62 protein-coding genes and 3 pseudogenes are annotated in these 57671 nt (G+C 50.0%); 43 read left to right on the top strand and 22 right to left on the bottom strand.

All coding sequences use genetic code 11. The features are described from left to right. Positions 1-54: 54 nt before the first annotated feature. Genes arsR through arsC form a run of 5 tightly spaced genes read left to right on the top strand, consistent with a single transcriptional unit; the run spans position 55 to position 4361 of the window. The gene (gene arsR / locus OGX66_RS07500) at positions 55-408 is read left to right on the top strand and encodes a transcriptional regulator (protein WP_204525212.1); all 354 of its coding nucleotides are present in this window, start codon (positions 55-57) and stop codon (positions 406-408) included. Positions 409-455: 47 nt separating this feature from the next. After that, a complete protein-coding gene (gene arsD, locus OGX66_RS07495; protein ID WP_038641374.1) occupies positions 456-818 on the top strand; it encodes an arsenite efflux transporter metallochaperone ArsD in 363 nt (120 codons plus the stop codon). A 17-nt stretch (positions 819-835) separates the two neighbouring features. Further along, positions 836-2587, top strand: a complete 1752-nt coding sequence (gene arsA / locus OGX66_RS07490; RefSeq protein ID WP_286511266.1) for an arsenite efflux transporter ATPase subunit ArsA — start codon at positions 836-838, stop codon at positions 2585-2587. A 46-nt stretch (positions 2588-2633) separates the two neighbouring features. Next, a complete protein-coding gene (gene arsB, locus OGX66_RS07485; RefSeq protein WP_038641369.1) occupies positions 2634-3923 on the top strand; it encodes an arsenite efflux transporter membrane subunit ArsB in 1290 nt (429 codons plus the stop codon). Between the two features lie 12 nt (positions 3924-3935). Further along, on the top strand, positions 3936-4361 hold the full coding sequence (gene arsC / locus OGX66_RS07480; RefSeq protein WP_038641366.1) for a glutaredoxin-dependent arsenate reductase: 426 nt from the start codon (positions 3936-3938) through the stop codon (positions 4359-4361). A 67-nt stretch (positions 4362-4428) separates the two neighbouring features. Here the strand turns inward: arsC and OGX66_RS07475 are convergent, their stop codons facing one another. Then, positions 4429-4725: an ArsR/SmtB family transcription factor gene (locus OGX66_RS07475; RefSeq protein WP_038641364.1), complete on the bottom strand. Its 297-nt coding sequence runs from the start codon at positions 4723-4725 to the stop codon at positions 4429-4431. A 98-nt stretch (positions 4726-4823) separates the two neighbouring features. Here OGX66_RS07475 and OGX66_RS07470 point away from each other — a divergent pair, with 98 nt between their 5' ends. The 7 genes from OGX66_RS07470 (at position 4824) to OGX66_RS07440 (ending at position 9074) form a co-directional block, all read left to right on the top strand. Further along, a complete protein-coding gene (locus OGX66_RS07470; RefSeq protein ID WP_044700597.1) occupies positions 4824-5915 on the top strand; it encodes a permease in 1092 nt (363 codons plus the stop codon). Between the two features lie 286 nt (positions 5916-6201). Continuing rightward, entirely contained in the window at positions 6202-6435 is a 234-nt protein-coding gene (locus OGX66_RS07465) for a DinI family protein (RefSeq protein ID WP_038641360.1), read from the top strand. A gap of 45 nt (positions 6436-6480) precedes the next feature. Beyond that, positions 6481-6726, top strand: coding sequence for a hypothetical protein (locus OGX66_RS07460; protein ID WP_071681812.1), 246 nt, complete (start codon positions 6481-6483; stop codon positions 6724-6726). 129 nt (positions 6727-6855) lie between these two features. Beyond that, on the top strand, positions 6856-7056 hold the full coding sequence (locus OGX66_RS07455) for a hypothetical protein (RefSeq protein ID WP_047357957.1): 201 nt from the start codon (positions 6856-6858) through the stop codon (positions 7054-7056). 2 nt (positions 7057-7058) lie between these two features. Further along, on the top strand, positions 7059-7418 hold the full coding sequence (locus OGX66_RS07450; protein WP_275388320.1) for a RusA family crossover junction endodeoxyribonuclease: 360 nt from the start codon (positions 7059-7061) through the stop codon (positions 7416-7418). Then, positions 7415-8455: a DUF968 domain-containing protein gene (locus OGX66_RS07445; RefSeq protein ID WP_275388319.1), complete on the top strand. Its 1041-nt coding sequence runs from the start codon at positions 7415-7417 to the stop codon at positions 8453-8455. Before OGX66_RS07450 ends, OGX66_RS07445 begins: the two co-directional genes overlap by 4 nt. 13 nt (positions 8456-8468) lie before the next feature. After that, complete coding sequence (locus OGX66_RS07440) at positions 8469-9074, top strand: hypothetical protein (RefSeq protein ID WP_275388318.1); 606 nt, start codon at positions 8469-8471, stop codon at positions 9072-9074. Positions 9075-9385: 311 nt separating this feature from the next. Here OGX66_RS07440 and OGX66_RS07435 read toward each other — a convergent pair whose 3' ends face one another. Next, positions 9386-9760 (bottom strand): FlxA-like family protein, encoded by a 375-nt coding sequence (locus tag OGX66_RS07435; RefSeq protein WP_275388317.1) that lies wholly within the window; start codon positions 9758-9760, stop codon positions 9386-9388. 144 nt (positions 9761-9904) lie between these two features. Between OGX66_RS07435 and OGX66_RS07430 the strand changes: the two genes are divergently transcribed. The 26 genes from OGX66_RS07430 to OGX66_RS07305 all read left to right on the top strand — a co-directional run bounded on the left by OGX66_RS07430 (position 9905) and on the right by OGX66_RS07305 (position 33204). Further along, positions 9905-10093, top strand: a complete 189-nt coding sequence (locus OGX66_RS07430; protein ID WP_275388316.1) for a hypothetical protein — start codon at positions 9905-9907, stop codon at positions 10091-10093. A gap of 153 nt (positions 10094-10246) precedes the next feature. Next, positions 10247-10525 (top strand): phage holin, encoded by a 279-nt coding sequence (locus OGX66_RS07425; RefSeq protein ID WP_016150433.1) that lies wholly within the window; start codon positions 10247-10249, stop codon positions 10523-10525. Then, positions 10497-11045, top strand: a complete 549-nt coding sequence (locus OGX66_RS07420; RefSeq protein ID WP_275388315.1) for a lysozyme — start codon at positions 10497-10499, stop codon at positions 11043-11045. The genes OGX66_RS07425 and OGX66_RS07420 overlap by 29 nt, the downstream gene beginning before the upstream one ends. Continuing rightward, positions 11042-11557, top strand: coding sequence for a hypothetical protein (locus tag OGX66_RS07415; protein WP_181221440.1), 516 nt, complete (start codon positions 11042-11044; stop codon positions 11555-11557). Before OGX66_RS07420 ends, OGX66_RS07415 begins: the two co-directional genes overlap by 4 nt. 85 nt (positions 11558-11642) lie before the next feature. Beyond that, the gene (locus OGX66_RS07410) at positions 11643-12512 is read left to right on the top strand and encodes a DUF6236 family protein (protein ID WP_199951789.1); all 870 of its coding nucleotides are present in this window, start codon (positions 11643-11645) and stop codon (positions 12510-12512) included. Positions 12513-12800: 288 nt separating this feature from the next. Continuing rightward, on the top strand, positions 12801-13292 hold the full coding sequence (locus tag OGX66_RS07405; protein WP_275388314.1) for a DUF1441 family protein: 492 nt from the start codon (positions 12801-12803) through the stop codon (positions 13290-13292). Further along, entirely contained in the window at positions 13292-15394 is a 2103-nt protein-coding gene (locus tag OGX66_RS07400) for a phage terminase large subunit family protein (RefSeq protein WP_286511253.1), read from the top strand. Before OGX66_RS07405 ends, OGX66_RS07400 begins: the two co-directional genes overlap by 1 nt. Then, on the top strand, positions 15391-15606 hold the full coding sequence (locus tag OGX66_RS07395; protein WP_286511250.1) for a DUF6148 family protein: 216 nt from the start codon (positions 15391-15393) through the stop codon (positions 15604-15606). The genes OGX66_RS07400 and OGX66_RS07395 overlap by 4 nt, the downstream gene beginning before the upstream one ends. After that, positions 15603-17111, top strand: coding sequence for a phage portal protein (locus tag OGX66_RS07390; RefSeq protein ID WP_286511248.1), 1509 nt, complete (start codon positions 15603-15605; stop codon positions 17109-17111). Before OGX66_RS07395 ends, OGX66_RS07390 begins: the two co-directional genes overlap by 4 nt. After that, on the top strand, positions 17056-19068 hold the full coding sequence (locus OGX66_RS07385; RefSeq protein WP_353655292.1) for a ClpP-like prohead protease/major capsid protein fusion protein: 2013 nt from the start codon (positions 17056-17058) through the stop codon (positions 19066-19068). The genes OGX66_RS07390 and OGX66_RS07385 overlap by 56 nt, the downstream gene beginning before the upstream one ends. 91 nt (positions 19069-19159) lie before the next feature. After that, entirely contained in the window at positions 19160-19486 is a 327-nt protein-coding gene (locus OGX66_RS07380; RefSeq protein ID WP_286511245.1) for a DUF2190 family protein, read from the top strand. Then, entirely contained in the window at positions 19479-19754 is a 276-nt protein-coding gene (locus tag OGX66_RS07375; RefSeq protein ID WP_008784476.1) for a DNA breaking-rejoining protein, read from the top strand. Before OGX66_RS07380 ends, OGX66_RS07375 begins: the two co-directional genes overlap by 8 nt. A gap of 12 nt (positions 19755-19766) precedes the next feature. Further along, a complete protein-coding gene (locus OGX66_RS07370; RefSeq protein WP_008784477.1) occupies positions 19767-20321 on the top strand; it encodes a phage tail protein in 555 nt (184 codons plus the stop codon). Then, the gene (gpU, locus tag OGX66_RS07365; protein ID WP_008784478.1) at positions 20318-20716 is read left to right on the top strand and encodes a phage tail terminator protein; all 399 of its coding nucleotides are present in this window, start codon (positions 20318-20320) and stop codon (positions 20714-20716) included. The genes OGX66_RS07370 and gpU overlap by 4 nt, the downstream gene beginning before the upstream one ends. Before the next feature lie 7 nt (positions 20717-20723). Beyond that, positions 20724-21461, top strand: coding sequence for a phage tail tube protein (locus OGX66_RS07360; RefSeq protein WP_286511242.1), 738 nt, complete (start codon positions 20724-20726; stop codon positions 21459-21461). A 36-nt stretch (positions 21462-21497) separates the two neighbouring features. Continuing rightward, positions 21498-21905 (top strand): phage tail assembly chaperone G, encoded by a 408-nt coding sequence (gene gpG, locus OGX66_RS07355; RefSeq protein ID WP_008784480.1) that lies wholly within the window; start codon positions 21498-21500, stop codon positions 21903-21905. Positions 21906-21955: 50 nt separating this feature from the next. After that, the gene (locus tag OGX66_RS07350; RefSeq protein ID WP_003034817.1) at positions 21956-22234 is read left to right on the top strand and encodes a phage tail assembly protein T; all 279 of its coding nucleotides are present in this window, start codon (positions 21956-21958) and stop codon (positions 22232-22234) included. Continuing rightward, entirely contained in the window at positions 22212-24728 is a 2517-nt protein-coding gene (locus OGX66_RS07345) for a phage tail tape measure protein (RefSeq protein WP_286511237.1), read from the top strand. The genes OGX66_RS07350 and OGX66_RS07345 overlap by 23 nt, the downstream gene beginning before the upstream one ends. Before the next feature lie 3 nt (positions 24729-24731). Further along, complete coding sequence (locus OGX66_RS07340) at positions 24732-25079, top strand: phage tail protein (RefSeq protein WP_286511234.1); 348 nt, start codon at positions 24732-24734, stop codon at positions 25077-25079. After that, positions 25076-25831 (top strand): phage minor tail protein L, encoded by a 756-nt coding sequence (locus OGX66_RS07335; RefSeq protein ID WP_286511229.1) that lies wholly within the window; start codon positions 25076-25078, stop codon positions 25829-25831. Before OGX66_RS07340 ends, OGX66_RS07335 begins: the two co-directional genes overlap by 4 nt. Position 25832: 1 nt before the next feature. Then, complete coding sequence (locus tag OGX66_RS07330) at positions 25833-26543, top strand: C40 family peptidase (RefSeq protein WP_275388313.1); 711 nt, start codon at positions 25833-25835, stop codon at positions 26541-26543. A gap of 29 nt (positions 26544-26572) precedes the next feature. Further along, entirely contained in the window at positions 26573-26914 is a 342-nt protein-coding gene (locus OGX66_RS07325) for a hypothetical protein (protein WP_275388312.1), read from the top strand. 43 nt (positions 26915-26957) lie between these two features. Then, complete coding sequence (locus OGX66_RS07320; RefSeq protein ID WP_275388311.1) at positions 26958-27563, top strand: tail assembly protein; 606 nt, start codon at positions 26958-26960, stop codon at positions 27561-27563. Positions 27564-27616: 53 nt separating this feature from the next. After that, complete coding sequence (locus OGX66_RS07315; protein ID WP_275388310.1) at positions 27617-30826, top strand: TipJ family phage tail tip protein; 3210 nt, start codon at positions 27617-27619, stop codon at positions 30824-30826. A gap of 2 nt (positions 30827-30828) precedes the next feature. Then, the gene (locus OGX66_RS07310) at positions 30829-31773 is read left to right on the top strand and encodes a DUF6453 family protein (protein ID WP_167736277.1); all 945 of its coding nucleotides are present in this window, start codon (positions 30829-30831) and stop codon (positions 31771-31773) included. 9 nt (positions 31774-31782) lie between these two features. Next, positions 31783-33204, top strand: coding sequence for a phage tail fiber protein (locus OGX66_RS07305; RefSeq protein WP_275388309.1), 1422 nt, complete (start codon positions 31783-31785; stop codon positions 33202-33204). 138 nt (positions 33205-33342) lie between these two features. On the opposite strand, the pseudogene OGX66_RS07300 reads toward OGX66_RS07305, so the two are convergent. Then, positions 33343-33486 (bottom strand): annotated as a pseudogene (locus OGX66_RS07300) (DinI-like family protein); the annotation flags it as partial. Between the two features lie 269 nt (positions 33487-33755). On the opposite strand from OGX66_RS07300, the gene OGX66_RS07295 reads away from it, so the two are divergent. Next, positions 33756-35315: an EAL domain-containing protein gene (locus OGX66_RS07295; RefSeq protein WP_275388308.1), complete on the top strand. Its 1560-nt coding sequence runs from the start codon at positions 33756-33758 to the stop codon at positions 35313-35315. 12 nt (positions 35316-35327) lie between these two features. Then, positions 35328-35532 (top strand): annotated as a pseudogene (locus OGX66_RS07290) (S24/S26 family peptidase); the annotation flags it as partial. Between the two features lie 171 nt (positions 35533-35703). Here OGX66_RS07290 and potB read toward each other — a convergent pair. Beyond that, positions 35704-36567 (bottom strand): spermidine/putrescine ABC transporter permease PotB, encoded by an 864-nt coding sequence (gene potB, locus OGX66_RS07285; protein WP_016150058.1) that lies wholly within the window; start codon positions 36565-36567, stop codon positions 35704-35706. Continuing rightward, positions 36551-37687 carry a spermidine/putrescine ABC transporter ATP-binding protein PotA gene (gene potA / locus OGX66_RS07280; protein ID WP_003030791.1) on the bottom strand — a complete coding sequence of 379 codons (1137 nt, stop codon included), beginning with the start codon at positions 37685-37687 and terminating at the stop codon, positions 36551-36553. Before potA ends, potB begins: the two co-directional genes overlap by 17 nt. 250 nt (positions 37688-37937) lie before the next feature. On the opposite strand from potA, the gene pepT reads away from it, so the two are divergent. Continuing rightward, the gene (pepT, locus tag OGX66_RS07275; protein ID WP_016150059.1) at positions 37938-39164 is read left to right on the top strand and encodes a peptidase T; all 1227 of its coding nucleotides are present in this window, start codon (positions 37938-37940) and stop codon (positions 39162-39164) included. Positions 39165-39266: 102 nt separating this feature from the next. Here the strand turns inward: pepT and roxA are convergent, their stop codons facing one another. The 17 genes and pseudogenes from roxA to rluE form a co-directional block, all read right to left on the bottom strand. Then, positions 39267-40388 carry a [50S ribosomal protein L16]-arginine 3-hydroxylase gene (roxA, locus tag OGX66_RS07270; protein WP_088902430.1) on the bottom strand — a complete coding sequence of 374 codons (1122 nt, stop codon included), beginning with the start codon at positions 40386-40388 and terminating at the stop codon, positions 39267-39269. 92 nt (positions 40389-40480) lie between these two features. Next, positions 40481-41944 (bottom strand): two-component system sensor histidine kinase PhoQ, encoded by a 1464-nt coding sequence (gene phoQ, locus OGX66_RS07265; RefSeq protein ID WP_016150060.1) that lies wholly within the window; start codon positions 41942-41944, stop codon positions 40481-40483. After that, positions 41944-42615 (bottom strand): two-component system response regulator PhoP, encoded by a 672-nt coding sequence (gene phoP, locus OGX66_RS07260; RefSeq protein WP_003030783.1) that lies wholly within the window; start codon positions 42613-42615, stop codon positions 41944-41946. The genes phoQ and phoP overlap by 1 nt, the downstream gene beginning before the upstream one ends. 73 nt (positions 42616-42688) lie before the next feature. Further along, positions 42689-43858: a tyrosine-type recombinase/integrase gene (locus tag OGX66_RS07255; RefSeq protein ID WP_003841871.1), complete on the bottom strand. Its 1170-nt coding sequence runs from the start codon at positions 43856-43858 to the stop codon at positions 42689-42691. A gap of 153 nt (positions 43859-44011) precedes the next feature. Continuing rightward, positions 44012-44632: a hypothetical protein gene (locus OGX66_RS07250; protein ID WP_270939458.1), complete on the bottom strand. Its 621-nt coding sequence runs from the start codon at positions 44630-44632 to the stop codon at positions 44012-44014. Further along, entirely contained in the window at positions 44629-45435 is an 807-nt protein-coding gene (locus tag OGX66_RS07245) for an SDR family oxidoreductase (protein ID WP_003841874.1), read from the bottom strand. The genes OGX66_RS07250 and OGX66_RS07245 overlap by 4 nt, the downstream gene beginning before the upstream one ends. Beyond that, on the bottom strand, positions 45422-46087 hold the full coding sequence (locus OGX66_RS07240; protein ID WP_286511222.1) for an iron-containing redox enzyme family protein: 666 nt from the start codon (positions 46085-46087) through the stop codon (positions 45422-45424). Before OGX66_RS07240 ends, OGX66_RS07245 begins: the two co-directional genes overlap by 14 nt. Then, positions 46084-47526, bottom strand: a complete 1443-nt coding sequence (locus OGX66_RS07235; RefSeq protein WP_016150064.1) for an AMP-dependent synthetase/ligase — start codon at positions 47524-47526, stop codon at positions 46084-46086. The genes OGX66_RS07240 and OGX66_RS07235 overlap by 4 nt, the downstream gene beginning before the upstream one ends. Further along, positions 47507-48163, bottom strand: a complete 657-nt coding sequence (locus OGX66_RS07230; RefSeq protein WP_003841881.1) for a thermostable hemolysin — start codon at positions 48161-48163, stop codon at positions 47507-47509. The genes OGX66_RS07235 and OGX66_RS07230 overlap by 20 nt, the downstream gene beginning before the upstream one ends. Positions 48164-48529: 366 nt before the next feature. Further along, positions 48530-49069 carry a cytochrome b gene (locus tag OGX66_RS07225; RefSeq protein ID WP_044711949.1) on the bottom strand — a complete coding sequence of 180 codons (540 nt, stop codon included), beginning with the start codon at positions 49067-49069 and terminating at the stop codon, positions 48530-48532. A 153-nt stretch (positions 49070-49222) separates the two neighbouring features. Beyond that, a pseudogene (locus tag OGX66_RS24510) lies at positions 49223-49474 on the bottom strand (SOS response-associated peptidase family protein); the annotation flags it as partial. A gap of 15 nt (positions 49475-49489) precedes the next feature. Next, complete coding sequence (purB, locus tag OGX66_RS07215; protein WP_003846707.1) at positions 49490-50860, bottom strand: adenylosuccinate lyase; 1371 nt, start codon at positions 50858-50860, stop codon at positions 49490-49492. Positions 50861-50863: 3 nt separating this feature from the next. Further along, positions 50864-51505 (bottom strand): high frequency lysogenization protein HflD, encoded by a 642-nt coding sequence (gene hflD / locus OGX66_RS07210; protein WP_003841885.1) that lies wholly within the window; start codon positions 51503-51505, stop codon positions 50864-50866. A 34-nt stretch (positions 51506-51539) separates the two neighbouring features. Continuing rightward, positions 51540-52646, bottom strand: a complete 1107-nt coding sequence (mnmA, locus tag OGX66_RS07205) for a tRNA 2-thiouridine(34) synthase MnmA (RefSeq protein WP_003832402.1) — start codon at positions 52644-52646, stop codon at positions 51540-51542. Between the two features lie 53 nt (positions 52647-52699). Further along, on the bottom strand, positions 52700-53161 hold the full coding sequence (locus OGX66_RS07200; protein WP_032949069.1) for an NUDIX hydrolase: 462 nt from the start codon (positions 53159-53161) through the stop codon (positions 52700-52702). 9 nt (positions 53162-53170) lie between these two features. Next, positions 53171-54109 carry a hypothetical protein gene (locus tag OGX66_RS07195; protein ID WP_088902427.1) on the bottom strand — a complete coding sequence of 313 codons (939 nt, stop codon included), beginning with the start codon at positions 54107-54109 and terminating at the stop codon, positions 53171-53173. 34 nt (positions 54110-54143) lie between these two features. Further along, the gene (rluE, locus tag OGX66_RS07190; protein ID WP_003030770.1) at positions 54144-54767 is read right to left on the bottom strand and encodes a 23S rRNA pseudouridine(2457) synthase RluE; all 624 of its coding nucleotides are present in this window, start codon (positions 54765-54767) and stop codon (positions 54144-54146) included. A 202-nt stretch (positions 54768-54969) separates the two neighbouring features. Between rluE and icd the strand changes: the two genes are divergently transcribed. Both icd and OGX66_RS07180 read left to right on the top strand, forming a co-directional pair. Further along, positions 54970-56220, top strand: coding sequence for an NADP-dependent isocitrate dehydrogenase (gene icd, locus OGX66_RS07185; protein WP_088902426.1), 1251 nt, complete (start codon positions 54970-54972; stop codon positions 56218-56220). 281 nt (positions 56221-56501) lie between these two features. Further along, positions 56502-57662 carry an IS30-like element ISCfr4 family transposase gene (locus OGX66_RS07180; RefSeq protein WP_286510989.1) on the top strand — a complete coding sequence of 387 codons (1161 nt, stop codon included), beginning with the start codon at positions 56502-56504 and terminating at the stop codon, positions 57660-57662. Positions 57663-57671 lie beyond the last annotated feature (9 nt).

The raw sequence follows: 57671 nt of genomic DNA, 5'->3' as shown, positions 1-57671 counted from the left end.
GTTGACGACACTCAACTATTGCAGGAAACTACGGAGAGAATTCAGGAGACTAAAATGGCTGAACTAACTTCTCTACAACTCTTCAAAAACCTTTCCGATGAAACTCGGCTGGGCATCGTGTTGCTGCTTAGAGTAATGGGAGAGCTATGCGTGTGCGATCTCTGTACGGCGCTGGATCAGTCGCAGCCCAAGATCTCCCGTCATCTGGCAATGCTCCGGGAAAGTGGATTATTACTGGATCGCAAGCAGGGCAAGTGGGTTCACTACCGCTTATCTCCGCATATTCCGTCATGGGCTGCTCAGGTAATTGAGCAGGCTTGGTTAAGCCAACAGGACGACGTACAGGCCATCGCCCGTAAGCTGGCATCGGCAAACTGCTTTGGTAGCGGTAAGGCTGTTTGCATCTAAAAAATTTGCCTGAACATATATGATTTTTCGAATGTGAGGTATTCAGAATGAAGACGTTAACGGTGTTTGACCCGGCAATGTGCTGCAGTACCGGCGTATGTGGCTCAGATGTCGATCAGGTTCTGGTTGATTTCTCTGCTGATGTGCAGTGGCTGAAAGGACGTGGCGTACAGGTTGAACGTTATAACCTGGCGCAGCAGCCCATGAGCTTTGTTCATAATGAGAAAGCGAAAGTATTCCTCGAAGCATCTGGAGCAGAAGGGCTTCCGCTACTGCTGTTGGACGGTGAAACGGTGATGGCTGGGCGATACCCAAAACGCGCTGAGCTGGCTCGCTGGTTCGGTATTCCGCTGGAGAAGGTAGGGTTAGCTCCCACCAGCTGCTGTGGTGGTAATACTTCCTGTTGCTGAATATGTCAGGAGGACATATGAAATTCTCAGAGAATATCCCGCCTTACCTGTTTTTTACTGGCAAGGGTGGCGTAGGAAAAACGTCCATTTCCTGCGCGACGGCTATCCGCCTTGCCGAACAAGGTAAGCGGGTTTTGCTGGTCAGTACAGATCCAGCCTCCAATGTCGGTCAGGTATTCGACCAGGCTATCGGTAACACCATTCGCTCTGTGACAGCAGTTACTGGACTTTCCGCTCTGGAGATTGACCCTCAGGAAGCTGCCCAACAATACCGCTCCAGAATCGTTGATCCTATCAAAGGTCTTCTGCCTGAAGACGTTGTTAACAGTATCAGCGAGCAGCTTTCAGGAGCCTGTACGACTGAGATTGCGGCGTTTGATGAGTTCACCGGCTTATTGACAGACGCTTCCCTGCTGACCCGCTTCGATCACATCATTTTTGATACAGCGCCGACGGGCCACACGATTCGCCTTCTCCAGCTTCCCGGTGCCTGGAGTAGTTTCATTGAAAGTAATCCGGATGGTGCTTCCTGTCTTGGCCCAATGGCCGGGCTGGAAAAGCAGCGTGAGCAGTATGCTCATGCGGTAGAGGCGTTGTCCGATCCTGAACGTACTCGCCTGGTTCTGGTTGCACGACTGCAAAAATCTACGCTGCAGGAAGTAGCCCGCACCCATGAAGAACTGGCCGCAATTGGCCTGAAAAACCAGTACCTGGTTATTAATGGTGTGCTGCCTAAAGCCGAAGCTGAACATGACGCGCTGGCTGCTGCGATATGGCAACGGGAGCAGGAAGCACTGGCAAATCTTCCTGCTGGTTTATCTGAGCTACCGAGAGATACCTTATTACTCCAGCCAGTAAATATGGTTGGTGTGTCTGCGTTGAAGGGGTTGTTGGATACCCGTTTTGATGCATTACCGCTCCCGGTACCGAACGTCCTGTACACGCCTGAAAACTTATCGCTCTCTGACCTGGTCGATGATATCGCCCGCAGTGAACATGGCCTGATTATGTTGATGGGCAAAGGTGGTGTAGGGAAAACCACGATGGCTGCTGCCATCGCCGTAAGGCTGGCAGACATGGGATATGACGTGCATCTCACCACCTCTGATCCCGCTGCGCACCTGAGTACAACGCTGAACGGCAGCCTCAAAAACCTGCAGGTCAGCCGCATCAACCCTCACGATGAAACCGAACGCTATCGCCAGCATGTTCTTGAGACGAAGGGAAAAGATCTGGACGAAGCAGGGAAACGGCTATTGGAAGAAGATTTACGTTCTCCCTGTACTGAAGAAATTGCCGTGTTCCAGGCTTTTTCCCGAGTGATTCGTGAAGCAGGTAAGCGGTTTGTTGTCATGGATACAGCTCCCACTGGGCACACGCTGTTGTTGCTGGATGCTACCGGGGCTTACCACCGAGAGATTGCCAAAAAAATGGGGGAGAAAGGTCATTTTACTACCCCAATGATGCAGCTTCAGGACCCGGAACGAACCAAAGTTCTGCTGGTCACTCTGCCTGAAACCACACCGGTACTGGAAGCGGCAAGCCTACAGGCTGACCTTGAAAGAGCGGGGATTCATCCATGGGGCTGGATTATCAATAACAGCCTTTCCATCGCGAATACGCGTTCTCCGTTGCTTTGCCAGCGCGCTCAGCAGGAACAGCCTCAGATTGAGGCTGTTAAGAATCAGCACGCTGACCATATAGCGCTCGTTCCGGTACTGGCTTCTGAGCCAACAGGTATTGAAAAACTCAGAGAGTTGGCGAGTTAATTTTTTGTTTATACAGGGCGGCAGATCCGCCCTGTCAGGAGGGTGTATGTTACTGGCAGGCGCTATTTTTGTCCTGACCATTGTCTTGGTTATCTGTCAACCGAAAGGATTAGGGATCGGCTGGAGTGCAACGCTGGGCGCGGGCCTGGCTTTGATTTCTGGCGTTGTGCATATAGGCGATATTCCGGTGGTGTGGAATATCGTCTGGAACGCGACAGCGACCTTTATTGCGGTGATTATCATCAGCCTGCTGCTCGATGAATCAGGCTTTTTCGAATGGGCGGCATTGCATGTTTCACGCTGGGGTAACGGTCGTGGCCGTTTGCTCTTTACCTATATCGTCCTGCTCGGCGCAGCGGTGGCGGCACTGTTTGCCAACGATGGTGCGGCACTTATTTTGACACCAATCGTTATTGCTATGCTGCTGGCATTAGGATTCAGCAAAGGTACTACGCTGGCATTCGTCATGGCAGCCGGGTTTATTGCCGATACTGCCAGCCTGCCGCTTATCGTGTCGAACCTGGTGAATATTGTTTCGGCGGACTTCTTTGGTCTGGGATTCACCGAATATGCATCGGTGATGGTACCGGTCGATATCGCCGCCATTATTGCCACACTAATTATGCTGCATCTGTTTTTCCGCAAGGACATCCCGCCAACTTACGATCTGGCCCTCCTAAAGAAACCAACAGAGGCAATAAAAGATACGGCTACATTCCGCACTGGCTGGATAGTTCTGATTCTCCTGCTTGTTGGTTTCTTCGTCCTCGAGCCGCTCGGTATTCCCGTTAGTGCGATTGCAGCGGTTGGGGCGATAATTCTGTTTGCAGTGGCGAAACGAGGCCATGCCATTAACACTGGTAAAGTGCTACATGGTGCACCCTGGCAGATCGTCATCTTCTCATTGGGGATGTACCTGGTAGTTTACGGTCTGCGCAACGCAGGGCTAACCGAATATCTTTCAGGTGTTCTGAACGTGCTGGCTGATAAAGGACTCTGGGCCGCGACGCTGGGTACTGGCTTCCTGACGGCTTTCCTGTCTTCCATCATGAACAACATGCCTACCGTGCTGGTTGGCGCTCTTTCTATTGATGGCAGTACCGCAACCGGCGTCATCAAAGAGGCGATGATTTATGCCAACGTGATTGGCTGCGATCTGGGGCCGAAAATCACACCTATTGGTAGCCTGGCAACGCTGCTCTGGCTACATGTACTTTCACAGAAGAATATGACCATCACGTGGGGATACTATTTCCGCACCGGGATTATCATGACTCTGCCTGTGCTGTTTGTAACGCTGGCAGCGCTGGCGCTACGTCTCTCTTTCACTTTGTAATGAGATACTGATATGAGCAACATCACCATTTATCACAATCCTGCCTGCGGCACGTCGCGTAACACGCTTGAGATGATCCGCAACAGCGGTAATGAGCCGACCGTTATTCTTTACCTTGAGACTCCACCTTCACGCGATGAGCTGGTCAAACTCATTGCTGATATGGGCATTTCCGTCCGGGCGTTACTACGTAAGAACGTCGAGCCATATGAGGAACTGGGTCTTGCCGAAGATAAATTTACTGACGACCAGTTAATTAACTTTATGTTGCAGCATCCGATCCTGATTAATCGCCCCATCGTGGTAACACCGCTGGGAACCAAACTGTGCCGTCCTTCTGAAGTTGTTCTGGATATCCTTCCTGATGCTCAGAAAGGGGCTTTCGCCAAGGAAGATGGCGAGAAAGTCGTTGATGATGCAGGCAAAAAATTGAAATAAGCGACAGGAGAGCCGCCTGTTATTTAGGCGGCTCCTTTATCAAATAAAAACAATGGATTGCCTCGATTTAAATCTTTGGACTGTTGATGCAACATTCTTCGCGTAGAAAATCAATAATCGACTCTAACTTGTCATATTGAGAAACGCAGATTAAGGAGCGGCTTTCGCGATTTTGTTTGACCAGACCTACGGAAACAAGAGCGGATATATGATGACTCAGTGTTGAAGATGGAATCGCAAGTTGTTTTTGTAGATCACCTACAGGTAAACCTTGTTCACCGGCTTTAACAAGGTGTTTGAAAATAAACAAACGTGTTGGATGTCCTAATTCTTTCATAGCTTTAGCTACTTCTTCTAGTTGCATGGTACCTTCCTCATCTATTGATATTTCGATAATACCAGAAATATGTTGATCTAACCTCAATAATTCGATTATTCTAGAAATATGGTTTATGGGGGGTCATGAATAGCTGGATTTCTATGTTTACTAACGCGGCAGAGATGTTCTTGTTTCTTGCTGTCGAGTTGTCTGCGCTTTTTTTTCTGATTAGTGCGGGTGTTAGCCTTATCAGGCAAAAAATTCCGGACCAAAAGATTCAAAGAATGTTAGGGGCGAGAAAGGGGAGAGGTTACATACTTGCATCGCTGTTAGGAGCTGTAACACCGTTTTGCAGCTGCTCTACAATTCCCATGTTACGCGGACTGTTATCAGCAAAAGCAGGCTTCGGTCCAACACTTACATTCTTGTTTGTTTCACCTCTGCTTAACCCGATAATCATTGGTCTGATGTGGGTTACTTTTGGTTGGAAAGTTACCCTGCTATACGCTGTTATAGCTGCAACAGTTTCCGTACTGGCAAGTATTTTGTTAGATGTGCTTGGTTTTGACCGACATATTGTCGAAACATCAAAACCGCTGGCTAGCTGTTGTGGTGTTAGCAGTGGAAAAACTCCTGAAACTAAACTACAGAGTGTTTCAGCTTGCTGCTCTGTATCAAATCAACAGGACATAGGGGCTAATAGTTGTTCTAAACCACAAGAAACGTTTAAGAGTTTCTCAGCATTTCGGGGCACAAATTGTGAATTGAGCTGCGAGACGGGCCAAACAAATAAACAATTCTTCCCGAAAAGTGTAGTAAGAGAGCCTGGTGCGATACGACTGGCATTTCAGGATGCCTGGACTCAATTTAAAGATGTATTACCTTATCTGATGTTAGGTATTGTTATAGGGTCGTTTATCTACGGTTTTATACCTGCAGAGTGGATTGCTGCTCATGCTGGGAATGATAATCCGTTTGCGATTCCACTAAGTGCAATTATTGGAATACCGTTGTATATACGTGCTGAGGCAGTAATTCCGTTGGCATCAGTCTTGATGGATAAAGGCATGGGAACGGGAGCAGTAATGGCTCTGATTATTGGTAGCGCAGGAGCTAGTCTGACGGAAGTAATACTGCTTAAATCAATGTTCAAAACACCCTTGATTGCTGCATTTCTGACCGTTATTTTGGGCATGGCGATTATTATGGGATACCTGACACAGTTGTTATTTTGATTGGGTATGTTAGACAGAACCTGAAAAAGTTGCAGGGGGAGACGAGCATATGAAAGTTGCGCAATCAATCCCAATCAAAGCAGTTATCCAAATTTAAGGACGTTGATATCTCAATACTTACAATGGTGTCAAAACAACAAGTCCTCATTGGATTGAACCCGCTTCGGCGGGTTTTTTTTGCATCTCATTTATAGGCTAAGGTTAACAATTTGTGCTCTTAAGTCATTGATCATTTCAATGTATCGGTGTACTGTACAAATATACAGTATATGCAGTGGAGGCTAATATGAAAGTTGAACTAACCATTGATCGTACTAAAGAACTTCCAAAGGGAGCAGTTCCGGCGCTGGAGAAAGAATTGCTTAAAAGGTTGGGAAACCACTATGAGAATTGCAGCTTGAGCATACGACGTGCAGGCTCCGATGGTTTAAGTGTGTTTGGTGGTGACAAGGAAGATAAAAAGAAAATTGAGACTATCCTCCAGGAAACCTGGGAAAGTGCTGACGACTGGTTTTATTAATTATTTTGGGTGTTACTTTTATCCCGTTTGCATGGGGGAGTTTAAGTGAAAGAAAAATTAGGATTGCCCAAAAAAGGCTACGCAGTCATCAGATGTCACGATGGAGTCATCGTTGCCAGGCTGCAATCATTTCCTGAGTGTGAGCGCGCCCTGATGTACCGTCGCGGTAGCATGGTGTCTTTCATGCCTCTTCAGGATAATGAAATTATTGGTACACCTACGTTGTTTACCCAGATGCTGGAAAGGGCTGGTTATCGCGTTACCCAAAAATCTGTTACACTCCCGTCATAGGCCTGAACAACCTATACCTGCTGCGCCACAGGAGAAAAGCCCCATGGCGCAAGATCAATTCAAGCAATCCCTCATACTGACGTTAACCAACGCCAGCGATTTTCTTTTTGCCGCATCCAGAGGTGCGTTATGAAGAAAAGCTGGTTTCAACATACCCAACTCACCACTGAGCAGGCTGACGAACTGGAAGCCCGCTATCACGCAAAGCAGATTAAGACCGAGCGTAGTCTGGATAATGACTTCATTCACTGGACGATCAGCGCGTTCTTGCCGGAAGTATCTAAGCCTCCTCGTCAGGACAGAACCTGGCAACAACGGATCTGGAGGTGATTGTGAAAGTCTACGATATCACCCCAATGGGCAAGCCCAGAATGACGCGCGCTGACAAATGGAAAAAGCGTCCCGAGGTTCTGCGTTACCGGGCTTTCTGTGATGAAGTTCGTCTGAAGTGTGTTGAGCTGCCGGAAAGCCGTTCGCATGTCACCTTCATTCTTCCAATGCCTGCGAGCTGGAGCAAAAAGAAACGTGCCGAGCTTAACGGTAAACCACACCAGGCTAAACCTGATTTCGACAACATGATGAAAGCCCTGATGGATGCCATTTACGAAGATGATGCTCACATCTGGGATTCACGCGTCACCAAGTTATGGGGAGAGAAGGGACAAATAATTATCGGGGAGATTGCAGAATGAGGGCGCTTCTTAAACCTGTGGTTGCACGTGAGCTTGGAATTGTGCTGCTCAAACCGGGCAGTGAGCTGATGTCATTATTCAGTTGTGAACGTGTGCTGGTGGAAAGCCAGCCGGCAAGCATGGAAAGGTTGCCTGCTGGCCGTGTTCCTGACGTTCGCCAGCCACTTGCCAGTGACGATTCCCTGAAGCCGTTCTTTCTGGATGAAAAAGTTATTAAGGCTGCTGGTGATTTGAGTGGCCTTGATTACTGGCTTCTGCGTTATGGCGGTAGCTGCTGCCAGTGGCCACACAGCGATTACCATTATCACGAGCTAACCACTCTGCGTCATGAACCTGGATCGGTTCTTCTGTGTGGACATTGTGATAACCATTTGCGTGATCACTACAGCGAACAACTTTCAGAGCTGGCGAGACGTAATGTTGTTAACTGGATTATTAACAGCATCATGGTGGCACTGAATCAGGATCCTTCCAGAGAATTGTCGCTGGCGGAGCTATGCTGGTGGTCGGTGCGTATGGGTGTTACCGACGCAATTCCCGAATCAGTAGCCAGTCGGGCGCTTCGTATCCCTTCGGAAGATCATCAGTCAGTCATGCATGAATGCGACATCGAACCGGGTCTAACCCCCACCAGCATCATTACAGCCAAAGCCAGCACAGTAACCGTGAACATGCCACCAGCTCAGGTGCTTGCGGTTAAGCCCGTAGTTGGTGTTCTGGTCGATCCTGAATCTCCGCAAACCTATATGAAACGTCCAAAGCGTATCCGTTGGACGGCCCCACGATATCTGGAATGGATTAAAACACAGCCCTGCGAATGCTGCGGCGAACCATCCGATGATCCACACCATTTAATTGGCTGGGGGCAGGGAGGTATGGCAACGAAGGCGCATGATATTTTCGCGATCCCCCTGTGTCGTCAGTGCCATACAGAACTACATAACGACCCGGTGAAGTTTGAGCGAAAGCATGTACCTCAGCCGGTAATGATTATCAGAGTGCTGGACCGGGCTTACGGGCTCGGTGTTCTGGCGTAAGGAGAAGAACAGGATGACACCACGTCAACGACGTAATCATTTTGAAGCACTTGGTAAAGCAGCATCTGCGCCGCGTAAAAGTTGGCTGGGGAAATGCATCCTCCTGACGGGGATCCAGTCCGGATGGATTAAATCCCTGCTCACTACATGGGGTGATGGTGTGGGTGGAAAAACAGCACCACGTATGCCGCGAGGACATGCGTGCTGGAATGTGCTTAAGGGACGGAACTGGTCAGATAAGGCACTCGAGCGATTCACCGTTGCGTTAAATCAGGCGAGAGAAGAGGGATTCCGTGGAAAGCAGGCAATGAACAGGGCACACAGCATTCTCTGGCCCCAGTCACCCGCCAGTGTAATTGACGAGGCCCTGCATAGTGACGATGTCGATTTTGTGGAGCAATGCGTACTGCAGGCGCTGGATATAAACGATCCGGTTTATGTTGTTGGTCTTCAGTATTACACCACACGAAAAAAAATCTCAGATATAACCCGGGAACTGCAGGCGATTGCGCCCTGGCTGACACAAGAAAAGGCCAGAGAGCGAGTTAAGTGGTGTTTACAGATTTTCAGAGCAAAGGTGTACCTGTCAGCGAAAGCACTATTGGAAAGCGAGGAATAATGCTTTTGCTTTTTTGTGCTGTTTTTTGTGTCTGGTATTGAAAACTACCCAGAAAGTTAGATAATCCATTCATGCTTGGCAGAGCTGCGCCACGATGGCAGCGACGAAAAGCGAACAATTTGAATATAACGAGAACCCCGCCAGCGCGGGGTTTTTGCTTTCCGGCGATACGACAGGGGTATTCGCGAGGTGTATTACACCAGTACCCCTGTCATATCGCCGTGCTGAATCGTTAACTCGAAAACAAGTTCTCACAACGCTCCAGTGCTTTTTCGTTTTTAACTCAAAGGAAAAATGGTTGGGGGTAGCTGCTAAACGTAGACATCAATATTTTTAGTATTATTCCCTGCAACGTTCGAACCTGATTTGTCACTTACCGTAGGTAATGCTCCCGATACCATTTGGTTTTTTTCTGCTTCTTGTTTTTGTAATTGAGCAATTTTTGCGTATATAGACTCGATTTGCCTTTGAATCATTTCCATCTGCTGTTTAAGCAGTTTTGCCTCATCTTCGGAGGTTACGTCATTTATTTTTGAACCCATGGCGCTGAGCTCTTTTGTCAACTCACCAATTTGTTTTTTCAGGTTTTGAATTTGTTGTGAAACAGAGTTGCCAGTACTTGAAGGTGCTTGTTTTACTGTGCTTTGCAGTATGTCCTGACCCAAAGTGCTAACTGTCATACTCATGGTGGTTCCTCCGGGCTTACATTTATTACCCATTATCGTCATCTTTCGAAATTACTTTATTAGCAAAGGTTAAGTTGTGGCTTCCTGCACCACAGCATTATTTGTACCACTCTAAACTATCTGCTGAGTATCGCGGAGGAGCTTATGAAAGAAGGTTACTACTGGATTCAGCATGTCGGTGTTGTACAGGTGGCGTACTACACGAATGACACTGTTGATGATCTGAAAACGGGTAAAACAATCACAGGTGTCTGGCATCTGACCAGAGGCGATGACATTTGTCATAACGGTGAAGCAGAGGTGTTTGAAGGTCCTCTTACTCCACCTATATAAACAACCGCACTTACTTCGAGGCAGCCGCATGGTGGCCTTTTCCATTTCGGGCTCACGGGAATCATCCGCTACGTGCTTTGTTGATAAATCCAGCCCGTGAAGCCTGACCCTTTAATCACACACAGCGCCATCCGAAAAATCGGAGGTGAGGCTATGACCAGAATGAGCACCATTTACAGCAGACTTTCATATGGATCAGGAACCACGCTTGCCGGCTGCGGTGTATCAGCGAAGGCATATGCCGAAACAGCTAAAACAGCAAAAGAGGTGTCCTGGATGTTGGCCGACAGAATTGCAGGGTTAAGCCTGAGCGACTGGGCAATCATTGTCGGTATCGCATGCACCGTTATCACCTGTGCAGTGAACTGGTATTTCCGCTGGAAAGAACGGGAGGATCGGCGCAATGGCTATGCCACCAAAGCTGAAGAATAAACTGAGCGCAGCGGTCGTTGGTTTGATTCTTGCGGGGGCTTCCGCGCCCGTGATTCTCGATCAGTTTCTGGATGAGAAAGAGGGTAACAGCCTGACAGCATATCGCGACGGCGGCGGAATCTGGACTATTTGCCGTGGCGCCACGATGGTTGATGGTAAGCCAGTAGTTCAGGGCATGAAGCTGTCTGCTGAGAAATGCGCCAAGGTGAACGCCATAGAACGCGACAAGGCGCTGGCGTGGGTTGAGCGAAATATCAAAGTACCACTGACGGAACCACAGAAAGCCGGGATCGCGTCTTTCTGCCCATATAACATCGGCCCCGGAAAATGTTTCCCGTCTACGTTCTATAAGCGAATAAATGCTGGCGACCGTAAAGGTGCTTGTGAAGCGATCCGCTGGTGGATTAAAGACGGGGGTCGCGATTGTCGTCTGACCAAAGGCCAGAAGAATGGTTGCTATGGCCAGGTAGAACGACGAGACCAGGAAAGCGCGCTGACGTGCTGGGGGATAGACCTGTGAAGGATAATATCTTCTTGATTGCTTTGTCCATAATTGCTGGCCTATCGATCGCTCTTGTAAAAAGCTGTGCAGATGTAAAAACTATAAAATACGATAACGATGTTCTGCGAAATGACAACATCCTTCAAGGTCAGGTTATCGCAACTCAGACTTTCAACTTCAACCGCTTTAATCAGGCTGCTGCAGAAACTGGGCGATTAAATTCTCTGATTGGCGCTCATACCGAAAAAACGGTGATTGAATACCGGGAGATACTACGACGTGATAAGACCTGCGATCTGCCTGTACCTGATGATGTTGCTAATGGGTTGCTCGAATACGCGACCCGTTTACGTCTCAGGGCAATGCACCCCGATACCCGCGGATTTAATTCGCCCGATATTGGTGCCGCTACCACCAGAAAATTGACATATTGTGAAGTTGTATTGTGGGTTAACCCCCTTTTGTCTGCTATCGACAAGGCTAACAATCAAATCATAGGGATTAGTACGATTGAAAAAGAACGAAAGTGAAAACTGTGATGATTGGGACCTGCATATCTTCTGAGCTTCAAAGATTGGTGCTATTCTCTGTATGCTAGATTAAAGGAGAATGACTATGTTGAGAGGTGTTGTGTGTACTCCATTGGAGTTGACTAAAACAGCCGATGGGAGTGGATTTACGACAGGCTCAGGGCTAACGAAATTAGATTTGAATTACTTTACGCTGTACTGGGATAAAATTGTCAGCCCAACATCAAATTTTTATCATTTTTGCTTTTCTAATGAAGACGACCTAATAGCTTGTGGCGTTCTCGAAAGGCCAACGTATAGTACTCATGATGGGCGTATGCATGATTCATTTTTTCCTGAATTTTACGCTGCAGCCCAAATTGATGCGCTTCAAAAAAAGAGAAGTGGACAAGGAGATGTTGATTGGCGTATGCATTTTCATAATGCAGAAATTGCTTTGCCGAGACGTTATTCTATTGAAAAAGAAACTATAAGATTCGAGTTGTTAAATGCGCTTCCTGTACCTGACGTAGATACCCATTTACACGAAATATTAGAGTTTAAAGAGCGCAGAAGAGCTGAGTTAGATGCACTTCACAGTTATTTAGATGAGTTGTATTTGGATGTTATACGCTCTGGTGATTTGAATCTGCAAAAAGCAAAATCACTTTCAGCCCTTAAAGGATCTATATCTGATATTCAAAAATTGAATGGGGAGAAATTTCGGAGCCCCATTAAATTTGATTTATCATCAAGTTTTGAGTTCAAGTTGAGCGATTTAGCTTCCGCTGCGGGAGCTATTGCCTCAGTTGTTCATGGCAAATATGATCTTGCAGCAGCCTTAGGATTCAAACCATTGGTGGAGCTTATTGGCGGATGTATCTCTGTCAAGCCCGTTCTACAAAGTATGAAAATACCATGCGACCCTAACCTTGCATATATATGCAAAGCTAGGAGTGAAGGTGTGATTAAATAATTTGAGGGGTAGGAGGAATAATCTTCTTTGATCCGGATAAATTCAAGATTATGGTGAAATAAACTATTGCTTTAATCTGAATATTAAAACCAATATCAAGTACTAAATCGGAAACACATGATTTTCTCATGGGTCCTCCCCGCAAGGTGGCCTGCCACGGGGCGGCGTGCTCGCGGGAATCGGCTAGTTTTTGCGATCTATGGTCATCATCATCATTCGCGCAATCCATTGATTTTTCAAACCCCGATTTTTCAATGATGTCGAATCGTTCAAAAAGTGTTCACCATCATGGGCCAGGAAATTGCTTCGTTAAAACTCAACATTAACCAGCTGGCGGGCATCACTGGCGTGCATCGGCAGACCGTTGCCGCCAGGCTAAAAAATGTTGAACCTGCCGCCGGTAGTAACAGCAAGCTCAAGCTGTATCTCGTCACCGATATTTTGAGTGAACTGATGATTCCGACAGTCTCAACGTCCAACGTAGAGGAAATGGAACCATCGGACAGGCTCGCGCACTGGAAGGCCGAGAACGAGCGGCTGAAATTTGAGGTAGATACGAAGCAGCTCATTCCCGCTGAAGACGTTGCCAGAGAATTTTCACTGATGGCGAAAGCTGTTGTAACGGTGCTTGAAACTCTACCGGACATTCTTGAGCGCGACTGCGCACTGACACCAGCCGCTGTCTCGCGTGTGCAAGACGTGATTGATGATTTGCGTGATCAGGTTGCACAAAAAGTAATGGACGCCGAACAAGAGGAGGAAGAGCCAGAGGAGGACTGATGGCAAAACGGGCATCAGCCAGAGGTATCCGCCGGGATATCTCCGGTATTTTACGTGCCCCGCGTCGTATGAAGGTAGCTGATGCGGTTCGCGATTTCATGCGTGTCCCTATCGGTGCGGGTAACTCTGTTAAGTGGGATCCAAATCTGGCCCCTTACATCATCGAGCCGATGAATAGCCTGGCTTCAAGAGAATACGATGCTGTGGTGTTTGTAGGACCTGCCCGAACAGGGAAAACGATTGGTCTGATTGATGGCTGGATTGTCTATAACATCGTTTGTGATCCCGCGGATATGCTGGTCATACAGGTATCCGAAGAAAAAGCGCGTGAGCACTCAAAGAAACGCCTCGATCGCACATTCCGCTGTAGTCCTGATGTGAAATCACGACTCAGCCCGCGCCGGAACGATAATAACGTCCACGACCGTACATTTCGTGCAGGGAATTATCTAAAGATTGGCTGGCCGTCGGTGAATATCATGTCCTCGTCAGACTATAAAAGTGTAGCGCTGACTGACTACGATCGTTTCCCTGAGGATATCGACGGCGAGGGTGATGCGTTTTCTCTTGGTTCGAAACGAACCACCACATTTATGTCCAGCGGGATGACGCTTGTCGAAAGTTCTCCCGGTCGCGAGATCCGTGACACCAAATGGCGACCAACCAGCGCGCATGAAGCTCCCCCGACAACAGGAATATTATCGCTATTTAATAAAGGCGATCGGCGACGGCTTTACTGGCCATGCCCGCATTGCGGGGAATATTTTCAGCCGGAAATCGCCAATATGACAGGATTCCGTGAGACGCCTGACCCCGTTGTAGCAAGTGAATCTGCCTACCTCCAGTGCCCAGCATGCAAAGGCAAAATTACGCCCGAGATGAAACGTGACCTGAATATTCGCCATGTCTGGTTGCGTGATGGGGAAAAAATGGACCGGGACGGCAAGCGATATGGTGAACCCCGCCGATCTCGTATCGCCTCGTTCTGGATGGAAGGCCCGGCAGCTGCTTATCAGACCTGGGCGCAGATGATGTACAAATTCCTGACTGCTGAGCAGGAATATGAGGCCACCCAGAGCGAAGAAACGCTCAAAACAGTTGTAAACACCGACTTTGGGCGACCCTATTTGCCCCGCGCCAATCTGGAGCAGCGTAAAAGCGAACTGCTGGAGCAACGTGCCGAAGATGTACCAAAGCGATCGGTTCCAGATGGTGTGCTGTTTATGACTGCAACGGTCGATGTTCAGGGCGGCAAATCCCGGCGTTTCGTGGTGCAGGTCACTGGCTACGGTGCACAGGGTGAACGTTGGGTTGTGGACCGCTACAACATCCGGCAGTCATTAAGGGCCAATGAGCACGGCGAGTGTTATCCCATAGACCCGGCCAGTTATCCGGAAGACTGGGATTTGTTGCTGTCAGACGTGTTCGAAAAGTCATGGGCATTAGCAAGTGACCCGTCGAAACGTATGCGCCTTATGGCGATGGCTGTCGATTCCGGCGGGGAAGATGGCGTCACCGACAACGCTTACAAATTCTGGCGCAAATGTCGTCGTGAAGGGCTGGGCAAAAAGATTTATCTCTTTAAGGGGGACAGCGTACACCGCTCGAAACTCATCACCCGTACTTTCCCTGACAACACTGATAGATCCACACGACGTGCAAAAGCCGCCGGTGATGTGCCGCTTTATCTTCTCCAGACCGACGCACTTAAAGACCAGGTGAATAACGCTTTGTGGCGTGATTCGCCTGGCCCGAATTACGTGCATTTCCCTGACTGGCTCGGCAGCTGGTTTTACGATGAACTGACCTATGAGGAGCGATCGACCGATGGCAAATGGAGTAAGCCGGGACGTGGTGCAAACGAAGCATTTGACCTGCTGGTCTACGCTGATGCGCTCGCCATCCTCCACGGCTACGAGAAAATCAAATGGCCCGCTGCTCCTGAGTGGGCGAGGCGGGAAACCTGGCTGGAGTACGCGCCGCCGGAAGCTGGCGAAGCGGCATCCCAGACACCAGAACCAGTACCCACCAAAAAACGGAAGCGGAAAAAGCCCGTAACCGATGATTCTAACCCCTGGAGTACATCAGGAGGATGGTTGTGAACCGTGATGATATTGAAGCCATGATCCAGCGATATACCGAAGCCGAAATGGCGGTGCTGGATGGCAAAACTATCCGTTTCAATGGGCAGGAAATGACGATGGAGAACCTGTCTGAAATCCGAAAAGGGCGTCAGGAGTGGGAGCGTCGGCTCTCTTCTCTTATTTCTCATCGCCGCGGGCGACCCGGTTACCGACTGGCGAGGTTTGAATGAGCCTTTTAGATGATGCGATTGGGGTCTTTTCGCCAGGCTGGAAAGCAGCCCGTCTGCAGGCGCGCGCGAAAATCAGGGCATATGAAGCCGTTACCCCGACCAGAACGCACAAAGGGCGCCGTGAAAATCGTTCAGCTGATCAGCTCAGCAAAATGGGGGCGGTATCACTGCGGGAGCAGGCCAGGTGGCTCGATAACAATCACGATCTGGTGATTGGGGTGTTCGATAAGCTGGAAGAGCGGGTGGTTGGGAAAGCCGGAATTATTGTTGAACCCCATCCCAAACTGATGAACGGTAAAATCGCCAAAAAGCTGGCAGATCAGATCCGTAATAAATGGGCAGAATGGTCTGTCAGGCCTGATGTCACGAACCAGTTTACCCGCCCGATGCTTGAGCGCCTGATGTTGCGCACCTGGCTGCGGGATGGCGAAGTGTTTGCCCAGCTTGTCAGTGGAACCGGGAATGGTCTTACGCCAGTAGCCGGTATCCCTTTCTGGCTTGAAGCGCTTGAACCCGATTTTATTCCCATGAACAGCGATGCTGCCAGCCAGCTTAATCAGGGGGTATTCGTCGACAACTGGGGCAGACCAAGGAAATATCAGGTTTATAAAAGCCTGCCCGTTTCAGGCCGTCAGCTTGATACCAAAGAAGTGGATGCGGAAAACATGCTGCATCTTAAATTTGTCCGCCGTCTGCACCAGACCCGGGGCGTATCGATGCTATCCGGTGTACTGATGCGTCTGAGCGCACTTAAAGAGTATGAAGATGCTGAGCTCACCGCCGCACGTATTGCTGCTGCGCTGGGTATGTACATCAAAAAGGGAGACGGGCAAAGCTTCGAAGAGAGTAACAGTTCTTCCGATGATGATGATCGGGAAGTGATGATTCAACCAGGCATCATTTATGACGATCTGAAGCCTGGTGAAGATATCGGCATGGTGAAATCTGACCGGCCCAATCCTAACCTTGAAACCTTCCGTAATGGGCAACTTCGCGCTGTCGCAGCAGGCAGCCGACTCAGCTTTTCAAGCACAGCCAGAAACTACAACGGCACCTACAGCGCGCAGCGGCAGGAACTGGTGGAATCAACAGATGGCTATCTCATTTTACAGGACTGGTTTATTGGCGCGGTGACCCGGCCAATGTACCGCGCCTGGCTGAAAATGGCGGTGGCCGCTGGCGAGATTAAATTACCCCGCGGTCTGGATATGGAGTCGCTGTACTCGGCGGTGTATTCCGGCCCTGTTATGCCGTGGATCGATCCGGTTAAAGAGGCCAATGCCTGGAAGTTACAGATCCGGGGCGGAGCGGCAACGGAATCCGACTGGGTCCGCGCCAGCGGACGTAACCCGAACGATGTGAAGGCGCGCCGGAAGGCAGAGATCGACGAAAACAAAGAGTTGGGGCTGGTGTTTGACACTGACCCTGCTAATGACAAAGGAGGCACAAGTGCCGAAGCCAAAGAACCGGGCGCACCACCGTCCGAAAGCCAGCGCAAAAAGTAATTCCTGGTTTCGTATGCAGGCCAGCGCCGACAACGAAGCAGATATTTATATCTACGACGAGATCGGCTACTGGGGGGTGACGGCGCGCCAGTTTGTGAATGACCTTAAGGCGCTGGGCGACATTACCCATATCAACCTTCACATCAATTCGCCCGGTGGCGATGTCTTTGATGGCATCGCCATTTTTAATGCCCTGAAGCATCACGGCGCGGCGATCACCGTTCACATTGATGGTCTGGCAGCTTCAATGGCTTCGGTGATTGCGATGGTTGGCAACCCGGTAATTATGCCGGAAAACACGATGATGATGATCCATAAACCATGGGGATTTGCGGGTGGTGATGCCAACGACATGCGGGATTATGCCGATCTGCTGGATAAGGTCGAGTCTGTCCTGATCCCTGCCTACGCGGAGAAAACTGGAAAAACGACCGAAGAAATCGCCGCCATGCTGGACGATGAAACCTGGATGGACGGTAAAGAATGCTTAGAGCATGGCTTTGCCGATCAGGTCACTACCTCTCTGCAGGCAATGGCCTGTATTCAATCAAAACGTATCGAGGATTTTGAAAAGATGCCAAACAGCATTCGCAACATGATCACCCCACCGCGCAATACCACTGCGCGTGAGCCACAACAACCTCAGCAGCAGGTGACTACGCCTCAGCCGGCAGCATCAGATGAAGCGACAATCCGTGCTCAGGTTCTCGCCGAGCAAAAGAGCCGCGTAAATGGTATCAACGATCTCTTTGCGATGTTCGGCGGCAAGCATCATGAGCTGCAGAATAAATGCATCGCGGATCCGGAATGCACAGTGGCTCAGGCTAAAGATGACCTGCTGGCGGCGCTGGGCAAAAATGCAACACCGTCGAATAAAACCACGGATGCGCATATTTACGCCGGGAACGGTAACTTTGTTGGAGATGGTGTCCGCCAGGCGCTGATGGCGCGCGCGGGCTTCGAGAGCATAGAGCGGGACAACGTCTATAACGGCATGACGCTGCGCGAATATGCCCGTATGGCGCTGACCGAGCGCGGCATCGGCGTTTCCAGCTATAACCCGATGCAGATGGTCGGTATGGCACTGACACACAGCACGTCTGACTTCGGTAATATCCTGCTCGATGTTGCTAATAAAGCGTTGCTGCAGGGCTGGGAGGAAGCGGCAGAAACTTTCGAGCAGTGGACTAAGAAAGGCCAGTTGTCAGACTTTAAAACGGCACATCGTGTCGGTCTTGGTGGTTTTTCTTCCCTGCGCCAGGTTCGTGAGGGGGCTGAATATAAGTATGTGACCACCAAAGATAAAGGTGAAAGCATTGCGCTGGCCACCTACGGGGAAATCTTCTCTATTACCCGTCAGGCGATCATCAACGACGATCTGAATCAGTTAACCGATGTACCTATGAAGATGGGCCGCGCGGCAAAAGGGACGATCGGCGATCTGGTGTATGCCGTTCTGACCGAAAACGCGAAATTGTCTGATGGCAAGCCGCTGTTCCATGCTGATCACGGCAATATCTCCGCAGGCGCGATTTCTGTAGCCAGCCTTGATGAAGCGCGCAAGATGATGCGTCTTCAGAAAGAGGGAGAACGTCCCCTGAATATTCGCCCGGCATTCATGCTGGTGCCAGTCGCGCTCGAAACCCTGGCAAACCAGACGATCAAGTCTGCCAGTGTGAAAGGGGCGGATATCAACGCCGGTATCATGAACCCAATTCAGAACTTTGCTGAAGTTATCGCGGAGCCGCGTCTTGATGCCAAAGACACCAGCGCCTGGTATCTGGCCGCCGCTAAGGGTACAGACACCATCGAAGTGGCTTACCTGAACGGCGTTGATACTCCGTATATCGATCAGCAGGAAGGTTTCACTACCGACGGTATTGCCACAAAAGTGCGCATCGATGCCGGTGTATCACCTCTGGATTATCGCGGCATGGCGAAATCAACCGGGAAATAATTCCTTCCACTCAAGCAGCACATCACAGCCCATCAGGGCTTTTTTTGTATCTGAATTCGGCCCCGTATGGGGCTGGATGGAGACTGAATTTATGGCGAAGAATTTTGTACAGCATGGCAAAACTATTGAGATTGCCAACACGGGCAGCGTTGAGATCCTGAGTGGTTCGCCGGTGATGGTGGGGAAAGTCGTGGCGATTGCCATTACTGATATTGCGGCAGGCCAGACGGGAGACGGTTTTACCGAAGGTGTTTTCCTGCTGCCTAAGCTGACTACCGATGCGATCACCATCGGTGAGCAGGTTCATATAAAAGATGGAAAAGTGCAGAACGACGCGACAGGTGCCGATCTGGCTGGGGTTGCCTGGGAAGATGCTGCTTCCAGTTCCGCAATTGTAGCCGTGAAAATCAATGCCTAATCCCTTTGACAGACTTGTCAGCCGCATGGATGCGGTCACGGTGAACAAAATGGGCAAGCCAGCGACCATCAACGGGGAGCCCATGATTGTTATTCCGGCTGAGTTTCTGGAAGAAATGGGGCCTTTGAGCGGAACAGGGCGATCGCTGGTGGTGTTTACTGCAGGATACAGGCCGCGTCGTAATGACGTGGTGATTTTTGAAGGGGAGGAATTCCATCTTACCCGTCACGAACGCTTTAACGGCAAACCGCGCATCTTTATCGAGTAAGCAGGAGGGAGTATGTCGATTAAGGGGCTGGAGCAGGCCATTGCTAATCTGAACAGCATCAGTAAAAGAGCTGTACCGCGCGCTTCCGCCCAGACGGTGAACCGTATCGCCACGCAGGCGGTCAATCGCAGTGTGTCCGCTGTCGCGAAATCAACCCGCGTTCCCCGAAAACTGGTCAGGCAGCGTGCACGGATACGTCGGGCTACGGTGGAGAAGCCGCGCGCTCTGATTCGCATAAACCGCGGGAATCTTCCCGCTATCAAACTGGGACCATCCAGTATGCGTCTGTCACGGCGTAAACGTGATAAGTCAGGTGCGAACAGTGAGCTGCGTGTGGGGCGTTTTCGTTTTCCCGGGGCCTTTATTCAACAACTGGCAAACGGTCGCTGGCATGTCTTGCGGCGTACCACAAAGAGTCGGTATCCCATTGAAGTGGTCAGTATTCCCCTTTCCGTTCCTCTGACCGAAACGTTCCGGGCTGAAGTGCCAAAACTTATGGACGAACGTATGCCGCAAATTATGCGACAAAACCTGTCTAACCAACTGAGGCTGATCCTTAAACGATGAAAAACAGTGATATCCGCAAAGCCGTACTAACCGCGCTCCAGCGCAATATCTCAGATGCAGTGACATGGTTCGATGGTCGTCCTGGGTTTCTGGATGAGCAGGATCTTCCAGCGGTTGCGGTTTACCTTTCTGACGCCCGAGCCTCGGATGAAAGTGTTGATGAAGATATGTGGACAGCCGTGCTGCATGTTGAGGTGTTTCTGAAAGCCACGGCTACAGACAGTGCTCTGGATTCCTGGATGGAGGACCGCATCTATCCGGCAATGGCTGATGTTCCCGAACTGGCAAATCTTCTCGAATTGATGGCGGCTCAGGGGTATGACTATCAGCGCGATGAAGAGGCCATGACGTGGGGATCTGCCGACCTCAGTTATTCCATCAGCTACATTATGTGAGGACGTAATGACTACACCAAACCCATTGGCGCCGGTAAAGGGTGCCACCACCACACTCTGGATTTATTCCGGGTCGGGCAACCCGTTCGCTAACCCATTATCGGATGTTGACTGGACGCGCCTGGCAAAGATTAAAGACCTGCAGCCCGGTGAACTGACTGCCGAATCAAACGACGACACCTATCTGGATGATGCGGATGCTGACTGGACGTCCACTTCACAGGGCCAGAAATCGGCGGGGGAGGCCAGTTTTACGCTGGCCTGGAAACCTGCCGAGAGCGGGCAGCAGGATCTGGTTCGCTGGTTTGATGACGGTACCGTGCTGGCGTACAAAATCAAATACCCGAATGGCGCCATCGATGTGTTCCGTGGCTGGGTAAGCAGCCTGGGTAAAACGGTGACGGCAAAAGACACCATTACCCGTTCTGTCAAAATCAGCAACAACGGCAAACCAGGTCTTGCTGAAGACAGCGCTGCTGCAGTGATTGACGTAACCGGCGTCAGCCTGGATAAATCGACCACCACCGTTGCGGTTGCTGCCACCACCACGCTGAATGTCACCGTGGCGCCAGCCAGCGCAAGCGATCCATCTTTCCGGGCCACCACCACGGATGCAGGTAAAGCCACGGTGACTGTCGCTGGTACAGTGCTGACGGTAACCGGCATTGCCACCGGAACCGCCGACATTATTGTGATGACCAACGATGGGCTTTTTGTCGCGACCTGTAAAGTCACCGTTTCCTGACTTCCGGGGCTGTGGCCCCGCTTTCTGGAGTAATGCATGTTTTTAAAAAGTGAGCCGTTCGAACGCAACGGCAAGACCGTCACGCTCTACGAACTGTCGGCGCTGCAGCGTATTGAGCATCTTGAACACCTGAAGACGCTGGAAAGTATCACCGATGCCGACATGCAGGCGGCGATGGATATGACGATTAAATCCGGCGCACTGCTGGTGGCCATGTCTTTATGGCATGGACATCCCCTGAAAGGGGCGCACAAAACGCCGAAAGAAGACGTTGAGCAGATCCAGAATGAAGTACTGATGACCTGGCCGCTGGAGATTGTTTCCGCAGCAGAGTACAGCGTGAAGCTGCTGTCCGGCATGGTGCCGCTGCAGGAAGCGAATGATCCAGAGGATGTTGCTGTGACTGAGCCGGTCAGTCTGGAAAAGTCCTCGCCAGCGAGCTGACATTCGTCCTGAAACTGGCGCGTGAATTTCGCCGCCCGGACTGGCGCGCCATGCTTGCTGGCATGTCGTCAACGGAATACGCCGACTGGCGAACGTTCTACCAGGACAATTTTTTTAATGATGCGCAACTGGATGCACATTTTTCCTCGCTGATGCATATCGTCATTACCGCACTTGACCCCAAAACCACATCAACCCCTGCCAGCTTCAGCCTGCTTTCACCGTCTGCGGAGGATATTGCCGATGATGAACCCGGTGACGCTGTGCTGATGGCAAAGGCCGAGGGCATTTCAGGAGGTGTTCGCTATGGCCCAGACGGCAGTGGGTGACCTGGTCGTTAACCTTGACGTTAATTCGTCAAAGTTCAACGAGCAGATGGAGTACGTAAAAAGGCAGTTTAAGCAGACGGGTGACGCAGCGAATGACTCTGCTCTGAAGGTGCAGCAGTCATTTACCCGCCAGGAGAGCGCGGCGAAGAAGGCCGGTATTTCAGTCGGCCAGTACAACGCGGCGATGCGTATGCTGCCTGCGCAGTTTACGGATATCGCCACTCAGCTGGCCGGTGGGCAGAGTCCGTGGCTTATCCTGCTGCAGCAGGGCGGTCAGGTGAAAGACTCCTTCGGCGGTATTATTCCGACCTTTCGGGCGCTGCTGGGCACCATATCGCCGGTGATGGTAGGCGTTGGCGCGCTGGCTGCCGCCACTGGAGCGGTGGTTTACGCCTGGTATCAGGGCTCGTCCACGCTGTCTGATTTCAACAAAACGCTGGTCCTGTCCGGTAACACTGCCGGGCTAACCCAAAACCGCATGCTGGTGCTGGCGAAATCCGGCGAGCAGGCGGGACTCACGTTTAACCAGACCAGCAGCGCGCTGACGGAGCTGGTCAACGCCGGAGTGCGTGCCGGTGCCCGGTTCGATGAGATGAGTCAGGCGGTAGCGAAGTTCACCGATGCGTCGGGCGTGCCGGTCGACAAGGTGGCAGCGGCATTTGGCAAACTGACGAATGATCCGACTTCAGGCCTTATTGCTATGGCGCAACAGTTCCACAACGTTACCGCGGAACAGATTGCTTATGTGGCGCAGTTGCAGCGTGCCGGGGATGAAGCCGGGGCGCTGCAGGCAGCTAATGATGCGGCGACGAACGGTTTTCGCGAGCAGACAAAGAGCCTGCGCGACAATATGGGGTCGATTGAGACTGCTGCCGACAGCCTGAAGCGTGCCTTTAAATCGATGTGGGATGCGGCGCTCGATATTGGGCGGCCTGACACCACGCAGGAGATGGTTGCCAAAGCGGAAGCGGCCTTTAAGCGGGCGGATGAAATCTGGAATCTGCGTAAAGGTGATGGTTATGTCAATGATGATGCGCGCGCCAGCTACTGGAACGATCGGGAGTCTGCCCGCCTTGCACTGGAAATGGCTCAGCAGCAGGCCAGTGTGGCAAAGGCCACTGAGGATAACGCCGCCCGTGAGGCAGTGATTGAATCTGACCGCCAGAAGTATGCCGCGCAGGCGCAGGCTGCATATTCAAAGACCGAATCAGCTTTGGATAAATTTACGGCAAAACAGAAAGAATATAATCAGGCCATCAAAGACGGACGTATCCTCCAGGCTGATTACAACATTCTGATGGCAGCCGCTAAGAAGGAATACGACGACTCGCTGAGGAAGCCTAAAAAACCGTCAGCAGTGAAAACGCCAGCAGGCGTGAAAAGTGTCGATACTGCCAGCGCGCAGACGCTGGAGCTGGAGGCGCAGTTACGCACTCTGCAGGAGCATAAGAGCATCACGGATACCATCAGCCAGCAGCGGCAGGAATTGTGGAAACAACAATCCCGCTTTTCGGTGCTGGAAGAGGCCGCCAAAAAGCGCGCGCTGACCGCCGATGAAAAATCGGTGCTGGCGAACAAAGACGAGGTACTGGCGCGGGCTGAAGTGAACGCCCGGCTGGGCGATCAGATTGTTGCCCAGGAACGGTTAAACCGCCTGCAGGACAGCTCGCAGAAGTACGTTACCCAGATTGGGGAGAAGACCCGAGCGCTGGTGGCCGGTGGCAGCATGAGTAGCCGCGGCGCGCAGCGGCAAAACGAAGAGGCACAGCTGCGGCAGGGCTGGATGAATGCCGGTGGTACGGACACCGATCAGGGTTATCAGAACGAACTGGATGCACTGAAGAAATATTATGCCGCACAGGACGAGCTCCGCGGCAACTGGCAGGCTGGGGCGAAATCAGCGTGGGCTGACTATGCCGATTCAGCAGCTGATGCCTATGGTTCGATGAAGTCCGCTGCTTCAGCCACATTCGATGGTATCAGCCAGAATATGGCCGATATGCTGACGACAGGGAAAGCAAACTGGGCAGATTTCACCCGTTCCACGTTGTCGATGCTGACGCAGATCCTGATGAAGCAGGCCATGGCTGGCCTGGTCAGTTCTGCCACGTCAGCGCTGGGTTTTGCTGGCGGTGGTTATACCGGATCCGGCGGCAAGTATGAGCCAGCAGGTGTGGTGCACCGTGGCGAGTTTGTCTTTACGCAGGAGGCCACCAACCGAATAGGTGTCGGCAACCTTTATCGCATGATGCGCGGTTATGCGACTGGTGGTCTGGTCGGCGTGAGTGGCGGTGGCGTTGCTTCTCCTTTTGGCGTCAGCGTGTATGCGCCGGTTTCGGTGACAACAGGCCAGGGGGATTCCGGTCAACAGAAAGGAAGCGGCGATGCGCTGGGGAAAGCCTATCAGCAGGTGATCAACAGCTCAATCAGGGAAGGTATCACCAGAGAAGTCCGGCCCGGTGGCATCATCTGGAATGCAACAAAACAGAGGTAAGTAATGGCGATCGAGCATTTTGCATGGCGTATTAAAGCATCCAGCCAGCCGACCCTGAAAAGTAAGGATACCGTCCGTACGGCGCAGTTTGGTGATGGCTATAAGCAGGTGTCAGGTGCCGGGATGAATGATGAAACGCTCAGTTATGAGTTTTCATTTACCGGCGAACCGCAAACCGTCCGGGATATTTATGCTTTCCTGCGGCGCCATAAGACGAAATCCTTTTCGTTTACCCCGCCAGGCGGTGATCTTGCGATGTGGCGTGTTGAGGCAGACAGCCTGCAGCGCGTCACAAAAAGTAAAACGGTGGAAACCGTATCAGCCACCTTTGAACAGGCGTTTGCACCATGAGTTTAAACAGTGATTATCAGAAACTTGAGCCGGGCAATGTTGTCCGGCTTTTTGATGTCGATGGCACCGCATTTGGTGTTTCCGACGTTCTCCGCTTCCACGCCCACAACATTGCCCACACTCCCGATGAAATTGCCGCTGCTGGTGGAGATGAAAATAAGCTACCGGCGAAATCAATCTGGTGGCAGGGGCAGGAATATAAAGCCTGGCCCTGCCAGATCGAGGGTATTGAGACGGCGACCGACGGGACCAGCGCGCAGCCAACGCTCTCGGTAGCTAACCTGGATAGTTCCATTACGGCGCTGTGTCTTACTTATGATGACCTGCTGCAGGCAAAGGTCACGATTCATGACACGCTGGCGCAGTATCTGGATGCGAAAAACTATACGGAGGGCAACCCGTCAGCGGATCCGCAGCAGGAAAAGCTGAAGGTGTTTTACATTGACGCCAAGAGCACTGAAACCAAAGAGGTGGTGGCGTTTACGTTGTCCAGTCCAATGGACCTGCAGGGGGTGATGATCCCGACGCGCCAGCTACATTCGCTTTGTACCTGGTGTATCCGTAACAAATATCGCTCAGGTGATGGATGTGACTATGCCGGAACGCGTTATTTCGACAAGCACAACAACCCGGTTAACGATCCGTCACTCGATGAATGTCCCGGTACGCTCACTGCGTGCAAGTTGAGGCATGGCGAGGGGAACGAGTTGCCGTTCGGTGGCTTCCCTGGCACATCCCTGATCAGGAGCTGATATGCGTCAGAAAATTATCGACGCCATTATGGCGCATGCTGCTGCTGAATATCCGCGTGAATGCTGCGGTGTGGTGGTGCAAAAAAGCAGGGTGCAGCGGTACATTCCCTGCCGCAATCTGGCAACCGATCCGACAGAGCATTTCCACCTGTCGCCGGAGGATTACGCTGCTGCTGAAGACAGGGGAACCGTGATTGCCATTGTCCACAGCCACCCGGATGCCACGACGCAGCCAAGTGAACTGGATAAGGCACAGTGCGACGCTACACTGCTTCCGTGGCACATCGTCAGCTGGCCGGAGGGGGATCTGCGTACCATTCAGCCGCGGGGCGAGCTGCCGCTACTGGAGCGCCCATTTGTGCTCGGTCACTTCGATTGCTGGGGGCTGGTGATGAGCTATTTCCGGCAGACGCATGGCATTGAGCTGACGGATTACCGCGTGGATTATCACTGGTGGGAGGACAGTTACCCCGAAAACTTCTACCACGATTGCTGGTATGAATGCGGATTCCGTGAATTCAGTGGCGTACCGCAGCCAGGTGATATGGTTATCATGCAGGTCCTGGCTAATAAGTGGAACCATGCAGGGATCCTGCTGGAAGGTAACATGTTACTTCACCATCTTTATGGCCATTTGAGTCAGCGTGTACCTTATGGTGGATACTGGCAGGAACGGACGATGAAGTTACTACGCTATAAATCTCTGTGCTAACCTTTTGCAAAACAAAAGGGGATAGGGATATGAAAAAAGCATTATTGGCCTTTTCTTTGTTAATCATGGCTGGATGTTCGAGCATGCAGGATCTCCGAAAAGAGCCAGCGTCAAATTCTTATCAGTCGAAGAAACAAATTGACGCGGTGGCTGAATGCATACTCGGTGGCTGGCAAGAAGAGAGCCAAAAATATGGAAGCGTTTTTATTCAGCCTTATGACGGTGGTAAAACTGTTTTTACACAATCTCAACTTGAGATGGTTGATTTAATATCGGACGGCGGAATTACCAAGATAGAATTTCGTCATCAAGGTGGCCTGTTCGCTTATCGAATCAACAGCCGGATTAAAGTAATAGAACGCTGTATCTGACCAAGACTTAACCCGCTTCGGCGGGTTTTTTTATGGTGAGAATATGAAAGAAATAATGACAACAATTCAGCTAGGCGGAGTGTTAGGAAAGACCTTCGGTAGAACCCATCAACGACTGATAGCGCGAACTGGTGAAGCTGCTATTGCTCTAAGTAAAACATTACCCGGTTTCGAAAGTTTCATGATCAGCAGTAAGCGTCGCGGGTTAACTTTCGCAGTGTTTAAAGGAAAAAGGAATATCGCTGCAGATGAGATGGGGTTTCCCTCTGAAGGTGACGTAGTAAGGATCATGCCTGTAATTATCGGTAGTAAACGCGCTGGAATTTTTCAGACCATATTAGGAGCGGTTTTGATAACTGCGGCTGTCTTTATTTCTGGCGGCGTTGGCGCTGCGTTCGCTGCTGGTGGCTTGACTGGGTTTGCTGCTGCCACTGGTGCATCGTTGGTCCTCGGCGGGGTAATTCAGCTTCTTTCACCGCAGCCATCCGGCATAGCCAGCAAACAAGGTGTAGACAACCGGGCTTCGTATGCGTTCGGAGGAGTAACCAATACAGCGGCGCAGGGATATCCCGTCCCCCTAGGGTATGGTAAGCGTCGAATTGGTGGGGCGATTATTTCTGCTGGGATATATGTCGAAGATCAGCAGTAAGAAAAAATCCTTTTCTCAGGCTACCTCAGGGTGGCTTTTTTTATGGGCGCGATATGGCTTTAGCAACCACGATTAAAGGCCGCAAGGGCGGCAGTTCCAGTTCCCGAACCCCAACCGAACAGCCAGATGATCTGCAGTCGGTAGCGAAGGCAAAAATACTCGTAGCGCTGGGAGAAGGTGAGTTCGCAGGACAGTTGACTGGCAAGGATATTTATCTGGATGGTACCGCGCTTGAGAATGCGGATGGCTCGCAGAATTTCAGTGGCGTAGTGTGGGAGTTCCGTTCAGGGACGCAGGCGCAGAATTACATTCAGGGTATCCCCGGTACTGAAAATGAGATCAATGTTGGCTCTGAGGTTTCAAGTGCAACAGCATGGACACGTACCTTTACCAATTCCCAGCTTTCAGCCGTTCGTCTGCGCCTGAAATGGCCATCGTTATTTAAGCAGGAAGATAACGGCGATCTGGTTGGGTATTCGATCAATTATGCGATAGACCTGCAGACCGATGGTGGTACGTGGCAAACCGTTCTGAATACCAGCGTAACCGGGAAAACCACCTCAGGCTACGAACGCAGCCACCGTATTGATTTACCACAGGCTGGCAGCACCTGGACAATCCGGTTACGCAAGATTACCGCTGACGCAAACAGCGCGAAGATCGGTGACAAAATGACGCTGCAGAGTTTCACGGAAGTGATTGACGCCAAATTACGTTATCCGAATACCGCTCTGCTTTACATCGAGTTCGACTCAAGCCAGTTCAATGGCTCTATCCCGCAGATTTCCTGCGAGCCAAAAATGCGCGTGATCCGTGTTCCGGATAATTATGATCCTGAAACGAGGACTTACAGCGGTACATGGCAGGGCGCGTTTAAATGGGCCTGGACTGATAACCCGGCGTGGATATTTTACGATCTGGTTATTACCGATCGCTTCGGTCTGGGTAATCGCCTGACTGCAGCCAACATCGATAAATGGACGTTGTACCAGGTATCGCAATATTGCGATCAGCCGGTACCGGATGGAAAGGGTGGAAGCGGGACAGAACCACGCTATACCTGTAACGTCTATGTTCAGGACAGGAATGACGCTTACACTGTGCTGCGTGACTTTGCGGCTATATTCCGGGGTATGACGTACTGGGGCGGCGATCAGATTGTTGCGCTTGCCGATATGCCGAGAGATGTGGATTACGCTTACACCCGCGCTAACGTTATCGACGGACGCTTTACCTATTCCAGCAGCACGACAAAAACGCGGTATACCACCGCGCTGGTTTCCTGGTCTGATCCGGGTAACGCCTATGCGGATGCGATGGAGCCGGTGTTTGAGCAGCCTCTGGTGGCCCGGTACGGATTTAATCAGCTGGAAATGACAGCCATCGGCTGCACCCGGCAATCAGAAGCGAACCGAAAGGGGCGCTGGGGTATTCTCACCAACAATAAGGATCGCGTTGTTTCGTTTGATGTTGGCCTGGACGGAAACATTCCGCAGCCGGGATACATCATCGCTGTATCAGACGAGCTTCTGTCCGGCAAAGTTATGGGGGGGCGCATCAGCGCCGTTAATGGTCGCGTTATCAAACTTGACCGCGTTGCTGATGCAGCTGCAGGCGATCGACTGATTCTCAACCTTTCTTCAGGAGCGTCACAGAGCAGGACCATTCAGGCAGTTAACGGGGAATTTGTCACAGTCACCACGGCATACAGTGAGACACCACAGGCCGAAGCTGTATGGGTGGTTGAGTCAGACGAGCTCTACGCCCAGCAGTATCGTGTTGTCAGTGTCTCCGATAACAATGATGGTACCTTCTCGATTACTGGCGCATGGCACGACCCGGATAAATATGCCCGTATCGATACCGGAGCCATCATTGACCAGCGGCCGGTGAGCGTGATCCCGCCGGGTAACCAGTCGCCGCCGGCTAACATTGTGATCAGCTCGTTTTCGGTGGTGCAGCAGAATATCAGCGTCGAAACCATGCGGGTGAGCTGGGATCAGGCGCAGAATGCCATCGCCTATGAGGCACAGTGGCGCCGCAATGACGGTAACTGGGTAAACGTGCCGCGCAGCTCCACCACCTCATTTGATGTATCGGGTATTTATGCAGGGCGCTACCTCGTGCGTGTGCGTGCCATTAATGCCGCTGAAATTTCCTCTGGCTGGGGCTACTCCGAAGAGAAAACGCTGACGGGCAAGGTGGGAAATCCACCGAAACCTGTTGGATTTGCGACAACGCCGATCAACTGGGGGATTCGCCTGAACTGGGGATTCCCGGCTAACACCGGGGATACGCTGAAAACGGAAATTCAGTACACCGCGAACAGTGATTTCTCTAATCCTCTTTTGCTGTCGGATGTGCCTTATCCGTCTGCCGAATACACCCAACTGGGGCTGAAGGCGGGGCAGGAATTCTGGTACCGAGCGCAGCTGGTAGACAGAACGGGTAATGAATCAGGCTGGACCGACTGGGTTCGTGGTGAATCTAATGCGAATGCTGACGACTACCTGGGCGATATTGCTGATGACTTCCTTACCTCTGCAGACGGTGACCGCCTGACTGGCGACATTAACACTGACCTCGAAGCCGCTTTGCAGAACGCGCTGGCCAACCATGGAACAGCGGAACACCAGTGGGCGCAGTACGGCGAGGTACGCGCGGATATTCTGGTGGTCAAAACGACTATTGCACAGGTCGATAAGGCCATGGCTGAAATGTCGACGCAGGTGCAGGCGCAGATTAAAGATGTAACCGCCTCGCTTGAGGATAAGCTCACTGCCACCGTTGATGCTACAAGTGCTACAGCCATTCATACCCTGAAAGTCGGAGTGCGCATCAACGATATTTTTTACGGTGCCGGGATGTCGATTGCGGTGCTGGCCGAAGCGGGTAAGCCGGTAGTCACCCGTGTCGGCTTTAACGCCAATCAGTTCGTCCTGATGAGTGGCAGTGGTGATACGCAATATTCACCGTTTGCGGTGGTCAATGGTCAGGTCTTTATCAGCGATGCGTTTATTCAGAATGGCAGTATTACCAATGCCAAAATTGGTAATTTTATCCAGTCGAATAACTTCGTTGCAGGCTCAGCTGGCTGGCGCATTGATAAAAATGGAAACGCTGAATTGCATGGGAAACTCTATGCCGACAGCGGGAACTTCTCTTTTAACGGGATAAATAACAAAGTCGTAATCGATGGTTATGGACTTCTCGTTAATCTGACAAATGGTGGGAGTGTTCAGATTGGAACATGGAGGGGGTAATAATGCCGGAAGGGATATTTATTAATTACAACGATGGCCGTCCGGTGATGGCTATTACTGCGGGGCTGCGAGCCCCGAGTTTTTGTACATCGTTCTCGGGCTGGTCATCCCAGTCAATGCAGTACCCGGTCAATACGCCACTTGTTCCCGGCTCACTGGCTATCGTGGTGCCCACCAATCCCATTTACATCTATTCCTTCGCTGAATTTGATGTGGCCATTATGACCAGCGTCACCCGAAACGGTGATTCAGGAGTGATTATCGGTGCTGAGACAATCGGCGGAAAAAGCCTTATCCCTGACTGGTCAGGCTACGTCATGGAGCTACTGCCAGCGGCGACTTATAACGAAGGGCTGTTTATTTCAAACTCGACTGACTTCACTGCGATATCCAACCAGGCCGCGCTGATGACCTGCGCTTTTTCCGGGCGCATTACGGTTAGTGGCAGTGCGCCGCTTCCGGTGAGCGGTATTCCTTTTGGGAAATGGGATAACCCGAATGTGTCGGTGGGGTTTGACGGCGGCAACATCATCGTGCGCGATATTTCCTACACAGGGCGTGATGACTTAGAAGGCACAGCGACGATTGACCTGGTGATATTCAACCAGACGGCTCCTGTCGGTGGCGACGGTATCACAATGACCAACGCCGCAGGCCAGGTCACGTTCTCCACGCTGAAACGCCCGTTTGTCTATGACCGCCAAATTCAGATTACTGACGCCTTTCAGGATATTGGCGGTGGATTCTGCCAGATAGTCTATACCGGCGTTCAGGTACGAATGATTGGTGGATGGGGAAATATCAGAACCAAAGGCGTGGTCATGTCAGGCGGTAGCGTCAGGTCAGCCTACAACAAAGTATTTGCGGACCGTAACTCCGGTTCATGGGATATGACCCGAAACAGAAATATCGCCATGCCCATTCTTATTCTTCCGAACATGTATTAAGGAATCACCATGTCAGCAGGTGTTATTCAGTTAACTCATAACTCGGCAACAGTTCTTGGCTATCAGGCCTCTTTTAGTACGACGCTTCAGCCTGGTGACTTTGTCGTTTCTGTGGTGGGCGGCATAGCCTACACCCTTCCGGTAAAATCCATCGAAAGCAATGATTCGCTGACACTGGTCAGTGCCTTTACTGGTCCGACAGCAAATAACCTGGCCTGGGATGCCGTTTCCCGTGTGGCGCTGAATATGGTTACTGCCGCAATGGTGGTGCAGAACACGGAGGCGCTGCGGGGGCTGAATTACGACAAACAAAACTGGCAACTGATATTCAGCAGCAGCGGAGATGTCACGGTAAAATTGCCGGATGGCAGTTCATTCACCGGACCAGCATGGGGCGGTATTGCGTCCACACTGAGTGGCCTGGCAAAGAAAGGTGATAACTCTGACATTACCAGCCTTACCGGGCTCACTACCCCGTTGTCACTTACCCAGGGGGGAACGGGGGCGAAAGATGCAGCAGGTGGACGGCAGGCGCTTGAACTGAAAGCGGCAGCGACAAGAGACGCCGATGATTCATTAAAAAATTACCAGTCAGGGGAAAAGCTTGTTGCCATGCAGGCTGTGACTGATTTTCGTTTAATCTCTGCATATGATTCTATGGAGAATTATCCAAAGGGGATATCAGGAGGACTGACAAAAGGTTCGAGTCTCCCACAATCTGGGTTTGGTGCCACGGATGCAGTCGGGCTGATTAATAACCGGGGATGGCATGATCAGTCAGGGGCTGATACATCTTTTCAGATTGCCTGTAAGGGTATTAATATCGGTTTCCGTGGGGCAGCACTGGCTGGTGGCGCATGGTATTTTTCCCGATTTTATAAATTAAGAACTGAGGCGAATACAACCGTAGACAGCAACGGTTTTATCAAGCAGGCATCACCGATCGTCAATATTTTTGGAAGCGGAAAATTTACTACCAATGAGGAGTCGGAGGGGGTCACTGTTATCAGGACTGCGAAGGGCGAGTATCTCATAAACGGATGTATCGGTCTGAGTTCTGATGCAGCGTGGGGAGGAATAGATGGTGGTTTCGAAATCCCAGTCGACAGAAACAAGCAGCCCCGCATCTGGCTGGATTACAAAGTCAATGCTGATGGTTCAATCTTGGTCAGGACATATCATCGGGTTTATCCCTCAGCCCCACAGTTTGCTCAGAACCGGATAGGAAGTACTGATATTAACGGTGTATTTTCTGAGACAGTAGCTGATGGTGAGCCAGTTGACATCCCGGCAGATTCATTTGTGTCAGTGCGTGTGGAAATGCCGGAAGACAGCATCTGGCAACAGAGACTAAGAGAGGCGAAAGAGTCACAGGAGGCTATGATAAAAGCTGAACTTGAACGCCAGCAAAATCAGCAGGAGGCTCAGTAGGACAAATTGACAGGTGCCGCAGCTACGCCGTATGCAAGAGCATGGCTGCGACCGACTGGCGAGCGTTCGATAGTGCGAGTATTGAATGATTGCCAGTCGCTGCGGATTGTACTTAAGCAATATGACGGTTCAAGGCGTTTAATCTGAAACCAGCCACATATCAGCCTCTTCAAACATTTCCTGAACAGTAGGGCTTATCTGTTCTTTCTCATGCTTGCTGGCGTCTGTGTTGATCACCGGCAGTACCATCATCGGTTTAATCCAAGTACCAGTATCGGGAAAGGGGGCAGTTTCACACTTATGTCCCTTAGAATTACATCTTTTACATTAGACATATAAATATAAGATGAAATGCCACTTATTTGGTTAAAATGCAAACATAAATCTAACTTGGATATGGTTTTACGTTATTTTATAATGTTTTTTTCTAATAAAAAACATAAAGAAATATTTGTTTTAGCCGATAATCTGTTTTAACTGTATGTATTTGATTCACGACAGATAGTAGAATGTATGTTGTTACATAGGGTCAGGCATATAAAGAGGTCGGCGTGAAGAATAACCACAATTTAAAACGAATTAAGCCTTATGTGATATCAATCATGTTTTCATTTTTTATTTTTTTCTCATTGTCTGAGATTTCAATGTATTATATATACAAGGAGAGGATTGCATCATATACAGAACGAGTTTTGAATAGAAGCGTTAGTCTCATTCAACAGATTGATAAAATAAATGATAGTTATGAAATATTTAATGCTTATAGTCCTTGTAGTGAACTACAACTTCATGCTCTAAGAGTGGCCTTATGGCCATATGCTCTTATAAAAGATATATCATTTATTTCAAATGGTGCAGTCATATGTAGTGCTTTATGGGGAGTGTTGCCAGCGCCATTACTTCTCAATATCTATGATAGAAAAGTTGAAAAGGACAATGTAACTTGGTTTTTTGGTGTGTTACTGGAAAATAATGTAAAAGCTGATTTGCTAAGCAATCAAAAATTAGCTATAACGATTTCACCATTTGCATTTAATAGATTTGTTACAGACCATGAAGAGAAGGGGTTTTCTGCAATTGTAGGTGACAGAGATCATTCGCTTCATTTGTTCAAATTTGGTGAGCAGGTTGATCTTCTTGAAGAGGCTCAGCATGATAAATCCTACCAACTAGGACTTATTACCACGCAAAGCTGTAATAAAAATAATAATATCTGTGTCATGGGGGGAGTTAAATTTCCGTGGATGAGTTTCGATAGTTGGTTAATGATGTTATTGATTGCCTTTACATCTATTGTAACCGGTGTTCTTCTGGGGGGTTTTTATAACCAAAGAGTTGCACGCAAGCAATCATTAGTTTCAAGATTAAAAAATGCCATAAAAAGTGAATCATTATATCTTGTGTATCAACCTATTTATAAAATAAAAACCGGAAAGATTATTGGTGTGGAAGCACTAATTAGATGGGATGATTATGATATTGGTAGCATCCCCCCTGATATTTTTATCCCTATTGCAGAGAAACATGATTTAATCCATGAAATAAGTGATTTTGTATTTCGAAGGGTAGTAAAAGAAACCATGTCTCTTTCTGAGGAATTTAATATTATTATAAGCATTAATGTTAGTTCTCAAGACCTTCTATCGGAATCATTTCAAAGCAAAGTGTTTCAGATGATTGATGAATTAAATATAAAACCTGGTATGATAATGATGGAGTTAACAGAGAGGCAGAGTGCGGAAATAAATTCTCTCCAAAAGGTAATTTCTTTATTTAATAATAAGGGTATATCAATAGCTATTGATGATTTCGGGACTGGCTATTCAAATTTAAACTGGTTATCAAATTTACAAATAGATGAGGTTAAAATTGATAAGTCAATTACAGATTCTATTGGTGAACTCTCTGTAAATAACAATGTCTTATCAGGATTGGTGGAGATTTTTAAAGATATAACTCACAAAGTCGTTTTCGAAGGTGTCGAGACTTCAACTCAGGTGAAATATTTAACTGAAATGTTCCCTGAGTGCTGTGTCCAAGGCTGGTATTACTCGAAGCCACTCTCTATTGATAAATTGACAAAATTAGTTAATGATGTCAATGAGTGTTAATATGTATTTTCCTGCGATGGTTCACTGCTGATATGCCCGATCGACGGGGAATTCAGGAGCAAGCGTTACCGAACACATCCTCAACCACATCTGATTAATCCGGGGAGCGGAAGCTCTGCCAGAAGAAGGTGATGGCTACAATTCTTCACACGCAATATTCGGAGTGATCACGTACATCATTAATGATGCCAGGAAAGCGGAGTTTGATGACTGGTGATGTGAGAATCCGCAGATGCCATCGTAGGCAAATATCATCAGCAGGATAATTAGCGAAAAATTGTTCTCCAAAACTCATGTGCAACTACATGATTTTACAGAGTTTGGCATGCAGTTTACTTGAAGGTAAAAAGCATGCCAAAAAGCAAGTTAACCTATTGAATAATATAAACTAACTGTCTATGTCGCTAACCTTCTTGTTCAGCAAGCGCGAGGCACGCCAGTAGATCAGCAGCATCAGACCCATCACGATGGTCAGCGTAATGCTGGTGGCTGCACCAAACGGCCAGTCACGGATGTTCAGGAACTGAACTTTAATTACGTTGCCAATCAGCAGGTTTTTCGCGCCGCCCATTAAGTCGGAAACGTAAAACAGCCCCATTGCGGGCAACATGACCAGCAGGCATCCGGCGATAATCCCCGGCATCGTTAACGGAATAATGATGCGGGTGAAGGTCTGAAGTTTACTGGCGCCTAAATCGCGTGCGGCTTCCAGCAGCGGCTTATCGAGCTTTTCAATGCTGGAATAGAGCGGCATCACCATAAACGGGAGCAGGATGTATACCAGCCCGATAATCACCGCGCTGGGGGTAAACATGATGCGAATGGGTGTATCGATAACCCCGAGCCATAACAGAAACTCGTTGAGATAGCCTTTGGTACTGAGGAAAATTTTGAGTCCGTAGATGCGAATAAGTGAATTGGTCCAGAACGGAACAATCAGCAGGAACAGCAGCAGCGGGCGCACTTTTTCCGGCAGTTTCACCAAAAACCAGGCAAACGGGTAGCCGAGTACCAGACAGGCGAGCGTGGCAATCAGCGCCATATTGAGGGAGTGAACCAGCACCTCAAAATAGAGCGGATCGAGCAGGCGCGTATAGTTCTCCAGCGTAAAGACCATTTTGACGAAATTGGCGTCGTCGCGGGTCAAAAAGCTGGTACCGATGATCATCAGGTTGGGCAGAAAGACAAATAACACAAGCCAACCGACAATGGTGACGATCACCACACTCTGGAATTTACTTGTGTTCTTCATCAGCCAGTACTACCTCCCAGCTTTCTACCCAGTTAATCGCCATTTTCTGGTCGAGAGAGTGGTCAAAGTCAGGATCGTCTTCATTGAAGAATTCGCTGACCATCACCATCTTGCCATTTTCCAGTTCCACAACCGACTCCAGCGTCATGCCTTTGTAGTTGCGTTCGCGCACGTAGCCGATCAGGCCTTCGATATGATTATCATCGTTGATTTCATCTACGCGCAAATCTTCAGGACGTAACAGGACGTGCAGCTTTTGTCCGGGAACCACCGCGAAGTTGACATAAATATTGCACTCGCGACCTTCAACGTTAGCACGAACACGCTGTTCATCCAGACGTTCAATCACCGTGGCGTTAAACATATTGATCTCGCCGATAAACCCGGCGACGAACAGATTCTTGGGCTCTTCGTAGATTTCGCGCGGCGTACCGTCCTGCTCAATCTTACCATCGCGCATCACCACGATGCGGTCGGACATAGTCAGCGCTTCTTCCTGATCGTGTGTGACAAAGACAAAAGTGATACCAAGCTTACGCTGCAGCGCTTTCAGTTCATTCTGCATCTGCTTACGCAGTTTGTAGTCCAGCGCAGAGAGGGATTCATCTAACAAGAGTAAGCGGGGTTTGTTGACCACAGCTCGGGCAATCGCTACGCGCTGCTGCTGGCCGCCGGAAAGTTGATGCGGTTTTCGCTGGGCGAACTCTTCCAGTTGCACCATGCGCAGGGCTTCGGTAACGCGGGGAGAAATGTCGGCTGCGGGCGTTTTTTGCATGCGTAAACCAAAGGCCACATTCTCAAATACGGTCATGTGGGGGAATAACGCATAGCTTTGGAAGACGGTATTCACGTAGCGGTTTTCCGCTGGAACGTGAGTAATGTCCTCGTTGTCCAACATAATATGACCGGAATCAACCGTTTCCAGACCGGCAATCAGGCGAAGAACGGTTGTTTTACCGCAGCCAGAGGGGCCAAGCAGCGTAAGAAACTCGCCATTATTGATGGTCAAATCCAGGCTGGAAATCACCTCTTTACCATCGAAACTTTTGCGAATTCCCGCTAATTGCACCAGTGGAGAAAGCGAACGCGGTTGTTTATTCAATTTTTTACTCTGTCCCATGTAAACGCAACGGATGGCTGACCGATGCGGGGTTTGTGGTTAACCACCTTGATGACTCTTAATGAGGGCCGTTATTCTACGGCAAACCATTGTAATCGCCAATCCTTGTTGCGAATTACTGACTTAGCCCTATAGTCAGAGGGGATGTCAGGGCGAAATATTCTCACTTGCGGGGATAAAAGTGACCTGACGCAATATTTGTCTTTTGTTGCTTATTGATAATGTTGTCACAAAAAGTGAGGGTGACTGCATGGATAAACTACTTGAGCGTTTTTTACACTACGTGTCGCTGGACACCCAATCAAAATCGGGCGTGCGGCAGGTACCCAGCACCGAAGGACAGTGGAAATTATTACAACTGCTCAAACAACAGCTCGAAGAGATGGGGCTGGTTAATATTTCACTGAGCGAAAAAGGCACGCTGATGGCAACGTTACCCGCTAACGTTGCTGGCAATATTCCTGCGATCGGCTTTATTTCCCATGTGGATACCTCACCGGATTTCAGTGGTAAAAATGTCAATCCGCAAATTGTTGAAAACTATCGCGGTGGCGATATTGCGTTAGGCATTGGTGATGAAGTTTTATCGCCAGTGATGTTCCCGGTGCTGCATCAACTTCTGGGTCAGACGCTGATCACTACAGATGGTAAAACGTTGCTGGGCGCGGATGATAAAGCAGGCGTGGCGGAAATCATGACCGCACTGGCTGTGCTTATCCAAAAAGATATTCCGCACGGTGATATCCGCGTGGCCTTTACACCGGACGAAGAGGTGGGTAAAGGGGCGAAGCATTTTGACGTTGCGGCATTCGATGCGCAGTGGGCCTATACCGTTGACGGTGGTGGCGTAGGTGAGTTGGAGTTTGAAAACTTCAACGCTGCGTCGGTTAATATTAAAATTGTTGGCAACAATGTGCATCCCGGCACCGCAAAAGGTGTGATGGTAAATGCGCTGTCGCTGGCGGCGCGTATTCATGCAGAGGTTCCGGCAGATGAAAGCCCGGAAAAGACGGAAGGCTACGAAGGCTTTTATCATCTGGCGAGTATGAAAGGGACGGTCGATCGGGCGGATATGCACTACATTATTCGTGATTTTGACCGTAAGCAGTTTGAAGCGCGTAAACGCAAGATCATGGATATCGCCAAGAAGGTCGGTAAAGGGTTACACCCCGACTGCTATATCGAACTGGTGATTGAAGACAGTTACTACAATATGCGCGAAAAAGTGATTGAGCATCCGCACGTACTGGATATCGCCCAGCAGGCGATGCGCGATTGCGATATTGAGCCGGTGCTGAAACCGATCCGTGGCGGCACTGACGGCGCGCAGCTGTCGTTTATGGGATTACCGTGTCCGAATCTGTTCACCGGCGGCTACAACTATCATGGTAAACATGAGTTTGTAACCCTGGAAGGAATGGAAAAAGCGGTACAAGTGATTGTGCGTATTGCTGAACTGGCCGCGCAACAAAAATAAAGTATGTGTAGTTGCCGGATGGCGCTTCGCTTATCCGGCCTACATTATTACACTCCAGTAGGCCTGATAAGACGCGTAGCGTCGCATCAGGCACACTTCGCATTATCCTTCGAAGAACCAGTACCCGCTGTTGACCAGCGCGGCAAGCATGGCAAGGAAAGAAGGATCTTCCAGCGCATCCTCAAAGTTCTCAGCCGTCAACACAATATGACTGGCCAGCGCTTCCAGGGCAGGACGATGCGGTGAATCAATTTTCTCACCGTTAGCGTAGACGTCGTCGCCAATACGCAATACACGCAATCCGCCCAGACGCACTAACACATCACCTTGCTTCAGGGCATCGTAAATTTCGTCTGGCTGATACGGTGGCTCCGGCGGGGCAATATCCAGTTCATGACGAGACTGAGAAATAAACTCGCCAAACCACTGCTGGAAATGTTCTGGTTGATTAATCAGCCCGAGCATCATTTCGCGCAGCTTATCCATCTCCTGCGGCAGAACGTCGGCCGGATGATCGCGCGGCGGCAGGTCCGGATCGCTGTAATAGGTGCTACCCAGTTCGCGTTGCAAAACGTAATCGGCGAACCCGCTGATCAGCTCGCGAGTGTTTGGCGCACGGAAACCGACCGAATAGTTCATCGCGTTTTCCAGCGCATAACCTTCGTGCGGGAATCCCGGTGGAATGTACAGGATATCGCCGGGTTCCAGCTCTTCATCGATAATAGCTTCAAACGGGTCGACCTGAAGGAGATCCGGGTGAGGGCAGTGTTGTTTCAACTGCAGTTTTTCACCTACGCGCCAGCGACGACGACCTGTTCCCTGAATGATAAATACATCGTACTGATCCAGGTGCGGGCCAACGCCGCCGCCGGGGACAGAGAAAGAAATCATCAGGTCGTCGATGCGCCAGTCCGGTAATTCACGGAACGGGCGCATCAGCGCGGCAGTTGGCTCGTGCCAGTGGTTGACCGCCTGCACCAGCAAAGACCAGTTGTTCTCGCCAAGATGGTCGTAGCTTTCGAAAGGACCGTGGCCAACCTGCCATTTTCCGTCCTGGTGGCTGACGAGTCGGCTGTCGACTTCGCTTTCCATTGCCAGTCCAGCCAGTTCGTCAGGAGAGAGAGGGTCAATAAAATTGTTAAACCCGCGTTTTAAGACCACCGGGCGTTTCTGCCAGTGGCGTTCAAGAAAATCGGGCCAGTTAAGTGTGAGTTGGTATTCCATAATGAGCATCCCGCAGGCTGGTATCTGCAACCGATTATAACGGATACTTAACCTCAAGCGTGAAGTCAGTACATATTTATTACATGCGACGATTACTCGTCTTTCTGGCCCGGCTGCTGGCGACCAAAAATAACTTCCATGCGCGCACCACCCAGCAGGCTATCACCGGCAATAATCTGCCCGTCATACTGTTCGGTGATTTCTCTCGCCACCGCCAGACCGACGCCTTGTCCTGGACGTAGCGTATCTACGCGCTGTCCACGGTCAAACACCACTTCCCGTTTGCTTTGCGGAATACCAGGACCATCATCTTCAACCAGAATATGCAGCTGATCCTCAGACAGTTGCGCTGAAATCTCGACAAACTCCAGACAATATTTACAGGCGTTATCCAGTACGTTGCCCAACACCTCGACAAAATCATTCTGTTCGCCCACAAAGCTGATTTCAGGTGAGATATCGAGATTAATGTTGACGCCTTTACGCTGATATACCTTATTCAGTGCCGAGGTCAGTTTATCCAGCAACGGCGCGATCGGGTGCAGTTCGCGGCTGAGTAGGGCACTGCTGCCACGCATGCTCGCGCGATGCAGGTAATAACCTATCTGTTGGGAAATACGGCTGATTTGTTCCAGCATGACAGGCTCTGCGTCGCTGACGCTCATCTTTTCATTACGCATTGAGCGCAGAGTACTCTGCAATACCGCCAGGGGTGTTTTCAGGCTATGGGTGAGGTCTGTTAACGTGGTGCGGTATTTGTCATAACGCTCACGTTCGCTTTTTAACAGCCGATTGAGATTACGAACCAGGCTGGTCAATTCGCGTGTGGTGGCGGGGTTTAGCATCTCACGATGATGTTCCTCAAGCTCACGGACTTCACGCGCCAGCGATTCAATCGGCCGCAGGCTCCACCACGCGGCCACCCATAACAGCGGAATGACCAGCAACAGATTGGCGACCAGCACATAAATAAACCAGCTCCAGACCATATACGAGCGCTTTAGCTCTATCGGAATGGTATCGACAACCACAATGGTCAGTTGCGGCATTCTGGCAGTAGCAGGATAGACGTTTACCGCCACGGAGTGGGTCATTTCGGCGTCGTCGTCATCTTCTCTGACTTCTTTTAACTGCTGCTGCGCGGAGTGATCTTCGCCCAGTAGGGTGCTGGTAGCGTCTACGTTGGCTTCAATCTCATGAAATCCGTTGGTTTTTAGCCAGTCCGGTTGGATACTTTTCGTCAGCCAGGGAACATTGCGCTGCGCCCACAGAAGTTCACCCGCTTCATTGTAAATCAGCGACATTGTTGGGCTTTGCATGTCGAGGTTCTCGGGCAGCTCGATGTTAATCTTGCCGTTTTCCCATTTCGCCAGGGTATAAAACAGATTACTTTCGCCCCGCAGCAGGCGGAACGTTGTCTTATCAAAACTGACGCTGTAGCCCACCAGGGCAACCATGCCGTAGGCCAGCGACAGCACCAACACCACGCCCGCGGTGGCCAGTAAAAAGCGCAGCCGCAGCGATAACGGGAAAAAATGACGCAATAATTTGTTCATTAGCGCAGTTCGAAAAGATAGCCTTGTCCACGTACGGTAGTGATCACCTCATGCGGATATTGCGCCTGAATTTTTTTACGCAGACGCCCCATCAGGACATCAATAGTGTGACTTTCGCGCAGCTCGGCATCCGGATAAAGCTGCAGCATGAGCGAATCTTTACTGACCACTTTGCCATTATTACGGATGAGAGTTTCCATAATGGTATATTCAAACGCCGTGAGCTTGATAACCTCATCATTGACGGATAACTCGCGTCGGGAGAGGTCCACTTGAAAAGGCGGAAGGGAGATAATTTGCGATGCCAGACCGCTGTTTCGCCGCATCAGTGCCTGCATGCGTGCAGCCACTTCTTCGATGTGAAACGGTTTGGTGACATAATCGTCAGCGCCTGCACTGAGGACTTCCACTTTGTCCTGCCAGCCTTCGCGCGCGGTTAATACCAGAATTGGCAGCGAAACCTCATTACTGCGCCAGCGGCGGATTAGCGACAAACCATCTTCATCGGGGAGCCCTAAATCAACGATCGCGATATCCGGCAGATGCTCATTCAGATAATAGTCCGCTTCCTTCGCATCTTCTGCATCATCCACCTGATGCCCTAAATCCTGTAACTGAACCTTGAGGTGGTGGCGTAATAAAGCATTATCCTCGACAACCAGTACGCGCATCATCGTTTCTCCCTAAAATAATGGTATGAATAGTTTAACGCTGATTATGTGGATTGAAAGCAGCGCTATGAAATTAAATAACTTTTCTCATGCTCCCCTGCCCGTGGGGGCGTCCTGGGGGCAGTGCTGTTGGCATCTGATTGTTCAGCATGTTGACCTGATCCTGGTTCATGTCGCCAATCCACTTGGAGTAAACCTCGTACACCATGCGTGCATCTTCATGTCCCATCTGACTCGCTATGAATGACGGGTTCGCTCCGGCCATCAACGTCCAGCATGCGTAGGTATGCCGTGACTGATAAGGATTCCTTTCGCGGATATTTGCAAGTTTAGTGCCTCGCTTCCAGCCATAGGCAATCGAGTTCTTGGAGAAGTAACTGCCTTTTTTTGACGAATATGCTGTCGGTGAAAAAACGTAGCGAAGAGATTGCTGCTCAGTTTTTCCGATCTCCCGATAGTGAAATCGAATTTCTTGCTTCGGATTAGCGCCGGTGACTTCGTATTGTTCCTTCAGTGCATCCAGAGCAGGTTTAAGCAACGTTATCGTCCTTATTCCGGCATCTGTCTTAGGGGATACAAATACTCGCTTATTCGTCAAACTTCTGGATACGTGGATTTCACCTTTTACCAAATCAATGTCTTCCCATGCCAGGGCGCATATCTCGCCCGGCCTCATCCCCGTATGAACGGCAACAATGATGATTAATGCCTGGCTACGGGGAAGGGCGGCTATCAGTGCCTGGTACTCATGAAGTAAAAGTGGGTCGGGATCATTTTTAGATAACTTGAGTCGCGACACTCCTTCATAAGGAGCATGCAATATAAACTGGCTTCGGTTTGCGAGCTTAAGCATTTCTGATAAAACTGCCATCTGTTTATTGACTGTTGAGGGCGCGCGGCCCTGCCTGGCCAGATTCGGCATTGCCGGGTTAATAATTGTCCCGGTTAATAACTCCTTTCGGTAATGCAAAATGTCGGCATGCTCAATATCTACCAGACGGGTATTTTCTCCGATTACACGCAGTAACGTATTTACGACCAAAGTAAGCGATAGCAGTGTTGCACCAGATACCTCTAAGGCTTTGGCGTCTGTAAAAAAATTACTTAGCTCTTTAAACGTGGTGATTTTTTTGGTTGTGATGAACTTCTTAAGCGCTTTGGATTCCGGGAAACGTTCCGCATAGTCGAACTTACCGAGCTGTATTTCGCTTGTTATGAGCGCGCGAAGATTGCCTGAATACACCTAAAACCATATGGGATGGGTATGGGGGGACTGGAATGCCCTTATGATCATTACCGAGTAAATCATCACGGAGAGTTCGCCAATTGAGGAAAGGTGACACGGATTTACAGATCAACAACCCCTGGCGTTATAACAACGCAGGGGTTGAATATTTTACTGCATACTTTCCAGGTCTTTTGCTATATCGCGATGGCGTCCCTGGTCGGCAATCTCACGCCCCTGGCGAGCCGGCGCTTTAAGAGCCTTTTCCAGATAGCGTTTCCCTTCGCCAGTCTTTTTCTCTTTCAGCAAAAAGTCACCATAAAAATAGTTTGGATCGATGCCATCAGGATTGATCGCCAGTGCTTTTTTCAGCATTTCTTCGGCTTTGTTTTTATCACCAAACCCAATCGGCCAGCCGGGAACCTGATAATATAGCGCCCCAAGGCTGGTCCAGGCTGATCCTTGTAAAGCATTGGGGTCGATGCTGATCGCTTTTTCCAGATCGCTACGGGCCTGTTTGACCAGACTCAATGCACCCAGCCCTCCTTTAGCCCCCGCCCAGCTACTGTCGATAATCGCCGACCAAATAAGCAATGCTGCGTCAGCATTATTTTTTGCCTGACTCGCACTATGGGCCCGCTGACTTAGTGTGGTAAAGCAGCTCTTTTTTTTTGCTTCAAGGGTCTGATACTGACAAACGGACCAGTCGTGCTGGAGGTTTTCCAGCGTGGTAGTCGCCATGGCAGAGGCGGGAAAAGCTGCTGTCAGGAGCAACGTTTTCATAATTTTCATTTGTCTTCACCTTTGAATGTGCCCTGGGTATAGGACTGGATCACTGCTAATTTTTTACCCAGCGCTTTGTCTACCATACCGGGAAACCAGGCATTGATTTTAACGAACAAACGTTCCATCGCGCCGAAGCGGTAGCGTTTCTGCTCTGTCTCAAGGAGATGTACCAGACGTACGGCGACAAATTGTGGGGAGTCACTGCTGTTGCCCAGTTTGCGGTTAAGCGCGTAAACCTCGTCACTGTTGAGCGCCGTTTCGGTAGCACGCGGCGCGGCATACAGTACGCTGATACCATTCCCCTTTAATTCGCGCCCCAGCGCTTCCGACAAACGGTGCGTGGCCGCTTTGGTGGCGCTATACACGCTCCAGGCAGGGTGGCCAATCTCACCAAATATCGAACCAATGTTTAGGATGATGCCCTGTGGATTAAACTTATCCAGCATGGCGCGGGTCAACAGAGTGGGGATTTCGATATTGGTTCTAATCTGTTCCCGAATATCGTCAAAAGACTGTTGTTCAAACAGTGCAAAACGGCTGGTTCCGGCATTGTTGATCAGGATATCCAGTTTGTTCTCATCTTTGAATCTGCTGGCCAGCGCGACGATTTCGTCATCGGTATAACTGCTCATTAGCACAATATGATGCCGTTCCGGATAGGGAAGCATCTCTTTCAGAAGCGTCATCGCCTGTGCATTTCGTCCAACCAGGCAGAGTCTGGCTCCTTTGTGCGCCAGCCTTTGCGCCAGCTCTTGTCCGATACCACCGCTGGCGCCAGTCAGCAGAACGGTTTTATCATGCAGGTTCATACGTGGTCTGCCCCAGTTGGTTAAGCATCTCTGTGTACAGGTGATAGACGCGACGAGCGGCATAGATAATGGCTGCCTGATCGGCCTCGTCAGTCACGGTATCCATAAGTGAAGCGAAAAATTTAAGATGTCCTTGATCAAGTTCACCGTGTGAACGCAGGTAGGTTGTCGCCTGTTCTGGCAACCCCAGAGTCCGTTCCACCTGGGCTGCAATCGCGGTAGCAATAGATACGCTGGTTCCCTCCAGAACCTGTACCATGCCAAAAATACTCATAGGGTTGACCCGTTCAATGCGGTAGTAGAGCCAGGCCACCATCATTTCTATCGGTATCCCTGGGGTGCCATTGCGAACGCTTTCCGCATCACCGCCGCAAGCCTGAATATCGTTCAGGATCCATTCCTGATGCCCGTACTCTTCGTCAATATATTCAGCAATTGCGCCCCGAATGGCTTCATGTGAGGCTGGCAAACGGCTGCCAGCACTCATCAACAGGGGGACGGTATGGCTGACGTGATAGTAAGCCTGTGTCAGAAAAGCGATATACAGGTCGCGCGAGATGTCACCAGTCTGGCAGCGCGCGATGACAGGCGAGGAGAGTAAACTCCGGCGTTTGGCCTCAGTCTGTTGTTGTAATTTGTTATAAAAACTCATGATGACTCCTCTTCACTACAGGTGAGAATGTGTTGCCAGAGGGATTGCCGGATGAGTTCCCGGCGTGGGCGGCCATTTGCAGTGAGCATGCCAGGCTCTGATATAGCTGAAGTGAATAACAGGCGATGGAACTGCGCATAATCAGGCAGGCGAGCTGAAAGGGCCAGCAGCTGCTCGCGGGCCTGCATCTGTTGCCCGTCGAAGACATCGACGAGTGCAACGTTATGCCTTAAGCCTTCTCCAAAAATCACTATCCGGCGTACAGCTGGACAGGTCATGGCCTCTGCCTCAGGCCATTCAGGTGAAAAATTACGACCAAAAGCGTTTATCTGGACATTCTTCAGGCGCCCCTGAATACGAACAAACCCGTGTTCATCAACACTGCCAAGATCGCCGGTGGCAACTGTTGGGGAGGCTGGTGCGGATCCCAGATATCCCAAAGCGTTAGCCGGGCTGGTGACACACAATTGTTGCTGGTCATCAACATTGATCTGGATACCTGGCAATGGCCGACCGACGCTGTTCTCTTTTATAGCGTCGGGCAGATTGAGGGCAACGACAGAGCCACATTCTGAGAGACCGTATCCTTCATATACAGGTAAGCCACTCTTTATCGCCATTGTCAGCAATGAAGCCGGAACCTTGCCACCGCCTGCGGCGACAAACCGTAAAGATTGCGTACTGCCTGGTACCTGCTTGTGCAGATGCAGTAACACACGTAGCAACTCTGGTACCAGCACCAGACTTTGTGGACACCAGGTGGTCAGCGCCTGAAGAAACTGGGCTGGATTAAAGCGGCTGGAACCTTCAAACCCAATCCGGGAGGGTGGGAGAATCACCGTCTCAGCGCCAAGTAGCAGAGGGATGTAAACGCCGCACAGATTTTCCAGCAGAATACTGAGGGGCAGTGTCACCAGGTGTTTTTCCAGTTTCAGGGGGTGCAATGCGGCCGCTAACGTTTGAGCCATCCATACCATACCATCCAGACTCAGACAGACACCTTTTGGCTCTCCGGTTGTACCGGAGGTATACGTTATCTTTGCCGTTCCTGCCGGCAGAGTCACGGGGTCCTCTACTGCACGGATTTGCAGTCTCCCGAGTACAAAATCGTGTTCCTGCCAATCCGCCAGGATTTCTCCACCGATTTGTGCATCCACAGAGGCTGATGATCGTACCCAGGCTTTCTGTTGCCCGCTGAAAAAGGAGGGGACAGGGATGATCACCACTCCACTTATCAGGCATGCGAGATCGATGATGGCCCATTCAGGGCTGTTATCCATTTCAAGTGCCAGCCGTTTTACCTTGAGGGCAGATAATTGTTCGGCCACTGCTTTAACGGCATCATGGTATTGCTGCCAGCTCCACGAGCGAGAATCGCCCTGCAGGGCGATGGCATTTGGCTGAAGCGCAGCCTGTTTCTCAAGCGTGTTCAGAAGCATAAGATCCTCCGGAAGGGGTTATCCAGGGAGCAGAAGGCGGATCAGCAAACATTCCCAGCAACAGGCTGGTCTGACTCAGTGTGGTTTGCCCACCATGTAACTCCCCCGCCATAATTTGCGGGTCATGTTCGTAATAGCTCCCCCATTCACGCGCAGCTTCGCCAAGCCTTGTCGAGTCAGCGGGCATCAATGTGACTGGTTGCAGATTCAGGCGGAAAAAGGTATTGCGTATTTTTTTAGTTCCGGTAAAGACAATCCACGAATAGCAGTATTGATTGAGAAGCAGGCATAGAGCCGCATACATTATTCGGGCGCTTGCCCCATCGCTCGCGGCAAAATTACCAATTTCAACAATCGAGTCGCGTGAAACGGGATGTGACAATCGTGCAGACAGCACGACTTCAACCGGGACATCAAGATAGTGTTCGAGGTATATCTTGCCCATTGAGGCCGGTTGGACGCCACAGGCTGCTTTTAATTCTCCGTTGGCATCGAACATTCCAAGTAACCATGGCATGCAGCGAGGAAGAGAAGCATGATAAAACTGAGAATAACTTTCACGAATAAACTCTGAAATATCATTTTGCTCACGTTCACCTGGAAGCCAGCGCAACGTATAAGGAGATAAGATTCGCATAGTAAGACCTCTTTTAGCGTCTTATCAGTATGGCGAGTCAACATTATGTCAACATTAAGTTGAGCATGAGCCAGGTAATTTAAATCCAATGTCGCGACAAAAATGTGTAGGACCCGAAAAAACGGAATATCTGATGTGTAAATACATTACGTAAAAAAATTAATAAGTTGCGCTCTTAAATCGTTGATCATTTCTGCTTACAGGGGTGCTGTATAAAAAACAGTGTATACATCGGAGGTAATTATGAGAGTTGAATTAGCCATTGATCGCACTAAAGAACTACCAAAAGGCGCGATACCAATTCTCCAGGATTACAGCAGGCATTCACTGAGTGCCTGCTGTAATGTTAAACATTAAAATTTGTATTTATTTCTTATCGTTACAGTCAGGGATCATTCTCAAAAGAGTGTTATCTTTCTGGACGTAGTGATGAAATAACGCTGCACCTGCATGCGCTGCGATTAAAAAGTATCCGACGTTTGCCAGTGTTTCGTGAATATCTTTAATAAGTGATTTTGTTTCCCCGTCAGGAGTAACGAAAGGTGCAATGTTAAAACTTAAGAAACTCCAGTCCTTCCCACCGTAAGCCATAATTGCAATACCTAATAATGGCAGAGCCAAAAAAGAAATGTATAGCAGGATATGCATTATTTTAGCAGCCATCATCTGCCAGGTCGGTGGGGGCGGAATGATGTCTGGGTCATGATACTTATGTTTAATAATTAATCGTATTATCATTAAAAACCAGACAAATACCCCAGCATTGTAATGTGTTTCTTTCATGAGCAGGTAGGTGTTGCTGCCTTTAGGAAACCAGCCGCGTAGCTCCATAGCTGCATAGGTTATCGCTATTAACATCAGAGTCAGCCAGTGTAAGCGAATCTGAAGTTTTGAGAATTTCATCATTATTATTTCCTCAAAGGGTGTGTTGCATCAACCATAAAGCATGAAGCTTAACAAATCCTTATTTTTGGTGAGAGATTAAGAAATTGTTATTCCAATGACCCCACGTGAATGTTTTGATAATTATTATCACTTACGGGTCCTTTCCGGCAATCCGGGCTGTTTTTTGTTGCCTTCCTTTTTCCATTCGTACCAGCCATCAGCAAAGAAAATTGCGCGGCCATGCTGCCAGAGTGGTTTAAACATTCTGCGGGTGGCTGCAGTTTCAGATCGTGCATAAATTAGTAGCAGCTTAGACCACCATAGATTGTTACTTATTTGGGGGCAAATGTGGTGGGGGGGAAGGGATAATGTAGCGGGTGATAAAAAGCCGGAATCGCTTACGCTTATCCGGCTTCTGTTCAGCATCTGGGGAGTTGCTGATTACTTCAGTTCATCAACCATGGTGATGGCGCGGCCAATATAATTGGCAGGCGTCATTGCTTTCAGGCGAGTTTTCTCTTCTTCCGGCAGTGCCAGACCATCGATAAACTGCTTCATACCTTCGGCGTCAACGCGCTTGCCGCGGGTCAGTTCTTTCAACTTCTCATATGGCTTCTCAATACCGTAGCGACGCATCACGGTCTGAATCGGCTCTGCCAGAACTTCCCAGTTATGATCCAGTTCATCCAGCAGATGATCGCGGTTCACTTCCAGTTTGCTCACGCCCTTCAGCGTGGACTGATAGGCGATCAGCGCATAGCCGATACCCACACCCAGGTTACGCAGAACGGTAGAGTCTGTTAGATCACGCTGCCAGCGGGAAACCGGCAGTTTACTCGCCAGGTGCTGCAGAACCGCATTGGACAGACCCAGATTACCTTCGGAGTTTTCGAAGTCGATGGGGTTAACTTTATGCGGCATGGTGGAAGAACCGATTTCACCCGCGACAGTTTTCTGCTTGAAGTGACCCAATGCAATGTAACCCCAGACGTCGCGATCGAAATCGATCAGAATGGTGTTAAAGCGGGCGATGCAATCAAACAGCTCGGCAATGTAGTCGTGCGGCTCAATCTGCGTGGTGTAGGGGTTCCACTGGATACCCAGCGAGGTGACGAACTCTTCGCTAAACTGATGCCAGTCTACTTCCGGGTAAGCGGCAATGTGGGCGTTATAGTTACCCACGGCACCGTTGATTTTACCAAGAATTTCAACCTGGTTGAGCTGGCGATACTGACGCTCCATGCGGTACGCCACGTTTGCCATCTCTTTGCCCATTGTTGATGGGGTGGCAGGTTGGCCGTGAGTACGGGAGAGCAGAGGAATATCGCGATATTCAACTGAAAGCGCGGTGATGCCATCAATCAGTTGACGCCAGTACGGCAGAACCACTTCGTCGCGTGCGGTTTTCAGCATCAGCGCGTGAGACAGGTTGTTGATGTCTTCTGAGGTGCATGCGAAGTGGATAAACTCGGAAACGGCGTGCAGTTCCGGGATATCCGCCACTTTTTCTTTCAGGAAATACTCAACTGCCTTCACGTCATGGTTGGTCGTACGCTCAATGGTTTTGATACGCGCAGCATCTTCTTCATTGAAGTTAGCGACGATCGCATCAAGGTAACCGATTGCGTCGGCAGCAAAAGCAGGAACTTCCTTGATCGCTGCGTGCGCGGCCAGTTTTTGCAGCCAGCGTACTTCAACCTGTACGCGGAATTTCAGCAAACCGTATTCGCTGAAAATCCCGCGCAGCGCGCTGACTTTATCGCCGTAGCGTCCATCGACAGGGGAAACGGCGGTCAGTGAGGATAATTCCATAGATCACAACTCCGGGGTTAAATGAGCAAGAATTTGTTTTGCCTGAGTCGTCAGGCGATTACGAGAAAACATGAGTTGCAGACGGCCTCCACCAACCTGATGCCAGAGCACGGCAGCACGGATGCCAGCCAGCAGCGAAGCGCGTACTTTAGCCTGTACCTGTGGGCTCTGAAGGATGGCCGGGGAACCCGTGACCTGAATACGCGGGCCGAGTGGGCTGATGACGTCAACATAAATGCCAGCCATCGCACTCATCAACGTTTCTGACTGCAAATCAAAATGGTCAAGCTGGCGCTGCAAGCCGCTGATACGGTCTCCCAGCGTGTCCATAGCGCCCTTGGCCGCTGACAGCTTACGCTCCAGCACCATCAGGCTTAGCGTGTAACGAGTGAGTTCAGCGTTCAGTCCCTGGCGACTGCTGGCGTTAAGTACGCCGAGCATTGTTTCCAGCCCCAAACGCAGGTTGGCCTCGCTGCCGCCAAACACGCCCAGCGTAGAGCTGGGATTCATGTCGATGACACTGTTCAGTGAAACGTGTAATGCATCGGCATCACAATGCCCCTGGTGCGCCAGTTCCTGCACCAGGCGTGCCGACTGGCAAATGCCTGCCAGGGCGAGGGTGATGTCATAATAATTCTTTGCCACGTTCACTGCTTCCTTGTATCAAATGTGTAAGTAATTATACCGGCAGAGGCAATCGTTGTTCGATAATGCCGCCGCCGAGGCACACTTCGCCATTGTAAAAGACAGCCGACTGACCCGGCGTAACCGCCGCGACTGGCTCGTCGAAAATGACTTCAATACGCTCAGCATCCAGTGCCTTAACGGTGCACGGAATGTCGGTCTGACGATAGCGGGTTTTCACCGTACAGCGCATGGTACCAGTGAACGGTTCGCGATCGACCCAATGCAGCTGTTGCGCCACCAGGCCAACAGACATCAGACGTGGATGTTCATGACCCTGAGCGACAACCAGAATGTTGTTCTCTACGTCTTTATCCACTACATACCATGGATCTTCTGTCCCTTCTTTCGTTCCGCCAATACCCAGACCTTTACGCTGACCCAGAGTGTGGTACATCAGCCCCTGATGCTGGCCAATCTCTTCACCATCAACGGTGATGATTTTGCCTGGCTGAGCCGGCAGGTAGCGACCAAGAAACTCGCGGAACTTACGTTCGCCAATGAAGCAGATGCCGGTGGAGTCTTTTTTCTTGGCCGTAATCAGACCAAGGTCTTCGGCAATTTTACGCACCTGCGGTTTTTCCAGTTCACCGACCGGGAACAGGCTTTGCGCGATTTGCTCATGGCCGAGCGTATAGAGGAAATAACTTTGGTCTTTATTACCATCGAGCCCACGCAGCAGGCGACTTTTGCCGTCGACATCTGCGCGACGCACATAGTGACCGGTGGCGATGTAATCGGCACCTAAATCTTCGGCGGCAAACTCAAGGAAGGCTTTAAACTTAATTTCTTTATTACACAGAATATCCGGGTTCGGCGTACGGCCCGCTTTGTACTCTTCAAGGAACAGTTCAAAGACGTTGTCCCAGTATTCTGCGGCAAAGTTGACGGTATGCAGTTCAATGCCTAGTTTGTCACAGACAGCCTGTGCATCCGCAAGGTCGGCTGCCGCTGTGCAGTATTCCTCGCCATCGTCCTCTTCCCAGTTCTTCATGAACAGGCCTTCTACCTGATAGCCCTGTTGTTGTAACAGCCAGGCAGAAACGGAGGAATCGACACCGCCGGACATGCCGACGATCACTTTTTTTGGGCTTTCAGACATAGGAATACTCACAACATTGAACTTCAAGGCGGCATATTCTAGCACGCAGCCCTTTACTTGACACCCTCTGTAAATGGCCAGTTAAATTCACCGATCATGGACAGCGGGTAGCGCTGGCCGCTCTGGTAACAGCGAATACTCTCTGCAACCAACGGCGAACGCAGGTTTGGCGCAGAGAAAATCTCTTCTGCGCTGACCCAACGACAGCAATCAATATCGCTGTCATGGGGTTCAGTAGCGCACATATTGGCAAGCTCGATAGCGAAAAGAAAACGCAAAAAGGGCGTTCTGTCCGGTGCAATCCATTGATGCATACGAACAAAATGCTGTGGCTGTGCTTTAATGCCCGTTTCTTCCCATAGTTCGCGTGCTGCGGCTTGCACCAGCGTTTCGTCGGCTTCCAGGTGTCCTGCGGGTTGATTCCACAAGGCTTTGCCATTGATCGTTTCTTCAACGACTAAGAATTTATCTTCTGCATGCACAATGCAGGCGACCGTGACGTGCGGTTTGAACATGTTTCCCCCTTATTCCTCAGCAAAACCTTCGGCAACATCTGGCCAGCTAATTTCACCGCTGGTCTTGTCGATACTGATATAAGCCACAGGAGGCGACGTTTGTGGGTCGGCCCCTCCGCGACACAATGCAGTTTGATGATCCTCGCGTACGATAATCTCAATGGCCTTTTTAGCATTCCAGCTTTCATAAAAAATACATTGATAGTCGTGACGTAGCCCAAGGGTGGCGACTCTCGTTGCCTTGTCTGTCGACAGCGGGTTGATGTCGTCGCGATAGCGGTCACCGCTGTTTAAAGCCTGTAACTGCGACTTTTTTAACCAGCCGCGTACGATATGGCGATCGGCGGTGTAATAAACCGCTTCAATAAAGTCATCTTTTGACTGCTCTTGTGTGGAAATAATGTCGCCGGGAACCAAAAAAACGGACTGGCTGCGGCACTGTTCGGTTGGCATCGCATAGAACCATGCGCGGGCGTCTCCCATTACCTGATAGTGGTTTGCGAAGGAGTAGGGCAAGTACCCACGCCTTGACATCTCTTTATTTGCCCATGACTGGCAAGACGCGCTTGCTACAAGCGGGCTGGATAACAGCGTTAATCCATCAGCCGAGACCCACCCGGTGGCAAAGGTTCCTTTAGCGTCCCGATAACGTACGTAACGATAAGGCTCATCTTTGGAAAGCATGCCCGTGCTTTTGTAGCGCTGCGAACTCCTGAGCACCTCAACAGTGTCGCCATTGACCATGAACGCGGGGAGTTGACACTCTGTTGCTGGTGCAGAATAGAAATGCAGACGTGAGTCGGTTTTTACTTTGGCAGACTCATAAAGGTAGTTTGCCTCTCCTGCTGCAATTCCGGCAATCGCCTCACAGTCCAGTTTTGCTGAACAAAACGGTGACACGCCGAGCAGGATGAATGCTGCAAAAAGCTGTTTATCCATATTTTTCATTCTTCCCTGTTAACACTCACGTTAAACCGTACGGTTATGATTTCAGTTCCCGCCACTCGCCGTTAGCGAGATTTTCCAGCGTGTAATCACCCATGGCATAGCGGATGAGGCGCAGCGTAGGAAATCCAACATGCGCGGTCATACGACGTACCTGGCGGTTGCGGCCTTCATATAAGGTGACTTTCAACCAACTGGTGGGAATGTTTTTTCGTTCCCGAATCGGCGGATTTCTCGGCCACAGCCATACGGGTTCCTCTACTACCTCAATGCCTGCGGGTAGCGTGGGGCCATCATTGAGCGTTACTCCGGTACGCAGGGCGTCCAGCGCTTCTGCCGTCGGCTCGCCTTCAACCTGGACGTAATAAATTTTCCCAGTACGCTTCCCGGGTTGCGTTAACCGCGCCTGCAGTGCGCCGTCATTGGTCAGCACCAAAAGCCCTTCGCTGTCCCGGTCGAGTCGGCCCGCCGCATAAATTCCCGGCAAGGGAATAAAATCTTTTAACGTGCTTCTGCCAGCCTCGTCAGTAAATTGTGGCAAAACATCGTAGGGTTTATTGAACAAAACCACGCGTTTTGGCTGGTTTTCTTTACGCTGCTTAGTGACTTGTCGTGAGCTGAATCGCTCAACCCGGTGATTTCTAAAAGAAGTTTTTTGCATGGTATTTTCAGATTATATCAATTGCCGCATTATAGCCTAAGAACGAGTGTCTTTCATGGCGACGAACATTAGGGTAGTATTGACATGCTCATTACAAAACATTAACAAAAAATTGCTCTAACGCATTCGTGCAGCAGGACGCAAACGCACATGCAGCGCGATGACAGACGAGCAGAACCAGAAGCGCTCGAAGGAGAGGTGAATGGAAAGCAAAGTAGTTGTTCCGGCGGAAGGTAAGAAGATCACCCTGCAAAACGGCAAACTCAACGTTCCTGAAAATCCGATTATCCCGTTCATTGAAGGCGACGGTATCGGCGTTGATGTAACCCCACCGATGATCAAAGTTGTCGATGCTGCTGTCGAGAAAGCCTATAAAGGCGAGCGTAAAATCTCCTGGATGGAAATCTACACCGGTGAGAAATCCACTCAGGTTTATGGCCAGGACGTCTGGCTGCCTGCTGAAACCTTAGATCTGATTCGTGAATATCGTGTTGCCATTAAAGGCCCTCTGACCACTCCTGTTGGCGGCGGTATTCGCTCTCTGAACGTAGCTCTGCGTCAGGAACTTGACCTGTATGTCTGCCTGCGTCCGGTGCGTTATTATCAGGGTACACCAAGCCCGGTTAAACACCCTGAACTGACCGATATGGTCATCTTCCGTGAAAACTCCGAAGATATCTACGCGGGTATCGAGTGGAAAGCTGACTCTGCCGATGCTGAGAAAGTGATTAAATTCCTGCGCGAAGAGATGGGTGTGAAGAAAATACGCTTCCCGGAACATTGCGGTATTGGTATCAAACCGTGTTCTGAAGAAGGGACTAAACGTCTGGTACGTGCAGCGATTGAATACGCCATCGCCAACGATCGTGATTCAGTTACCCTGGTACACAAAGGCAACATCATGAAGTTCACCGAAGGCGCGTTCAAAGACTGGGGTTATCAGTTAGCGCGTGAAGAATTTGGTGGCGAACTGATCGATGGCGGTCCATGGGTGAAAATCAAGAACCCGAAAACCGGTAAAGAGATCGTAGTTAAGGATGTTATCGCCGATGCGTTCCTGCAACAGATCCTGCTGCGCCCGGCTGAGTATGACGTGATTGCCTGTATGAACCTGAACGGTGACTACATCTCCGATGCGCTGGCCGCACAGGTTGGTGGTATTGGTATCGCGCCGGGTGCAAACATTGGTGACGAATGCGCACTGTTCGAAGCAACCCACGGTACTGCACCGAAGTATGCAGGTCAGGATAAAGTGAACCCAGGTTCTATCATTCTGTCTGCAGAAATGATGCTGCGCCACATGGGTTGGGTTGAAGCGGCTGACCTGATCGTTAAAGGTATGGAAGGCGCGATCAACGCCAAGACCGTAACTTACGATTTCGAACGTCTGATGGAAGGCGCTAAGCTGCTGAAATGTAGCGAGTTTGGCGACGCAATCATCGAAAACATGTAATGCGGTAATTTGTTAAATTCATTAACGGGAGCGTAACGCTCCCGTTGTTTTTTGTTAGGCTGCTAACGGTTATCAAAATTTTATCAAAATAAGTTATCAAAACCCCTTGGTAGTTTGGGGTAGGTTGGACGATCCGTTGGTTGTTCTATCGTCAGGTTCCAATTAGGCATACCTCAGTTTTTTATTATTTCTGGTGGATGCTCGTTAATATTTAGGTCCGTTCTGTGCTGTGAGTTCAACGGGTCGATGCAACGCTATCCTTAATCAAGGGGGACGTTGCCATGAAACGAAGAACTCGGATTAACTACACGCCAGAGCAGAAGGCAATTATCTGGGACAGATATAAGCAAGGTGATTCTCTACATGATATCGCCAGAATGTTCGACAGATATCATTCTTCCATTATGCCCACTATCCACCAGACAGGCGGCTACCGTCCTCCCGTGCCAAAACGGCACCGATTAGCGCTTTCGCTTGATGAAAGAGAGGAGATATCCAGAGGGCTGGTAGCAAAACTCAGTATCAGGGACATCGCCACCAAATTATCAAGAGCGCCCTCAACGATTAGCCGCGAGGTCAGGAGGCACGGTGGTGCAAAACAATACCGTGCAGCAAAAGCCGATGCTGCTGCGTGGGAAAATGCGCTGAGACCAAAACCTTGCAAGCTAATTGAAAGCCCCGCATTGTGTAAAATCATTGCAGAGAAGATGCATCAGGACTGGTCGCCGGAACAGATCGCCGGTTGGCTGAAACGCTGTTATCCGGATAATCAGGAAATGCATGTGTCACACGAAACGATTTATAAAACGCTTTTTATACAAACCCGGGGAGCATTAAAAAAAGAGCTGCAGCAATGCCTCAGAAGCGGAAGAGCAGTGCGTAGATCCAGAACGTCATCGCTTAAAGGGAAAGGATTAGGGTCAATCCCGCACACGATACCTATCAGCGAAAGGCCACCAGAGGCCGCTGACAGAGCCATTCCAGGTCACTGGGAAGGTGACCTGATTCAGGGCTCGAATAACTCCTATATCATCACCCTCGTAGAACGTCATTCCCGTTTTGTTATGCTGGCGAAAATCAGAGACAACAAGACCATAACGGTTATATCTGCACTCATCAGACAAGCCCGGGAATTACCTGCTGAGCTTTATAAAACATTAACTTGGGATCGTGGCGCTGAAATGACCAGCCACACACGATTTACTGTAGCGACAGACATTCAGATTTATTTTTGTGATCCTCAATCTCCCTGGCAACGTGGCTCAAATGAAAATACGAACAGATTGCTCAGACAATATTTTCCAAAAGGAACTGACTTATCGGTTCACAGCCAGCAAAGACTTAACAGTGTTGCCAGACAGCTCAACGAGAGGCCGAGAAAAACGCTAGACTATGAATCACCCGCAGAGCGGTTCAATAAGTGTGTTGCGTCCATCAGTTGAACTCACAGC

Origin of the sequence: Citrobacter sp. Cf072 (assembly GCF_030334485.1) — a bacterium.
In the GTDB taxonomy this organism is placed as follows: Bacteria; Pseudomonadota; Gammaproteobacteria; order Enterobacterales; family Enterobacteriaceae; genus Citrobacter; species Citrobacter freundii.
Note: the sequence above shows the minus strand (reverse complement) of the source record. Positions and strands in the feature narration are given on the sequence as shown.

Coding starts and splice junctions, on each gene's coding strand:
- OGX66_RS07330 (WP_275388313.1), top strand. CDS start 25,833: ATGCGTCAGAAAATTATCGACGCCATTATGGCGCATGCTGCTGCTGAA.
- OGX66_RS07370 (WP_008784477.1), top strand. CDS start 19,767: ATGTCGATTAAGGGGCTGGAGCAGGCCATTGCTAATCTGAACAGCATC.
- OGX66_RS07325 (WP_275388312.1), top strand. CDS start 26,573: ATGAAAAAAGCATTATTGGCCTTTTCTTTGTTAATCATGGCTGGATGT.
- gpG (WP_008784480.1), top strand. CDS start 21,498: ATGTTTTTAAAAAGTGAGCCGTTCGAACGCAACGGCAAGACCGTCACG.
- OGX66_RS07390 (WP_286511248.1), top strand. CDS start 15,603: ATGAGCCTTTTAGATGATGCGATTGGGGTCTTTTCGCCAGGCTGGAAA.
- OGX66_RS07405 (WP_275388314.1), top strand. CDS start 12,801: ATGGGCCAGGAAATTGCTTCGTTAAAACTCAACATTAACCAGCTGGCG.
- OGX66_RS07320 (WP_275388311.1), top strand. CDS start 26,958: ATGAAAGAAATAATGACAACAATTCAGCTAGGCGGAGTGTTAGGAAAG.
- icd (WP_088902426.1), top strand. CDS start 54,970: ATGGAAAGCAAAGTAGTTGTTCCGGCGGAAGGTAAGAAGATCACCCTG.
- roxA (WP_088902430.1), bottom strand. CDS start 40,388: ATGGAATACCAACTCACACTTAACTGGCCCGATTTTCTTGAACGCCAC.
- OGX66_RS07235 (WP_016150064.1), bottom strand. CDS start 47,526: ATGCTTCTGAACACGCTTGAGAAACAGGCTGCGCTTCAGCCAAATGCC.
- OGX66_RS07335 (WP_286511229.1), top strand. CDS start 25,076: ATGAGTTTAAACAGTGATTATCAGAAACTTGAGCCGGGCAATGTTGTC.
- arsD (WP_038641374.1), top strand. CDS start 456: ATGAAGACGTTAACGGTGTTTGACCCGGCAATGTGCTGCAGTACCGGC.
- mnmA (WP_003832402.1), bottom strand. CDS start 52,646: ATGTCTGAAAGCCCAAAAAAAGTGATCGTCGGCATGTCCGGCGGTGTC.
- potB (WP_016150058.1), bottom strand. CDS start 36,567: ATGAAGAACACAAGTAAATTCCAGAGTGTGGTGATCGTCACCATTGTC.
- arsR (WP_204525212.1), top strand. CDS start 55: ATGGCTGAACTAACTTCTCTACAACTCTTCAAAAACCTTTCCGATGAA.
- OGX66_RS07435 (WP_275388317.1), bottom strand. CDS start 9,760: ATGAGTATGACAGTTAGCACTTTGGGTCAGGACATACTGCAAAGCACA.
- OGX66_RS07225 (WP_044711949.1), bottom strand. CDS start 49,069: ATGATGAAATTCTCAAAACTTCAGATTCGCTTACACTGGCTGACTCTG.
- phoP (WP_003030783.1), bottom strand. CDS start 42,615: ATGCGCGTACTGGTTGTCGAGGATAATGCTTTATTACGCCACCACCTC.
- OGX66_RS07430 (WP_275388316.1), top strand. CDS start 9,905: ATGAAAGAAGGTTACTACTGGATTCAGCATGTCGGTGTTGTACAGGTG.
- OGX66_RS07360 (WP_286511242.1), top strand. CDS start 20,724: ATGACTACACCAAACCCATTGGCGCCGGTAAAGGGTGCCACCACCACA.
- OGX66_RS07420 (WP_275388315.1), top strand. CDS start 10,497: ATGGCTATGCCACCAAAGCTGAAGAATAAACTGAGCGCAGCGGTCGTT.
- rluE (WP_003030770.1), bottom strand. CDS start 54,767: ATGCAAAAAACTTCTTTTAGAAATCACCGGGTTGAGCGATTCAGCTCA.
- OGX66_RS07310 (WP_167736277.1), top strand. CDS start 30,829: ATGCCGGAAGGGATATTTATTAATTACAACGATGGCCGTCCGGTGATG.
- OGX66_RS07180 (WP_286510989.1), top strand. CDS start 56,502: ATGAAACGAAGAACTCGGATTAACTACACGCCAGAGCAGAAGGCAATT.
- OGX66_RS07470 (WP_044700597.1), top strand. CDS start 4,824: ATGAATAGCTGGATTTCTATGTTTACTAACGCGGCAGAGATGTTCTTG.
- OGX66_RS07440 (WP_275388318.1), top strand. CDS start 8,469: ATGACACCACGTCAACGACGTAATCATTTTGAAGCACTTGGTAAAGCA.
- OGX66_RS07340 (WP_286511234.1), top strand. CDS start 24,732: ATGGCGATCGAGCATTTTGCATGGCGTATTAAAGCATCCAGCCAGCCG.
- pepT (WP_016150059.1), top strand. CDS start 37,938: ATGGATAAACTACTTGAGCGTTTTTTACACTACGTGTCGCTGGACACC.
- OGX66_RS07315 (WP_275388310.1), top strand. CDS start 27,617: ATGGCTTTAGCAACCACGATTAAAGGCCGCAAGGGCGGCAGTTCCAGT.
- potA (WP_003030791.1), bottom strand. CDS start 37,687: ATGGGACAGAGTAAAAAATTGAATAAACAACCGCGTTCGCTTTCTCCA.
- arsA (WP_286511266.1), top strand. CDS start 836: ATGAAATTCTCAGAGAATATCCCGCCTTACCTGTTTTTTACTGGCAAG.
- purB (WP_003846707.1), bottom strand. CDS start 50,860: ATGGAATTATCCTCACTGACCGCCGTTTCCCCTGTCGATGGACGCTAC.
- OGX66_RS07425 (WP_016150433.1), top strand. CDS start 10,247: ATGACCAGAATGAGCACCATTTACAGCAGACTTTCATATGGATCAGGA.
- OGX66_RS07305 (WP_275388309.1), top strand. CDS start 31,783: ATGTCAGCAGGTGTTATTCAGTTAACTCATAACTCGGCAACAGTTCTT.
- OGX66_RS07345 (WP_286511237.1), top strand. CDS start 22,212: ATGGCCCAGACGGCAGTGGGTGACCTGGTCGTTAACCTTGACGTTAAT.
- OGX66_RS07350 (WP_003034817.1), top strand. CDS start 21,956: ATGCTTGCTGGCATGTCGTCAACGGAATACGCCGACTGGCGAACGTTC.
- OGX66_RS07200 (WP_032949069.1), bottom strand. CDS start 53,161: ATGTTCAAACCGCACGTCACGGTCGCCTGCATTGTGCATGCAGAAGAT.
- OGX66_RS07375 (WP_008784476.1), top strand. CDS start 19,479: ATGCCTAATCCCTTTGACAGACTTGTCAGCCGCATGGATGCGGTCACG.
- OGX66_RS07230 (WP_003841881.1), bottom strand. CDS start 48,163: ATGCGAATCTTATCTCCTTATACGTTGCGCTGGCTTCCAGGTGAACGT.
- OGX66_RS07410 (WP_199951789.1), top strand. CDS start 11,643: ATGTTGAGAGGTGTTGTGTGTACTCCATTGGAGTTGACTAAAACAGCC.
- OGX66_RS07475 (WP_038641364.1), bottom strand. CDS start 4,725: ATGCAACTAGAAGAAGTAGCTAAAGCTATGAAAGAATTAGGACATCCA.
- OGX66_RS07195 (WP_088902427.1), bottom strand. CDS start 54,109: ATGAAAAATATGGATAAACAGCTTTTTGCAGCATTCATCCTGCTCGGC.
- phoQ (WP_016150060.1), bottom strand. CDS start 41,944: ATGAACAAATTATTGCGTCATTTTTTCCCGTTATCGCTGCGGCTGCGC.
- arsB (WP_038641369.1), top strand. CDS start 2,634: ATGTTACTGGCAGGCGCTATTTTTGTCCTGACCATTGTCTTGGTTATC.
- OGX66_RS07380 (WP_286511245.1), top strand. CDS start 19,160: ATGGCGAAGAATTTTGTACAGCATGGCAAAACTATTGAGATTGCCAAC.
- OGX66_RS07455 (WP_047357957.1), top strand. CDS start 6,856: ATGAAGAAAAGCTGGTTTCAACATACCCAACTCACCACTGAGCAGGCT.
- arsC (WP_038641366.1), top strand. CDS start 3,936: ATGAGCAACATCACCATTTATCACAATCCTGCCTGCGGCACGTCGCGT.
- gpU (WP_008784478.1), top strand. CDS start 20,318: ATGAAAAACAGTGATATCCGCAAAGCCGTACTAACCGCGCTCCAGCGC.
- OGX66_RS07400 (WP_286511253.1), top strand. CDS start 13,292: ATGGCAAAACGGGCATCAGCCAGAGGTATCCGCCGGGATATCTCCGGT.
- OGX66_RS07245 (WP_003841874.1), bottom strand. CDS start 45,435: ATGAACCTGCATGATAAAACCGTTCTGCTGACTGGCGCCAGCGGTGGT.
- OGX66_RS07250 (WP_270939458.1), bottom strand. CDS start 44,632: ATGAAAATTATGAAAACGTTGCTCCTGACAGCAGCTTTTCCCGCCTCT.
- OGX66_RS07465 (WP_038641360.1), top strand. CDS start 6,202: ATGAAAGTTGAACTAACCATTGATCGTACTAAAGAACTTCCAAAGGGA.
- OGX66_RS07445 (WP_275388319.1), top strand. CDS start 7,415: ATGAGGGCGCTTCTTAAACCTGTGGTTGCACGTGAGCTTGGAATTGTG.
- OGX66_RS07240 (WP_286511222.1), bottom strand. CDS start 46,087: ATGAGTTTTTATAACAAATTACAACAACAGACTGAGGCCAAACGCCGG.